The organism is Hymenobacter sp. BT491, assembly GCF_014349165.1.
Classification (GTDB): Bacteria; Bacteroidota; Bacteroidia; order Cytophagales; family Hymenobacteraceae; genus Hymenobacter; species Hymenobacter jejuensis.
Map to the genome: position 1 here is coordinate 1,090,046 of NZ_JACSJJ010000001.1, position 54,099 is coordinate 1,144,144.

Annotated in this window: 64 protein-coding genes (2 of these 64 only partly in view); 13 read left to right on the plus strand and 51 right to left on the minus strand. The window is 57.7% G+C overall.

Annotation, left to right across the window (positions count from 1 at the left end):
- The 11 genes from H9I52_RS04655 to H9I52_RS04705 all read right to left on the minus strand — a co-directional run.
- Positions 1–98, minus strand: partial view of a hypothetical protein gene (locus H9I52_RS04655; RefSeq protein ID WP_187452863.1) — the beginning only. Its footprint begins 406 nt before the window's first position; only the first 98 of its 504 coding nucleotides appear in the window; it begins with the start codon at positions 96–98; the stop codon falls past the left edge of the window.
- A gap of 76 nt (positions 99–174) precedes the next feature.
- The gene (locus tag H9I52_RS04660) at positions 175–408 is read right to left on the minus strand and encodes a hypothetical protein (protein WP_187452864.1); all 234 of its coding nucleotides are present in this window, start codon (positions 406–408) and stop codon (positions 175–177) included.
- Complete coding sequence (locus tag H9I52_RS04665; RefSeq protein ID WP_187452865.1) at positions 405–566, minus strand: hypothetical protein; 162 nt, start codon at positions 564–566, stop codon at positions 405–407. Before H9I52_RS04665 ends, H9I52_RS04660 begins: the two co-directional genes overlap by 4 nt.
- On the minus strand, positions 563–817 hold the full coding sequence (locus H9I52_RS04670) for a hypothetical protein (protein WP_187452866.1): 255 nt from the start codon (positions 815–817) through the stop codon (positions 563–565). Before H9I52_RS04670 ends, H9I52_RS04665 begins: the two co-directional genes overlap by 4 nt.
- Before the next feature lie 11 nt (positions 818–828).
- Positions 829–1,110 (minus strand): hypothetical protein, encoded by a 282-nt coding sequence (locus tag H9I52_RS04675; RefSeq protein ID WP_187452867.1) that lies wholly within the window; start codon positions 1,108–1,110, stop codon positions 829–831.
- Entirely contained in the window at positions 1,107–1,394 is a 288-nt protein-coding gene (locus H9I52_RS04680) for a hypothetical protein (protein WP_187452868.1), read from the minus strand. The genes H9I52_RS04675 and H9I52_RS04680 overlap by 4 nt, the downstream gene beginning before the upstream one ends.
- Before the next feature lie 33 nt (positions 1,395–1,427).
- Positions 1,428–1,775: a hypothetical protein gene (locus H9I52_RS04685; RefSeq protein WP_187452869.1), complete on the minus strand. Its 348-nt coding sequence runs from the start codon at positions 1,773–1,775 to the stop codon at positions 1,428–1,430.
- A 40-nt stretch (positions 1,776–1,815) separates the two neighbouring features.
- Positions 1,816–2,109: a hypothetical protein gene (locus H9I52_RS04690; protein WP_187452870.1), complete on the minus strand. Its 294-nt coding sequence runs from the start codon at positions 2,107–2,109 to the stop codon at positions 1,816–1,818.
- A gap of 3 nt (positions 2,110–2,112) precedes the next feature.
- Positions 2,113–3,234, minus strand: coding sequence for a hypothetical protein (locus H9I52_RS04695; protein WP_187452871.1), 1,122 nt, complete (start codon positions 3,232–3,234; stop codon positions 2,113–2,115).
- Complete coding sequence (locus H9I52_RS04700) at positions 3,234–3,653, minus strand: hypothetical protein (protein WP_187452872.1); 420 nt, start codon at positions 3,651–3,653, stop codon at positions 3,234–3,236. Before H9I52_RS04700 ends, H9I52_RS04695 begins: the two co-directional genes overlap by 1 nt.
- Before the next feature lie 4 nt (positions 3,654–3,657).
- Positions 3,658–4,653 (minus strand): Lin1244/Lin1753 domain-containing protein, encoded by a 996-nt coding sequence (locus H9I52_RS04705; protein WP_187452873.1) that lies wholly within the window; start codon positions 4,651–4,653, stop codon positions 3,658–3,660.
- Between the two features lie 90 nt (positions 4,654–4,743).
- Here H9I52_RS04705 and H9I52_RS04710 point away from each other — a divergent pair, with 90 nt between their 5' ends.
- Positions 4,744–4,923, plus strand: coding sequence for a hypothetical protein (locus H9I52_RS04710; protein ID WP_187452874.1), 180 nt, complete (start codon positions 4,744–4,746; stop codon positions 4,921–4,923).
- A gap of 18 nt (positions 4,924–4,941) precedes the next feature.
- Here the strand turns inward: H9I52_RS04710 and H9I52_RS04715 are convergent, their stop codons facing one another.
- The 24 genes from H9I52_RS04715 to H9I52_RS04830 all read right to left on the minus strand — a co-directional run bounded on the left by H9I52_RS04715 (position 4,942) and on the right by H9I52_RS04830 (position 14,487).
- Complete coding sequence (locus tag H9I52_RS04715; RefSeq protein ID WP_187452875.1) at positions 4,942–5,487, minus strand: dUTP diphosphatase; 546 nt, start codon at positions 5,485–5,487, stop codon at positions 4,942–4,944.
- The gene (locus tag H9I52_RS04720) at positions 5,487–6,020 is read right to left on the minus strand and encodes a hypothetical protein (RefSeq protein WP_187452876.1); all 534 of its coding nucleotides are present in this window, start codon (positions 6,018–6,020) and stop codon (positions 5,487–5,489) included. The genes H9I52_RS04715 and H9I52_RS04720 overlap by 1 nt, the downstream gene beginning before the upstream one ends.
- Before the next feature lie 14 nt (positions 6,021–6,034).
- Complete coding sequence (locus H9I52_RS04725; RefSeq protein WP_187452877.1) at positions 6,035–6,430, minus strand: hypothetical protein; 396 nt, start codon at positions 6,428–6,430, stop codon at positions 6,035–6,037.
- Entirely contained in the window at positions 6,414–7,091 is a 678-nt protein-coding gene (locus H9I52_RS04730; protein ID WP_187452878.1) for an HNH endonuclease signature motif containing protein, read from the minus strand. The genes H9I52_RS04725 and H9I52_RS04730 overlap by 17 nt, the downstream gene beginning before the upstream one ends.
- Positions 7,088–7,297, minus strand: a complete 210-nt coding sequence (locus H9I52_RS04735; RefSeq protein WP_187452879.1) for a hypothetical protein — start codon at positions 7,295–7,297, stop codon at positions 7,088–7,090. The genes H9I52_RS04730 and H9I52_RS04735 overlap by 4 nt, the downstream gene beginning before the upstream one ends.
- The gene (locus tag H9I52_RS04740) at positions 7,290–7,508 is read right to left on the minus strand and encodes a hypothetical protein (protein ID WP_187452880.1); all 219 of its coding nucleotides are present in this window, start codon (positions 7,506–7,508) and stop codon (positions 7,290–7,292) included. The genes H9I52_RS04735 and H9I52_RS04740 overlap by 8 nt, the downstream gene beginning before the upstream one ends.
- Positions 7,505–7,978 carry an HNH endonuclease signature motif containing protein gene (locus H9I52_RS04745; RefSeq protein ID WP_187452881.1) on the minus strand — a complete coding sequence of 158 codons (474 nt, stop codon included), beginning with the start codon at positions 7,976–7,978 and terminating at the stop codon, positions 7,505–7,507. The genes H9I52_RS04740 and H9I52_RS04745 overlap by 4 nt, the downstream gene beginning before the upstream one ends.
- A 5-nt stretch (positions 7,979–7,983) precedes the next feature.
- Entirely contained in the window at positions 7,984–8,298 is a 315-nt protein-coding gene (locus H9I52_RS04750) for a hypothetical protein (RefSeq protein WP_187452882.1), read from the minus strand.
- Positions 8,299–8,305: 7 nt separating this feature from the next.
- The gene (locus H9I52_RS04755) at positions 8,306–8,509 is read right to left on the minus strand and encodes a hypothetical protein (RefSeq protein ID WP_187452883.1); all 204 of its coding nucleotides are present in this window, start codon (positions 8,507–8,509) and stop codon (positions 8,306–8,308) included.
- Between the two features lie 2 nt (positions 8,510–8,511).
- Complete coding sequence (locus tag H9I52_RS04760) at positions 8,512–8,847, minus strand: hypothetical protein (RefSeq protein WP_187452884.1); 336 nt, start codon at positions 8,845–8,847, stop codon at positions 8,512–8,514.
- Positions 8,848–8,995: 148 nt separating this feature from the next.
- On the minus strand, positions 8,996–9,364 hold the full coding sequence (locus H9I52_RS04765; protein ID WP_187452885.1) for a hypothetical protein: 369 nt from the start codon (positions 9,362–9,364) through the stop codon (positions 8,996–8,998).
- Between the two features lie 63 nt (positions 9,365–9,427).
- Positions 9,428–9,589, minus strand: a complete 162-nt coding sequence (locus tag H9I52_RS04770) for a hypothetical protein (protein WP_187452886.1) — start codon at positions 9,587–9,589, stop codon at positions 9,428–9,430.
- Between the two features lie 31 nt (positions 9,590–9,620).
- Positions 9,621–9,797 (minus strand): hypothetical protein, encoded by a 177-nt coding sequence (locus H9I52_RS04775; RefSeq protein ID WP_187452887.1) that lies wholly within the window; start codon positions 9,795–9,797, stop codon positions 9,621–9,623.
- 2 nt (positions 9,798–9,799) lie between these two features.
- The gene (locus tag H9I52_RS04780) at positions 9,800–10,045 is read right to left on the minus strand and encodes a hypothetical protein (RefSeq protein ID WP_187452888.1); all 246 of its coding nucleotides are present in this window, start codon (positions 10,043–10,045) and stop codon (positions 9,800–9,802) included.
- Positions 10,046–10,050: 5 nt separating this feature from the next.
- Positions 10,051–10,482: a hypothetical protein gene (locus tag H9I52_RS04785; RefSeq protein ID WP_187452889.1), complete on the minus strand. Its 432-nt coding sequence runs from the start codon at positions 10,480–10,482 to the stop codon at positions 10,051–10,053.
- A gap of 4 nt (positions 10,483–10,486) precedes the next feature.
- Positions 10,487–10,735 (minus strand): hypothetical protein, encoded by a 249-nt coding sequence (locus H9I52_RS04790; protein ID WP_187452890.1) that lies wholly within the window; start codon positions 10,733–10,735, stop codon positions 10,487–10,489.
- A gap of 3 nt (positions 10,736–10,738) precedes the next feature.
- Positions 10,739–11,014: a hypothetical protein gene (locus tag H9I52_RS04795; protein ID WP_187452891.1), complete on the minus strand. Its 276-nt coding sequence runs from the start codon at positions 11,012–11,014 to the stop codon at positions 10,739–10,741.
- Between the two features lie 64 nt (positions 11,015–11,078).
- A complete protein-coding gene (locus H9I52_RS04800) occupies positions 11,079–11,441 on the minus strand; it encodes a hypothetical protein (protein ID WP_187452892.1) in 363 nt (120 codons plus the stop codon).
- A gap of 124 nt (positions 11,442–11,565) precedes the next feature.
- On the minus strand, positions 11,566–12,315 hold the full coding sequence (locus tag H9I52_RS04805; RefSeq protein WP_187452893.1) for a KilA-N domain-containing protein: 750 nt from the start codon (positions 12,313–12,315) through the stop codon (positions 11,566–11,568).
- Positions 12,316–12,317: 2 nt separating this feature from the next.
- A complete protein-coding gene (locus H9I52_RS04810; protein ID WP_187452894.1) occupies positions 12,318–12,536 on the minus strand; it encodes a hypothetical protein in 219 nt (72 codons plus the stop codon).
- 35 nt (positions 12,537–12,571) lie between these two features.
- Positions 12,572–12,805 carry a hypothetical protein gene (locus H9I52_RS04815; protein ID WP_187452895.1) on the minus strand — a complete coding sequence of 78 codons (234 nt, stop codon included), beginning with the start codon at positions 12,803–12,805 and terminating at the stop codon, positions 12,572–12,574.
- A gap of 1,041 nt (positions 12,806–13,846) precedes the next feature.
- Positions 13,847–14,080, minus strand: a complete 234-nt coding sequence (locus tag H9I52_RS04820; RefSeq protein WP_187452896.1) for a hypothetical protein — start codon at positions 14,078–14,080, stop codon at positions 13,847–13,849.
- A 5-nt stretch (positions 14,081–14,085) separates the two neighbouring features.
- Complete coding sequence (locus H9I52_RS04825) at positions 14,086–14,253, minus strand: hypothetical protein (protein ID WP_187452897.1); 168 nt, start codon at positions 14,251–14,253, stop codon at positions 14,086–14,088.
- 3 nt (positions 14,254–14,256) lie between these two features.
- On the minus strand, positions 14,257–14,487 hold the full coding sequence (locus tag H9I52_RS04830; protein ID WP_187452898.1) for a hypothetical protein: 231 nt from the start codon (positions 14,485–14,487) through the stop codon (positions 14,257–14,259).
- 140 nt (positions 14,488–14,627) lie between these two features.
- On the opposite strand from H9I52_RS04830, the gene H9I52_RS04835 reads away from it, so the two are divergent.
- Positions 14,628–15,239 (plus strand): helix-turn-helix domain-containing protein, encoded by a 612-nt coding sequence (locus tag H9I52_RS04835; RefSeq protein WP_187452899.1) that lies wholly within the window; start codon positions 14,628–14,630, stop codon positions 15,237–15,239.
- Between the two features lie 287 nt (positions 15,240–15,526).
- Here the strand turns inward: H9I52_RS04835 and H9I52_RS04840 are convergent, their stop codons facing one another.
- Positions 15,527–16,042 (minus strand): hypothetical protein, encoded by a 516-nt coding sequence (locus H9I52_RS04840; RefSeq protein ID WP_187452900.1) that lies wholly within the window; start codon positions 16,040–16,042, stop codon positions 15,527–15,529.
- A gap of 654 nt (positions 16,043–16,696) precedes the next feature.
- On the opposite strand from H9I52_RS04840, the gene H9I52_RS04845 reads away from it, so the two are divergent.
- Positions 16,697–18,313: a DUF4394 domain-containing protein gene (locus H9I52_RS04845; protein WP_187452901.1), complete on the plus strand. Its 1,617-nt coding sequence runs from the start codon at positions 16,697–16,699 to the stop codon at positions 18,311–18,313.
- Positions 18,314–18,515: 202 nt separating this feature from the next.
- Here the strand turns inward: H9I52_RS04845 and H9I52_RS04850 are convergent, their stop codons facing one another.
- Together H9I52_RS04850 and H9I52_RS04855 are read right to left on the minus strand one after the other, a co-directional pair.
- Positions 18,516–18,773, minus strand: coding sequence for a hypothetical protein (locus tag H9I52_RS04850; RefSeq protein WP_187452902.1), 258 nt, complete (start codon positions 18,771–18,773; stop codon positions 18,516–18,518).
- A 242-nt stretch (positions 18,774–19,015) separates the two neighbouring features.
- A complete protein-coding gene (locus H9I52_RS04855; RefSeq protein WP_187452903.1) occupies positions 19,016–22,468 on the minus strand; it encodes a class I SAM-dependent DNA methyltransferase in 3,453 nt (1,150 codons plus the stop codon).
- A 471-nt stretch (positions 22,469–22,939) separates the two neighbouring features.
- Between H9I52_RS04855 and H9I52_RS04860 the strand changes: the two genes are divergently transcribed.
- Together H9I52_RS04860 and H9I52_RS04865 are read left to right on the plus strand one after the other, a co-directional pair.
- The gene (locus H9I52_RS04860) at positions 22,940–24,748 is read left to right on the plus strand and encodes a sensor histidine kinase (RefSeq protein ID WP_187452904.1); all 1,809 of its coding nucleotides are present in this window, start codon (positions 22,940–22,942) and stop codon (positions 24,746–24,748) included.
- 7 nt (positions 24,749–24,755) lie between these two features.
- Complete coding sequence (locus tag H9I52_RS04865) at positions 24,756–25,151, plus strand: two-component system response regulator (protein WP_187452905.1); 396 nt, start codon at positions 24,756–24,758, stop codon at positions 25,149–25,151.
- Positions 25,152–25,264: 113 nt separating this feature from the next.
- Here the strand turns inward: H9I52_RS04865 and H9I52_RS04870 are convergent, their stop codons facing one another.
- The 3 genes from H9I52_RS04870 to H9I52_RS04880 are packed head-to-tail and all read right to left on the minus strand — an operon-like array spanning position 25,265 to position 29,081.
- Positions 25,265–27,532 carry a xanthine dehydrogenase family protein molybdopterin-binding subunit gene (locus H9I52_RS04870; RefSeq protein ID WP_187452906.1) on the minus strand — a complete coding sequence of 756 codons (2,268 nt, stop codon included), beginning with the start codon at positions 27,530–27,532 and terminating at the stop codon, positions 25,265–25,267.
- Positions 27,529–28,554, minus strand: coding sequence for an FAD binding domain-containing protein (locus H9I52_RS04875; RefSeq protein ID WP_187452907.1), 1,026 nt, complete (start codon positions 28,552–28,554; stop codon positions 27,529–27,531). Before H9I52_RS04875 ends, H9I52_RS04870 begins: the two co-directional genes overlap by 4 nt.
- Complete coding sequence (locus H9I52_RS04880; RefSeq protein WP_139513751.1) at positions 28,551–29,081, minus strand: (2Fe-2S)-binding protein; 531 nt, start codon at positions 29,079–29,081, stop codon at positions 28,551–28,553. Before H9I52_RS04880 ends, H9I52_RS04875 begins: the two co-directional genes overlap by 4 nt.
- Positions 29,082–29,725: 644 nt before the next feature.
- On the opposite strand from H9I52_RS04880, the gene H9I52_RS04885 reads away from it, so the two are divergent.
- On the plus strand, positions 29,726–31,414 hold the full coding sequence (locus H9I52_RS04885) for a tetratricopeptide repeat protein (protein ID WP_262385941.1): 1,689 nt from the start codon (positions 29,726–29,728) through the stop codon (positions 31,412–31,414).
- A 221-nt stretch (positions 31,415–31,635) separates the two neighbouring features.
- Here H9I52_RS04885 and H9I52_RS04890 read toward each other — a convergent pair whose 3' ends face one another.
- Both H9I52_RS04890 and H9I52_RS04895 read right to left on the minus strand, forming a co-directional pair.
- On the minus strand, positions 31,636–32,406 hold the full coding sequence (locus H9I52_RS04890) for a 3-hydroxybutyrate dehydrogenase (protein ID WP_187452908.1): 771 nt from the start codon (positions 32,404–32,406) through the stop codon (positions 31,636–31,638).
- 62 nt (positions 32,407–32,468) lie between these two features.
- Entirely contained in the window at positions 32,469–33,305 is an 837-nt protein-coding gene (locus tag H9I52_RS04895) for an alpha/beta fold hydrolase (RefSeq protein WP_187452909.1), read from the minus strand.
- Between the two features lie 348 nt (positions 33,306–33,653).
- Here H9I52_RS04895 and fabG point away from each other — a divergent pair, with 348 nt between their 5' ends.
- From fabG to H9I52_RS04930, 7 genes are all read left to right on the plus strand, one after another.
- Positions 33,654–34,397, plus strand: a complete 744-nt coding sequence (fabG, locus tag H9I52_RS04900; RefSeq protein ID WP_187452910.1) for a 3-oxoacyl-ACP reductase FabG — start codon at positions 33,654–33,656, stop codon at positions 34,395–34,397.
- Positions 34,398–34,401: 4 nt separating this feature from the next.
- Complete coding sequence (locus tag H9I52_RS04905) at positions 34,402–35,394, plus strand: 3-oxoacyl-ACP synthase III family protein (protein ID WP_187452911.1); 993 nt, start codon at positions 34,402–34,404, stop codon at positions 35,392–35,394.
- A 174-nt stretch (positions 35,395–35,568) separates the two neighbouring features.
- The gene (locus H9I52_RS04910; RefSeq protein WP_187452912.1) at positions 35,569–37,146 is read left to right on the plus strand and encodes a sodium/pantothenate symporter; all 1,578 of its coding nucleotides are present in this window, start codon (positions 35,569–35,571) and stop codon (positions 37,144–37,146) included.
- Between the two features lie 77 nt (positions 37,147–37,223).
- The gene (locus H9I52_RS04915; protein ID WP_187452913.1) at positions 37,224–38,726 is read left to right on the plus strand and encodes an acyl-CoA synthetase; all 1,503 of its coding nucleotides are present in this window, start codon (positions 37,224–37,226) and stop codon (positions 38,724–38,726) included.
- Positions 38,723–39,691 carry an alpha/beta fold hydrolase gene (locus H9I52_RS04920; protein WP_187452914.1) on the plus strand — a complete coding sequence of 323 codons (969 nt, stop codon included), beginning with the start codon at positions 38,723–38,725 and terminating at the stop codon, positions 39,689–39,691. Before H9I52_RS04915 ends, H9I52_RS04920 begins: the two co-directional genes overlap by 4 nt.
- A gap of 122 nt (positions 39,692–39,813) precedes the next feature.
- Positions 39,814–41,250, plus strand: a complete 1,437-nt coding sequence (locus tag H9I52_RS04925) for a hypothetical protein (RefSeq protein WP_187452915.1) — start codon at positions 39,814–39,816, stop codon at positions 41,248–41,250.
- A 130-nt stretch (positions 41,251–41,380) separates the two neighbouring features.
- Positions 41,381–43,879 (plus strand): TonB-dependent receptor, encoded by a 2,499-nt coding sequence (locus H9I52_RS04930; protein ID WP_187452916.1) that lies wholly within the window; start codon positions 41,381–41,383, stop codon positions 43,877–43,879.
- A 65-nt stretch (positions 43,880–43,944) separates the two neighbouring features.
- Here the strand turns inward: H9I52_RS04930 and H9I52_RS04935 are convergent, their stop codons facing one another.
- From H9I52_RS04935 to nuoG, 8 genes are all read right to left on the minus strand, one after another.
- Positions 43,945–45,477, minus strand: coding sequence for an NADH-quinone oxidoreductase subunit N (locus H9I52_RS04935; RefSeq protein WP_187452917.1), 1,533 nt, complete (start codon positions 45,475–45,477; stop codon positions 43,945–43,947).
- A gap of 10 nt (positions 45,478–45,487) precedes the next feature.
- Positions 45,488–47,044: an NADH-quinone oxidoreductase subunit M gene (gene nuoM / locus H9I52_RS04940; protein ID WP_187452918.1), complete on the minus strand. Its 1,557-nt coding sequence runs from the start codon at positions 47,042–47,044 to the stop codon at positions 45,488–45,490.
- Entirely contained in the window at positions 47,041–48,933 is a 1,893-nt protein-coding gene (gene nuoL, locus H9I52_RS04945; RefSeq protein ID WP_187452919.1) for an NADH-quinone oxidoreductase subunit L, read from the minus strand. The genes nuoM and nuoL overlap by 4 nt, the downstream gene beginning before the upstream one ends.
- Before the next feature lie 4 nt (positions 48,934–48,937).
- A complete protein-coding gene (nuoK, locus tag H9I52_RS04950; RefSeq protein ID WP_139513727.1) occupies positions 48,938–49,246 on the minus strand; it encodes an NADH-quinone oxidoreductase subunit NuoK in 309 nt (102 codons plus the stop codon).
- Positions 49,243–49,773 carry an NADH-quinone oxidoreductase subunit J gene (gene nuoJ, locus H9I52_RS04955; protein ID WP_187452920.1) on the minus strand — a complete coding sequence of 177 codons (531 nt, stop codon included), beginning with the start codon at positions 49,771–49,773 and terminating at the stop codon, positions 49,243–49,245. Before nuoJ ends, nuoK begins: the two co-directional genes overlap by 4 nt.
- Before the next feature lie 5 nt (positions 49,774–49,778).
- Entirely contained in the window at positions 49,779–50,294 is a 516-nt protein-coding gene (nuoI, locus tag H9I52_RS04960; RefSeq protein WP_187452921.1) for an NADH-quinone oxidoreductase subunit NuoI, read from the minus strand.
- Between the two features lie 165 nt (positions 50,295–50,459).
- Positions 50,460–51,419, minus strand: a complete 960-nt coding sequence (gene nuoH / locus H9I52_RS04965; protein ID WP_187452922.1) for an NADH-quinone oxidoreductase subunit NuoH — start codon at positions 51,417–51,419, stop codon at positions 50,460–50,462.
- On the minus strand, positions 51,389–54,099 hold the 3' portion of the coding sequence (gene nuoG / locus H9I52_RS04970; protein ID WP_187452923.1) for an NADH-quinone oxidoreductase subunit NuoG. The gene runs 25 nt beyond the window's last position; 2,711 of the gene's 2,736 nt are visible here — the last part of the coding sequence; its start codon lies off the right edge, out of view — the gene reads right to left on this strand; it ends in the stop codon at positions 51,389–51,391. The genes nuoH and nuoG overlap by 31 nt, the downstream gene beginning before the upstream one ends.

Genomic DNA, 54,099 nt, shown 5'->3' on the forward strand with positions numbered 1-54,099 from the left:
AGCACCGGGGCCGGGGGCACTTCCACCACGCGGGCGGGCTGGGGTTGGGGGGTGAAGAAGGAGCGGGGCGCCCCGTGGAACGCGTTAGGATCGAGCATAGAGGGCGGCTTAGGTCTGGCTAAAATACAAACTTCTTCCCAACTTCACAAGTATAATTCGTTGATTATCAAGGTTTTATGTGTTATTCTTTTGCCGACGGTGGGGAAACAACTCGTTCGGGTCTTCCCCTCGTAAGTAGGCATACTCGTCTTCCTTCAAGCGGATCTTGGCCTCCCACAACAAGCTTTCCTGCCGGCGCTGAACGATCATGCGCTTGGTCTTCTGCCATTCGCTGTAGAGGTAGGACAGGCAGACCATCTGGCCCAGAATCACGGTGCCGAATACGGCGTAGAACGTAGCGTCGCTCATAACTTGGTTGAAGTGGTTTGCCGCTGCATCTGCCGTTCCCGTGCTACCTGCTGCTGGTCTAACCGTCGTTGCCGGGCTTGGTAGAGCACAATGCAGACAAGCAGGAACAGGGCTACGTTGTAGCAGGCGTGGCAGAGGAAGTCGAGGTCGTGGGTCATACTTGGGGCTGTAGTGTGGCTTGGAAGGATCTGATTTCCACTTCGTCGTCTAGGTCGTAGTATTCGCAGAGCAACGTTCCAATGGCGGCATCAGCGGCCTTGCCGTAGGTAGCAGTCAGGCGGTCGCGTAGGTGCGTGATTTCTTCCTTGCGGGTCAGTAATTGCTCCAGCGTCCAAGTTTTGAGCTGCGAGTAGTGAAAGGCTGCGTAGGCTTCCGCTAGCTCGTCCTCTATTTCTTCCAAGGCTTTCATATCGGTTGGGGTTAGGGCTGCTGTCGGTTCTGCTGTAACTCGGCGGCGAGGGTATCGAGGCGGTGGGCTTCTTCGGGGGTAAGACCGGCGTAGCGGCGTACCTGGAGCTGGTCGGTGTCCTGTCCGGCGTAGCGTTTCAGGGGAGGGGGAGCGGGGTTGCCGTGGTCTTTGGGCAGATACCGGCGTTCTTGCGGGGTTTTAGGCGGCGCAGGCGACGTTCGGGCGGTGGGTGGTGTCTTTCCCTTCGGCTTGGCTCCCAGGGCTTCTAGCTGGGCTTTGTAGGCGTCGGTCATGGAGCTTCAGTATTCAGGAAAGCATCGAGCACATGGTAAAGGGTGCTATAGGTTCGACTGTCTAGCAAGTACACGTAGCGCCACTTTTGGTAGAGGGATGGGATTTCTGATTGGCCGGTTTGTTCTCGGCAACTTCCGCCAATAGCTCCGGTATCGAAGTCTTTGTGCAAGACCCATTCTTTCTTGGCCACGCGGGCAATCAAGGCAAGAGCCTGATAGTCATCATCGAAAGAATGGCCTAAGTCTTCGTTGGTAAACAGGAGTCGAATGGGTTCTTGGCTCATAGCAGAAATAAAAAGGAGAGGAAGGGGCAGTGGTTAGTAGGGAAGGTCAAGGTCCATGTCCAGCACCCGTTGCCAGATTTTGGGGCGGTTGGCGGTTTCCAACACTTCTTTCTGTAGCTGCTTGCGGTGCCAGCCTTGCAAGCGGTGCCATACCCGCACCACTTCAAGGGCAACGGTCAAAGGGGCCGTGGTTTCGGGCCTGTTCAGGGCGTAGCGCACGGCAAAGCACAGGCAGTCGGCTTCGGCGTTGGAGAGGCAGTCTGGATTGGGCGTATCTTGAAGTAATTGCCGGGCATCCTCTACAGTCAGCCCATCAGAGGCCAACAAGCCTTCTAGTTGGGCAAGCGAGTAAAAGTCTTGGGTGCGAATAGGCTTGTTCATATCAGAAGGGAGCGTTAGTAGGCTAAAAATCAGAGGGTGGTTAGACAGCACGGCCGGGTCGGTCCGCGTAGCCGATGGCATCGAGTTGCGCAAGCAGGTCGGCCTCGGAGTCAAAGCGCAGGGCCGCGTAGTGGGTCGGCCCTTGGTCGGGATACGCGGCCAAGGGCTGTTGGCAGATGGCAATACCGCTGCTATAGAGGTCCAGCACCCGGCCCTGTTCGCTCCAATCCTCGCAGGACCAGACGTGGGCATGAGGATAGATGGCCCCGGCGCAGACAAAGAAGTCGCGTACCAACAGCGCCATCCGTAGTTCTTGGCTGGGAGTGAAGTTCATGGCTTAAAGGGGAGCGTTAGTAGGCTTGGGGGTAGATTCAAAGTCAGAAGGCGGGAAGGTGTTGGGTGCCCGCACGATGGCTTTTGGGCGTTCGTAGACTAGTTCCGGCGCGTAGATGGCTTGCACCAACGGATCATCTAAGGGGCTCACGCCGTTGAACTTATAGCGGGCCGTGCGCCAATCGTATTCAATCGCCACGTCAGGGTTTTCGGTGTCTTCCCCGATGCTGCCGGGCAAGCCGACGAGCTTGTTGCTCTTGACTTTGTGGATGTAGATAGCGACCCGCGGGTCGTTTTTGCGCTCGTGTCGAAAGGGGCGGTACACGGCTCCGATGACGTGCGGCATGTTCTCCCACATCTGCCCGCCCGAAATGCTCGTGCCGTCGGGTACGGGCCGCTTCTGCCCAAACCGCATGCCTTCCAACCGCTTCGGATGGGCTGTCATGGTCAGGCTTTGCTTGGTGTCCACCGTCCACGACGTGCAAATATCCAGCATGGCCCCGGCGTAGGATTCGATGCCGCCCATCTTGTTCATGCGGCTGTGGTCGAGCTTGTTGTATGGGTCAATTACCGAATGCTCCGTGCCGTACTTGGCAATGGCCGCCTCGAAGTAGCTGAGCAGGTGCTCCAAGGTCTTGCCCTGCCCTTTCTGCGGATACACCACGTAGAAGTGCTCCCGAATGAACTCCATTGCCCGTTGGTAGTATTTCATGGGAATGAAGTTCTGCCATGTCGGGTCGGGGCTCATGCCGGTTAAGGAGTGAATGAGCGAGTCGTATACTTCGTTGGCGGGCATGTCTTCGGGCGGGTAGATCGCCGTTTTCTTGCCCGCGAACACAGCCCGCAGCAGCAGCAGTTGGCGCACGAGTTCCGACTTGCCTTCCCCCGGCCAGCCGGTGAACACGTTGAAGTATTCCTTTTTCCAGGTGAAGTGCGGGTCAAGCTCCTTGATGTGGGTGGTTTCCCCGCGCTCCTTGCCGATGCGGTGTTGCAGCTGCATCAAGGCCCAGGCCGCGTCGTCTAGCGGCTGAATGGCCGACAGCGGGGAAAGCCCGCCTTCGTGTAACTTGACCGCAGGCTTGGGTTGGGCGGCGGTTTTGGGGTTGATTAAGGCCTCGAAGTCCATTAGGCGGCTTTGTTTTGTTGATCGATGCCCCGGCGCACGTACTGTTGGAAGGTTTCGGCCAAGTCCTCGAATTGCTTGGCCCATTGCTTGGCTTGCCGCTCGGCTTCGTCGGCTTTCTGTTTCAGCGCCCGGCAGCGTTGGTCCTGCAACTGAATCATGGCCCAGCGGCTCTCCGACTCCGACTCGTATTGGTCGAAAATCTGCTTATAGGCTTGCGCGAAGGCCACAATGGTTTCGATTTCCCGCTCGATAGCCTGCACGGCCTTGTAGTCGGCTTCGCTCACGTCTTCTTTGCCGCGCAATTCCTCAATGCGTTCCTGTTTGCGGTGCAGCAGGCGGGCAAGTTTCTTGGCCTCGTCTTCGCCAAAGGCTTTGAGGACCGTTAAGGCTTCGGGGTCGTAGGGACGCACGGTGGGCATAGCGTTAGCCGTTTATCTGGTGAGCTTTGGAAGCATACCCTTGCATGCGATCGGCAAACGCCTGTTGGCGCTGTCGTTCTTGCTGGGTGATAAAGTCTTGGTTGTAGTCGGCTTGGGTAGGCAAGGCGTCGGGGTGTTGGGGTGCGGCGCCGATCGGGTGTTCGCTGGGCAGCATGAGCTTTTCAGCCAGCTTGTCGTTGTTGAGGTAGGTGGTGATGTACTTGCGGAAGGTGCGGGCCGGGGCCAGCATGTTCTTGTCGCGTACATCGGCTAGAATCTGCCGGCGGTAGTGTTCGTGATCGACGTAGGCGTAGCCAATGTCTTTGAGCACGGAGGCGAACACGGTCGGCTCGAAAATCCGACATTCATCGGCCGGCACGGCGTCGGGGTCTTGCTCGGCAAACGAGATTACTTTGGCGGGCGTCTGGCTTTTAGAGGGGGTGGGTTCTGCCTGTTCGGCGGCAGGTTCTTCCTGGCTGGCCGGCGAAGACGTCCCTTCTTCTTTCTTCTCTATTGTATTGTTATGTACTGTGCTTAGAAAAGTGGCAGGGTCGTTTAAGGGTGGCTTAAGGGTGGCTTCAAGCTCCCTTTGCTTTTGGGCAAGGGCGGCTGCGTCTTTTAGGGCTTTTTTGCGTTCCACACCCCGTTTTCCGGCTTCTGACAGGGCGGCTTTCTTCTCGTCCCACTGGCTCATGCGGCGGCGCAGAGAAGGGGAGAAAAAGTAAGCCGACTCCTGTTCCAGCGCAAACAAGCCGTGCTGACAGGACAGGGTAATGATGCCCGTCAACAATGGCTTTAAAACACCCATGCCGGCAGCCAGACCGCCCAACGTAGCCATGCTCAAACGGTAGTCGGGGGCGTCGCGCATCTTCTCTACCAAGGCCCAATACAAGCCGTAGCCTTCCCACCCGTATTCCGCCCGCAGTTCCAACACGCGCTCGTCGTGCTGGGCATTGCTGTCGTGCTGAAACCAATAGGCGTCTTTCACAGTAGATTCCATTGTTACTTACTTCAAAGATATTACCTTTACAGTAAACTTCAAACCTTTCAAGTGAAAAGTTTACCTTCGCGGGGTCAAGCACCCCATCCCATGCCGATAGTCGATACCGATCGCCTTCAATCCGTCGCCCGTTACGCCCGCAACTATCCCGGCCGGAAGAAGACCGGCGTGGCGGTGGGCTACATTTACCAGTTGATCAAAGAGGGCAAGCTGGAGCACGTAGAAATCGACGGCATTTACTTCATCGTCCTTCCTTCCCCCACCACCTAAGTAGCGGGGGAGAGGGGGCTAGGAGAGGGGAACGGCAGCGGTCACCTTGCATTCAGTCGAGCCAAACCCGCCCGTGCCCCGCACCGAATCCGAGAGGCTGTCCACGGCTTCAAACAGCACCTGCGGCACCCGCTGGAACTGGATTTGGCCGATGCGGTCGCCTATCTTATAGGTGTTGAAGCCGGGCTGTAACTCGGTTTTCGTCAACGTGGGTTGCCCGCACACCCATCCTCCCACGGGCACTTCGCGCGCGATGGCAGTGCGGTAAAAGCGGGCTTTCCATTCGCCCCGATACCCGGCGTCGATGATGGCGACCCCGTTTTTGAGCATCAAGGAGTAGTTGCTGACCGAGGAACGGGCGTAGAACAGCCCCTGCCAGCCTTCGGGGAATTCCGTGGCAAAGCCTAGTCCGTACTCGATGTAGTCTTCCGTTACGTTCCGGCTAACCGCTACCACGTCAAAACAGGCATCCAGTGGGTTGGCTTTGTGGGGGAGTACTGCGTCGGGGTGCAGGAGTTGAATCTTGACCGTGCAATCCACGGCCCTTGTGATGTCGCGTTCCATTAGGCAGCCGCTAAGCGTTGGAGGTGGGAGACGGATTCGATCACGAGGCGCGGCATCCCAGGACGCGTGTTTTTCTCGTACCACTTCCATTCAAGGGAGGACGGGCCTTGCTCTTTCAGGAACTCGGCAATCTTGGCGCGGGCGGGCTTGGTTTTGTAGACTTCCTTGAGTCCCATCGCCACCCGTTTGGGCGCTCTATGGTCGGGCTTGGCTACCACGGGTTTGGGAGTGGGTTTGGGCTTGGCTACCATCACTTTCGCGGGCTTTGGAGGTTTGGCTACTTTGGCAGGTTTGGGCTGGGCTTTGCCCCGTGCCACGCGCTCGCGGATGGCCTGGTTGCCGACGCGGCCGGCGGCCGACAGGGTTTCTTTGGTCTTGTAGAGGCCGATCTTGCCGGCTTTGCGCACCAAGGATGCCTCGCTGCGGCCGGGGAAGTGTTCGAGCAGCGTGGCCGTAGCGGCGTGGGGGTAGAGGTCGGTAAAGCGGGCGAGTTCTTCGGGCGCCCAGGTGTTGACAGTGGTAGGTAAATTCATATCCAAAGGAAAGATTAGCGGGGAGTGGAAAGCCGGATGGCGTCAAGTTCGAGCTTGGCCAGGTTGATACCCGTTTGCACGAGCTTGCTGACTTGCTCGGCCTGCCCGATGTAGTCCGCGTCTTCTTGTACTTTGTCCAGAGCCAGCATCAGGGCGTCCTGCATCTTTTGCAGCTTGGAAGGCGCTGACACGCTCGCGGCGACGGGCAAGGATTCATTCTGACTGCCTTCCAGCGGCAGGAAGATGTCCAGGAAGGCGGGCATCTGGTCGGGGTGTTTGTCGTAGTCGCGGCCCGTGGTTTTGATCTTGACCGAGCCGTTGGCTTCCTTGAAAGAGAGGATGGTGGTTTCTTCCCCGTTGCGCAGGTAGGTCTTGCCGACCATCAGCGCGAGTTTATTTTTCCAATTCATGGCGGATCGTGCGGTTGAGGGTGATGCGTAAGCGTTGGGTTTCGATGAGATGGGGAAGGGCCGCTACGTGGGGCCGTAGTTCGGGCTTGCCTTTGGTCAGGGTGCCGACTACGTAGGCATCGCTCAAGAGCAGGCTGGCTCGGTGCTCGCCGTGAATGGCGTTGCGGGCGGCGTTCTCCTGGCGGGTAACCAGCTCCCAGTTCTCGGGTTGGTCGTTTAAGGTGTTGCCGTCCCGGCAGCGCAGCACATGCCCTTTGGGAATCGGGCCGTTTGCTTGTTCAAAGTTGTAGCGATGGCTGAGCACCCAGCGGGCTTTGCCCATGCGCCGGTACTTGTAGGGCGGGTCACCGTCGTTCTTCTGCCGAACCGTAACAATGCCATCATAATAGCCAACGGCGTTGTGAGGGGTGTTGCCTTTGGGAAAGTGTCCTTTCTCGGAGCCCGGTGCGGCCCACCCTTTCAGTCCTTTGTTCCACGGCACTATTCCTTTCCGAAAGCGCGTGTGGCTTACCCCTCCTTTCTTCAGGCCGTTGCGCTGCACGTAGAGCTTGATGCTCTGCTGGGTGCGGCCCAACGCCAGGGCAATCTCGGCGCTGTTCTGCGTTTCGTAGTGGGTGGCGATGTAAGCCCGTTCGGCTTCCGTAAACATGCGGCGCGTCATTGTGGTAGGATTTCAAGTTGACCCCGCGTAAAGGATTCGGCAATGCGTCTTTTTAAGGGCGGCCCGAATCCCGACGGGTGGGGTACTTCGGTTAAGGCGATGGTGTAGAGTCCTTCGGCACTGGGGCCGTTGGCGACTGACCCCGTGCGGTGGCGGTGCTTGCCGGAAATGACCCGCACGGGGGTTTGACGAGAGAGATCAGTCATGAGCGGGTAAGCGGTTGGTTTTCAGAATCTGCCGACGCAAGCGGCTGAGTTGCCCGAAGGTGGCCACCGAGGCGGCCCGCCAACTGGCTTCGTTTTGGCTTTTTGCTTCCTGTTTCACGCGGGCCAGAACGCGGTCTAGCAGGGGTTTTTCGGGCTTGGGAAACCGGCGCAGCGAGCCCGGTATCTGGCTGGAGTAGGAGGGCTTGCTCATTGCGCGTCGGGGGATTTAACGCGGACTGTTTGCATCTCTGGCCGCCCGGTTTTGCGCCAAAAGAAATTCATGCACACAATCCGGTTGCATACTTTGCAAATGCGCTCCGTGCCTCGGCTTTCCGAAGTATAAAGCCGAGTGTTGTCAGGCGTGTACTCGTGGCCATAGCGGCAATGCGTCTTTTTCTGATTGCCAGTTCGGCGCTTGGCGGCCATGTCCTTGGCGTTGTCTTTCGGCGTTCCAATAAAAAGGTGAGCCGGATTTACGCAGGCGGGCGTGTCGCAACGGTGGCACACAAACATGCCGGGCGGGATAGGTTCATTGGCTAGTTCGAAGCTGAACCGATGAGCGGTTATGCTCTCCCCATTGGCATAAAACGCACCGTACCCAGCTGCTTGTTTGCCGCTTGTCCACAGCCAGCAGTCGTCTGTCTTTTGGACTTTTGTCCAGAATCTTTCCTCGGCCGTCATAACACCTATTCTTGTGAGGGTGCAGCTTTCCAATCGAACCCGCCGTTGTCGTTGCGGCGCAGGAAGTAAGTGTTGGCGTCGGCCTTGGTCTTGCCGAAAGTCAGGTCAGCCCGGCATGCCTCGCACTTGATGCTCACGTACTTAAAGCCCTGTGCCACACGGGCCGTCAGGCGCAGGTTGTCGGAGTTGCACAGGCCACAAAAGGGCACGTCGGGGAAGCTCAGGTGCTCACTTTCCATGACGGCTTCGTGCAAGTCAGCGCCTTCTACAACGAATGGGTAGGAACGCTTGCCGATTTTCTTGGTGATGAACAGTTGCATGGTCGTCTTATTTGAAGTAGGAGATAGCCTCACCGATAGCCCAGAAAATCAGGCTGCCAGCCAGCAGGCGTAAGGCGGTGTAGAGAAGCCCTTCCGACAGACCCGGTGCCGGGGCAGGCTCCAGGGTGCGGTCGGCCTGCATGTGGTTGTAGCAGCCGTGGTAATCCGGCTCGGGACGGGCAATGGTTCTAGTAGGAGTGAAGTGGTTCATGGTTATTCTTCGTCTTCAGGGCCAGTTAATTGCGATTCGCTCAGGTGTGAAATGGTCATAGCCATTACCTCTGGCGGAAAATTCTCCGGTTCTACCCGCAGGATTACTGTGCCCGCTGGCAAGCAGTGTTCGGGGTATCCGTCCTGCACATCTGCCATATGCAGCTCTTCGTAATAGTCATCGAAAAGGGCAAAGGGGGCTTCGAGTACATCCAGCGTCTGAACGGTGCCGCTGTAGTTGTCCATCCAGAAGATGGCGCGTTGTTGTAATTGCTCAGGCGAGAGCGTTTGCAGGGTATTTAATACATCTTGCCAGGTAGGCTCTTTAATCGTTGGCATAGCGAATAGAAGGAGAGGGTGAATGAATCTGACTATTGCTCGGAGGCGGGGGAAGTCCCACGGCTCGCTTAGGACGCGGCATGGAGTTGGCGGATGCGGGTAAGCAGATCGGACAACCTGCAGCGGAGGGAGACGACGGGGCCGACCTTCATGGATGGGGAGGGGTTGGAAGTGGCTGCCATCCAATGACCTCATCGTCCCAGATGCGCTTCAGGTTGAAGTCTTTCCACTCGTCGTTCATGTCACACCAGAAGCCCATCTCTGGCAGTTCGCGCCCTTCGCGGGCAATCAGGACTGGCGTTAGAATCTGGGTGTCGTCTTCCCATGTCGAACGCGGGCCTTTGTTCGGGTCAAGCCATGCTTCCTTCGCGGCCAAGGCAGCCCGGAGGCGGTCTATCGTGCCGGTTATGCGCAAGGCCGCCTTGCTGCTGACGTATACACCCTCATGGGTTTCCGCATTTGCACGAAAGGCATTCAATACCGCTTCGGCGCGTTCTATCTCTGTTTTTTCTTGCATCTTTGTACTTGTTAGTGTTGAATTGAATGGCCGCGGGACTCGTACCCCCGCGGCTGTTTGCGTTTAGGAAAGCCAGCAGTAGAGCAGCGCCCCCGCCGACACGACCAGCGCCACCGTTACCAGCGCCAGGGCCGCGACCAGCAGCCCGTCGGACAAGCCGGGCGCTTCTTGCGGGAAGGGCCGGTACTCGTAATCGAACTCGTACTCAGGGGTGTAGTCGTGCATGGCGAGAGCTGGTAGAGGGTGAGAAATAGGATTAAGCGGGTTGGGTCAGCAGGTAGCGCAGCCGGTTCAGGAGGTCTTGCAGCTTGGCGGCGTTTCGGCAGTGCTGGGTCGTGTAGCGCAGGGCGGCCAGCTTCTTGTCTTTCTGGAAAGCCCCCGGTGTGTTGAGCGCTTCCGTGATGTCTTTGAGCAGCTTGACGGTATCGGGCATAGCTAGAAGGCCAGGGTTTCTTCTTTCTTCTGGTAGAGGGCGTCCAAGTGCGTTTGCAGTCCATCGAGTACCCGGTAGCCGCAGCCGCCGGAAATAGCAATCGGGTGGGGCTGCATCTGCACGTTGAGAAAGTAGGACTCGCTCTCCTCGTCGCGGGCCGCAATGGAGACCGACAAGGTGAAGGCGGGCAGTTGAAAGCCGGCAAGGATGCGGCTGGCTTCGTGGCGGAATTCGCTGGCGTAGAGCATGGCAGTTAGCGGTTTAAAAGGTGTTCGCGTACTGCCTGCCACTCGTGGTTGCGGTAGGCTGAATCCACGTAGAGGTGCATTGGCCCGTAGCGGTGCTCGTTGCGTTTCATGAACTCGCGGGCGGCCTCTTCCGTGAAAAAGGACTGGATATGCTCATCCCGCTCCGCGTAGCCTACGCGACGGTAGTTGGCGGTTTCGTCGGTGCCGTCGCGCTGGTAGCGGGCTTCCAGCAGGTTAATCGTCCCTTGTGCGGCTTCTTCACCTTCTTCGATATTAATCCAAGTAGTTTGCGGTGCGTATTCAAAGCTGAGCCCGTAAATGCGCTCCTTGCGGCGCACGAGGTATTGCGGGTCGCTGGTAATGTGCCAGTTGCTCTGCGTGCGAACGCGGTGGCTTATGGCGTCAATGGAATTCTCTAATAGTGCTGTCGTTGCCATAGTCTTAAGTAGTTACAGGTTCAGGGGATTCAAACCACGCTTCCGCAATCACATGGTAGCGGGCGGCTTGGTCGTCGGTCAGGGAGAGGGCGCGGGCGGCCCGGCGTTCTTGGGTGGCAGCGATATCCGCTTGAAAGGCTTGTTCGCGCAGCTTGCCGACGGCTTGCAGGGCGCTGCTGTGATCCGGCGCATGCAGCACCGCGTCAAAAGCATCTAGCAGGGCGAGGTAGCGGGTGGTTTCGGGGCTGGTCATGGCTTAGCAGACTCGTAAAGCGTGGGCGTGTAACTGTTGGTGGCGTTCCAGCACGGCCCCGGCTTCGTCCTGTAAATCCAGGTGCGGGTACTGGACTTGCACCACCACGCAGATGGTTTTCACTTCATCAGTCGGACGGGCCCAGGCGTTGAGGCGGGTCAGCACGGAGGTCAGCAGGCGCATTTCCGAAAGGTTGATGCGCCACTTGGGCCGGGCCGTGGAGGTGGTCAGCCACATCGGGGGCTGGGCGGGGGAAGCGGTCGTTGTGAGAGGTTCCATATCTTTGTCGTTGAAAGTGGTTTGAGTAGGGCCGCTACCGTTTGCACCGGTAGCGGCTTTTTGTTTAGCGGTTGACGTAATCGTCGTAATCCTCTTCGTCGTTGGGCCAATGGCTGTCGTCGTCGTCATCTACTGGAGCCGACGCCAACTGCTTGAGTTGTTGGATTTCGGGCATGTAGACGTTGATTGGGTTTACCACCATGCGCTTCGCTGCTATCGTGGCAACCTCTTCCGAAACCGGCGTCAGGCAGTAGATGGAAGAAGCGCCGTAGAAGCGCGTGAATTCAGGGTGCTTGTCGTTGGAGGGCACATCCACCCGCAGCAAGGGGGCGCCAGCAATGACGGTTTCGCTCACTTTGCCAGCGAGCTTGACATGGCCCATAATTTCGAGTATGGCCCAGGCTTCAAACTTTTCGGGGGTATCCATGGGGTAGCTAGGGTTAGGGAGTGATAGAAGAGGTATGGTTGGGGCTTTCAACAAATGTAGTGGTCAAATATACAACGTTTGTTGATAATGTCAAGCGATTAATCAACAAACGTAGAAAATATAATCACGAAGAAAGGCGCCGGTTGTCTGTAATGAGTTTGGCCACTTCCTGCGCCACCTGATTGCACGTCCGTTCACACTGCAACACGCCGTAATCCCGTTGTTCTTCAATGCGTTCGGCCGACAATAGCTCGGTCAGGCTTACCGCTCCCAACTGCAAGGCGCTCATGTGGTCACGTACACTCGCGCCTTCGGGCAAGCCGTAGTTCTTCTTAATTACGTCGGTTCCCCCGCCAAACAGCGGCGTATAGATTGCGCGGGTGCAATCCCCAAATCCCGAACCACGTACCCCATTCTGTTCCAGCCGCCGCGTGAACAGCTTGCGGCTGCCGACGCCTTCGTTGCGCTGCACAATGGCTTCCGTTGGGCGGCCTAGCCTTTGCAGGCGCTTGGTGCGGGCCTGCTCGGCCCGTAGCGGTGCTTCCTTGGCTTTTTGAATAAGGGCAGGCACTTGTTTGTCCAACCAGTACGCTAGCTCGGGCGAAATCCACCGGCCGAACAATACCGCTAGTTCAGGATGCAGAAAAGTACCCGAGTCGTAGCGGCCCCGGCGCGCTGCTTTTAATTCCGTGATATCTACGGAATTAGATTTGGCTACCACCGTAGCATATTCTAAGTAGGTCGCGCTGCGCAGAAAGTTGTCAAGGCCTTCCTTGCCCAAGTCGCGCACGGTAGCAGTGGCATTAATCCACCCATCTGCGGAAAACTGAATGCCGGTGCCGTTAAAGTCGAGGGTTTTGAGTTTGTTGTTCATAACTAGAATAAGCTGGGGTGTTTAACTTGAAACTGTTGGTAGTACTCAGGGGCCAGCTCCTGCATGATCTCCATTTTCAACTTCCACACGTCGGGAAACATCAACTTGAAGCGTTCCTTGACACCCAGGAACTGGTGTAGCTCCCGTGCCCGCACTACTTTATTTCCTAAGTCGGTGGTGTAGACGGGCAGTAGCTCGTCTTTGAATAGGGTCAGGTTCATAGTGACTTGTTTTAAATACCCCTTATCTGGGTGGTTTAAGAATTCAAGGCCGATTGCCTTCTCAAATGGTCATTCTCCCGGCTCAATTCCTCGCAGTAGGCTATCCCTTCTTGCAGGTCCTGCCTCATTTCTTCCAACGCATCGGCTACAGCCATTGTGGCAGCGGCTATTGTGCAAGTGCCAGATAGCAAAGGTGCGCCGGTGCCCGTGCACTCCCATGCGGCGTTGCGCGCAATGGCTTCGCGGACGTAATCAGTGGCTTCTTTCATGCTTTCCGGTTTAATTTTCTAGCCGACCCTGGCCAATTGCCCCTTACACTGCCCACAATGCGCCACACAGGGGCCGAACTCGTTCTGGCACGTGCCGTCCTGCGGTGAGGTGTCCAGTATTACCATGTGTTGTGAAGGGGGCAAGTCCCCCAAGGCCCGCAACAAACGGTTGCCCTCGTTGTGGTCGCCCGCTTTGTGAAAGTTTTCAGCTAAGAGCCTAGCTACGTCTAGCACGCGGGCGGTGTCGCCTTCTTGCGCGGCGCGAATCATGCTACAAATTTCAGTAATCATCTTTTAAGGGCGTAACAAGTAGGTAATTAAGAGGGACATGGCAGATAGCGAAACCAATATTTCCAGTTCGTAACCCCGGCTCAAAAACCGGGCGCCTTCGAGGATGCGTTGAAAAGTGTTCATGCTTAACCCCTGGCTTGAGAGAGCAGGTATTTTACCCTCGCCTTGCATTCACGCCGGGCATCGGCCATTGCCAGTTTTTGAGGGCCTTCAATGCGAACCGTGCACAGGCACCGCGAAAACATGAAGCATTTGACGATGGCATGCCCGTCTAGGTAGTATTCTGAGTACATGAGCTTTATGGCTTACAGGTTGTGTTTGACTTTAAACTGTTCGTAATAAGCAGGCTCTAACTCCTGTATGATCTGCATCTTCTCTTTCCACACGGCCGGGAACATCAGTTTGAAATTGGCCTTATCGTGCTCCCATATTGCGTGATCCGTCTGACAGAGCACGATGATGTTTCGGGTGTTTCTAGCGTGCTCTGGAAAGGCTTTTTGCGTCAATACATGCGAGGGAGTGAGTCGTTGAGAAGTGCCACAGCAGGCGCACCGGCTTTGCTGTTTCTTGACTTCTGCATACCCTTTGGCCCGGTCTTTCAAGGCAGCGGCCCGTTTGACGGATATTTGGGCTATTGGCTTGCGCTCCTTGACTAGCACGGACCTTTCGCCTTTTATTCGTTCCCGGTTATGGGTAGCACAGAGACCCAAATCGCGGTTCTCAACCTTGTTGGAGCCGCATATTGTGCAGCTAGCCATTGCTGTTCATGGGACGCGTGTAGTACACTTTGTAGACCATGTTCAACCAGAAGTAATCTACCTGCGTCACCACCCATATGCCGGGCTTTAACACAGCCGAATGTGTACACCGTTGCGGCCAGATGTAGCAGTAAAATTCCTTCCACGGGCGAAAGAAGAAGGTCCGATTAACCGGTACACCCCACGATTGGGTTAAGTCGAAGTAGCGTTTTAGAAATCGTTTCATAAGGCTTATTTCAAGGCTTTGAGGCGTCGGACAAACTCGTCAGCTCCTAGTGTTGCGATGGACTGCATCAGCAGTTCCCGTGCTTGGGCGTTGGCGGCTAATTGTTCGGGCGTATAGTGCGGGGTGTAGGTAAACTCCCCCTTGCCCATCTTCTTTCTCAGGCGCTTCTTCATATCCTAAGCCGTTACAAGTTGCTTTGCAGCTGCTGATTCGCGGGCCACCCGCTTCAATTCCGACAGGATATCAAAGTCTACTGCCTTCTTGTGACGGGCGTTCCAGATGCGGCGCTTGTCCAGATCGGGCCGGTAGTGGCAGATAATACCCGCATAGTTGGAGGGCAGGAACGGGGCAATGCGGTCAATTTCAGCATCGTACTCGTCGCGCCGGAGGACTTTCTTGTTAGCCATTGTGAAAATTATGAGGTGGAAGCGTTGAAATTTCTACGAATGTTATATACTTGCAGTGCGATACTTGCGTAAAGCCCGGTTGTTGTATTGCAAACATAACAAACAAACGTAGAAAATTCAACACTTGTTATACTTTTCTTATGGAAACAACCCCTGGTAAACGGGTGCGCATGTTTCGAGAGTCCCTCGGCTACAAAACCGCTTCTGCTTTTGCAGAAGCCGCCGGCCTCAAGATTGCCACCCTCTCCTCTATCGAAACGGACCGCACCGCGCCGTCCTTCGATATCCTCGCCACCTTGGTTGCTGCATTTCCGCAGGTGAACTCCGATTGGCTACTGACTGGCAACGGGCCAATGCTACGAGAAGGCAAAGCGCCTCAAGCCAGTGCCCCCGGCCCGCGTCTGTCGGCCGACCCGCAGGAAGTAGCGGACTTGAAAAAGCAACGCGAAGACTGGCGCAACGAAGCGCTTACCTGGAAGAGTCTCTACTTGTCGAGCATCGGCAAAGCGGACCTGCCGGGAAAGTCGCAGGACAGTAGCAACGCAGCGGCCGAACTGGCGCGCCGGGAAGCAGGGTTTCAGCAGGGCGGTCGCAAGGCTGCGCAAGCTGCGCCACCGGAGCAGGTAAAAGTGTACGGGGAGGTCCGCATGGTGACGGACAACGTACTCTCCCTTACTGCTCCGGACGGCAACTCCTTCACGGTTCCAGTCGGCTCCGTTACTGTCCTCTACCAAGAGCAAGAAGCAGCGTAAGGACACCGATCCGGACACTGACAGCATTCTATCCTTGGTAAGCTGCTAATATTGAAGCACTTAGAGGAATAAAACAAATCCCATCCTCTCTGCACGAAACCCCATTTGCAAACTGCAAATGGGGTTTTTGTTTTTTCGGGGCTATGCAAGCGTCGCAATGCGGCGCAACCCTTTTACCTCAGCCGATAGATGCATCTTCCAACACATAATTCCAAAATAAAACCCCGCGCCCATTATTTTGGGAAGCGGGGTTTTATTTGATAACGTATTGATAATAAAAGGTTTAGTTATAGCAGCTCAATCCCCGTTATTTCGCGGAGCTTGGTGTACTGCTTCTTCTCGGGTTGATAAACTTCAATTTCCTGCCAGCTGATTCGGGCTTGCTTGCCTTGCAGAGCAGCTAGTTTAGGCAGTAGCTCTTCTGCGCCCTGGAATTTGCTCAACCACACAAAATCGGCTTTTTCGGCTCTATTGACGGTGAGTTGTAGCATAGCGAGCGAAGTACCTCGCAAGCTGCCCAATTGCCCAACTGTCTGGCCGGTAGTGGCAGCGGCAGAAGATGGGGAAGAGGATAGCATGCCCGCTAAAGTCAAATACGCCGGACAGTCCTCTGCCATCACGGCTCCGACCTCGGTTCCTATTTGGCGCATCTGATTTGCGTCGGAAAGAACATTGTCGCCATACAGGCGCTGAAGCTCCTTGATCTCTTTGCCCAAAATAGGGGTAAAGCACTGTACTAAAAGCTTGGTATACTGATCTTTGGTAACGGAAGTCAGGTTCTGCTCCTGGATCTTCTTCTCCAAGACTACACAGGTAGAGGCGGCTAATTTCGCTTTGAATTCTTCTTTTGTTTGTTGCGCGTAAATGGGGGATACCGCCAAGAAGCCAATCCACAGGAATGCTAAGAAGGAGCGTAAAATCATATTTATACTGAAAATTTAGGGGTAAACGGACCGGTAAAGCTAACAAGGCTTTATGTATAAAATACAATCTAGTGTTTGCCGAAGCGAATGAATTTCAGTAATTTCCTCAGGGTGTAGCCGACTTTCGGACGGCGGATCTGGGGCGTTTGCCAAGCTGTTCAGGAGTCGGGGAGCCACGCGCCAGCACATCAGTGTGCCCCTCTGGCTGCCTGTTTCCTCACAAACTATAACGAAAGCCGGCCGGCTCCGGACACTGGCCGGCTTATCGGCATTGGTATGGTTTCGAAAAAGCCAAGTTCTGAGCAGGCTCACCAAGTAACCGTAAAGTTCTATCGGACGAGATTTTGGCTTAGGCAAGCAAAATGCTAAAAGCCATTGCTATAGCAGCTGCCCGAATTTGCATCTGTCGCTGCGGATGGCGCTAAAATTTCTTGAAATTATTGTGAGACCCGTCGGCTTAAAGCAGGACGGTTCCGTATTATTGTATCAATCTAATTCAAGTTTTTATAAATTTAATTATAAAAAACTGGTAATATGCAAAAACGCTATTCCCTCACCACCGCCTTGGTGGCAGTGTTGCTGTTGTGTTCGCTGACCAGCTGCGAGGACATTTTAGAGCAATACTTCCCCCACGCCCCGGCACCCACACCTACCCCTACTTACCCGTCCCTGGGGCTGGATATTCCCTTTTATGCCTTGTCGGGCGGCACGCGGCTCGACGCCTACTCGACCAAGAATCCGGCCAGCCGGACGGCCTCGGTGGTGATATCGGGCTTGCAGCCGGGAGAGAAGCTGCTGGCTATGGATTTCCGGCCTGCTACGGGGCAGCTTTACGGGCTGGGTAGCACTAGTCGCTTGTATGTACTTGACCAGCAGACCGGTACGGCCCGAGCTGTGGGCTCCGGTGCCTTCACCCCGGCCTTAGCGGGCAATTTGGTGGGCTTCGACTTCAACCCCACCGTCGACCGCATTCGGGTGGTGACGAGCACGGGCCAGAACCTGCGCCTGCACCCGGTCACCGGTGCCGTAGTGGCTACCGAAGGCCTGATTAACGGGGCCGAGGGCGCCACACTCACGGCCGTAGCCTATACCAATAGCCGGGCGGGCGCGGCCACCACCGAGCTCTACGCCATCAACACCCACGACCAACAGCTGTATCGGATTTCGTCGCCCAACGAGGGCACGCTGACGGCCGTAGGAGCGCTGGGCCTAAGCGTGACCGGCGACGGCGGCTTCGATATTGATGTCAAGACGGGCACGGCGCTGGGCTTATTTCCGGTAAACGGGCTGCCCACGCTGTTCTCGGTCGATTTGAAAACGGGCAAAGCCCAGCCGCTGGCCCAATACAGCGCCAGCCTCGGCTACACGGCCCTGGCCGTGCCGTCGCAGCCCGTTGCGTATACCGTGGATTCGTTTTTTGCGGGCAGAACGGGAGTGCTGATCTCACTGCGCATTTTCGATCCGACCAGCCCGCATACCCAGCCCGACCCAGCCGTGCCCGATGCCCCCGTGACCAAAACCCCTACAGGGTTAGCGGTGCCGGGCCAAGAGTACCTCGACGGCATCGATTTCCGGCCGGCCACGGGCCAATTGTATCTCCTGACCAGTCAGCACACCAGCCCCTACGTGTACCGCCTCTACACCCTTGATGCAGCCACGAGCGCGGCTACCTTAGTGGCCACGATGGGCCTTCCGCTAACCAGCGAAGTAGCCGCCTTTACCTTCAATCCCACTGAGGATCGGGTGCGCATCATCAGCTTCGAAGGGCAGAACATCCGGATGAACCCGACGGATGGCACCGTGGTGGTGGATGCGCCGCTGACCCCAGGCGGCTCGCCTTTCGTGACCGACGCCGCCTATGACAAGGGCGCCAATCTCTACGTTGTTGGGCGCGACCAAAAGCTCTACCGGCAACCTTCGACAACCTCTGGCGCGCTGACGCCAGTAGGAAGCCTGGGCGTCACCGATGCCGGCCTGACCAGCTTCTCCATCGGTCGCACCAACAATGCGGCCTACGCGTTCTTTACTGGCAACAGCGAAAGCCGGGTGCACAGCGTCAACTTGGCTACGGGGCAGGCTACGGCCCTCAGCGGGGCATTTGGCTTTACAGGCTACCTCAGCAGTGATATCGCGGTAGGCTTAGGCTTCTAACGCCTGGCTTTTTTATTCTTACACACCACCGCCCCGGCGCATGCGTCGGGGCGGTGGTGTTTGCGGGAATACTTAAAACCTAATTTTAAATACATAAATAATTGATTATCAATTATTTATGTATTATCCGTTTTCTTGCGCAACCTGATTCTGTGGAGCGTAGCCGCCCGCTTCCGCCGCGCACTTGCCGTGGTGGGCAGTTCTACATCACGTACGGATGCTGTTGCTGCTCCAGGGGCAGGGCCAGAAAGGCGTCGATGCGACCATGAATGCCGGCCACGATGTCGGCCAGGGGCATTTGCACGTCGTCGTCTTCGTAGAGCATTTCGCGTTCCTGTCCGTCGTAGACGTAGGCGTGCGAGCGGTACTGATCGTCTTCGGAGCCGTATTCCTCGAAAATCAGGATGTGAAAGCCTTTGTAAAAGCTGTTGTGCTTGGCGGCGGCAGGGTTGTGCTCCATCGCGTTGGTGGTTAGGGTTTTGCCTGTCGTCGGAAGATAGGCAAAACTGCCAACCCCGCACTAGGGCTAGAAAAACTCCCCTCCTTTTTTCAAATTCCGCGCATCGAGCGGCAAGGGTTGGGGGTGGCCAGCTAGAGCTAGAAAGCCAGAACTAGTAATCGTTCACCTAAACAACGACTTTACCACCCCGCCCTGCGGGCACCCCTCCTTAAAAAAGGAGGGGAGTTTTTCTAGTCTTAGTGCTAGCTGTAGAGGCCTTCTTCTGTGATGCGCAGCAGCGAGAGGGCGGCGAGGGTTTCCAGCAGGGGCTGCACTTTTTCGGGTTTGGTGCGGCGGAAGCGGGCGGCTACCTGGGCGGCGGTGAGGGGCTGTCCGGCTTGCTGCACGGCGTCGCGGACGGCTTGCATCTGCTGGGCCAGCTCCGGGGGCCAGGGCTGCGGACCGAGGTGCCCGGCGGCCGCTGCCGTCGTAGGGGCGGCAGTGGGCAGCACGATTGCCGTTTGCTCGTGGTTGGGGGCCTGGTAGGCGGGGCGCAGATAGCGGACGTGGCCCGCCTGCTCTTCGCGGGCGCGCTCGTGGTTGAGGCGCACGAGGCGGGTCAGGAGGTCGGCATCGGGGAGGTCGGCGGGCCAGTGGTAGGCTTCGGCGACGGCGGCGTCGAGCTGCTGGTGCAGGCTGAGCACCACCGAGGCCAGGCCCTGCTGGTGCACGAGCTGGTCTTTGGCGGTGAGGGGCTGGCCGGCGCGCAGCTTCTCCACCACGTTGTAGAGGTCAGTGAGGGTGAGCGTGCTGTGCTGGGCCTGCTGGCGCTTGCGGTGGGCGTCGAGCTGTTCGGCCAGCGCCCGGATGCGCGCCTGCTGCTCCGCCGTGGCGGCGGGGAAGGGGAAGGGGTCGAAGCAGCGGGAATTATTATAACGTGGTGTATTCCCGCCTAAATCGCCACCGGCTGCCAAAGCCCAAACAACATGAAATTTGCTGGAAAGAACGCCAAGATGATAAGCATCATCCGTTGCCACAGCAATCAATGCATCATCAGGTAAAATATCGCCTGACAGAAATTGAAAGACGCGATGTTTAGCGGTTGCTGGTGTTGCAATAAATCTATTTAGACCTAATAGGGCAGGCCGAAAGCTAACGCGGGCTTCTCCGAATACCCACCATTTTTCCCTATAAGATGCCCTGTTGTTTTGATCTCGCTCCGGTTTTATTGTTTCAATAACGTGTTGATAAACAGACGGATATCTGGAAAGTACTTCACCTGAAGTAAGGCCAAAAAGGTCGATTACTTTAACACCACGAGGTATGTCTGTCAAATCCCTTCCATTTCGGTAAGACCGAATATGATTCTCTAAGCCTGCGACTTTATTTAAGCCCAGTTCAAAGGCTTTTTCAGGTGAAACTATAAAGCCTGCTCCTAATAATTGCACGCCTCTATTAGCCAAGCCTTTATTAGCTTTCAGTTGCTCAGCACTGTCTAAAGCAGCCCCGATTGTAAGATCTGATTGAATTCGGCCTTGGGTTTCAGTAAATGAAACATCAGAAGCTTCATCACCAACAGGCACAGTTTCCATTTGTACTGTCAACAGCTTTGCACTTGTAGCCGAAGCGACATTGCGTTCCGCTACGGTCATTGCAATACGCACAGCAGCTCCGTCGCCTCCCTCAACCCAAGGATGGTCAGGAATAGCAAAGGTTAGCGCCAACGGTGGTGTGTCGCCATCCAAAAATGGCTGCATCACACGACGGTTGAAAGTCTGCTTGATGCTGTTCGTCGTGATAAAGCCAAACCGTTCTACTTCACCACGTTGCGTAGCGGCAGCAGCATTGTACCACCAAAACATCACTAAATCAGCAGACTCCGGAACCTTGCCTTTGTAGGCTTTGCGCAGAGCTTCAGCATATCCATCGCCTAAAGCTTCCCGCATGTATTTATTCCCCACAAACGGCGGATTGCCCACGATAAAATCCGCTTGCGGCCATTCGGCGGGCCGGGGGTTGGGGTAGTCGAACACCGGCGTGCGGGCGGTTTCGTCGGGCACGGGCTGGCCGGTGACGGGGTGCGGGCGCGTGCTGCCGTCCCAACGGGTAACTACTTGATTATCAATAGTATATCGTGGAACGGGTGGATCGTGCTGGAGGGCGGCATCCTGCTGGCAGATGTTCTGGTACTCGTCGAGCAGGGGCTCGCGCAGCTCGCTGGGGCCGTAGGTGCGCAGGTGCCATTGCAGGTAGCCGATGCGCAGCACCACGTCGGCGATGGCGGCCGCGCGCGGGTTCAGCTCCAGGCCCAGCAGTTGGTGCGGACTGACGGTGGTTCCTCCCCCCAATTCCAGCAGGCCGGTCTGCCCGTAGCTGTTGATGGCGGCCAGCACTTCGCCTTCCAGGCGCTTGAGGTGCTCCAAGGTGACGTAGAGGAAGTTGCCCGAGCCGCAGGCCGGATCCAGGATTTTGATGGACGTCAGGCGATTGAGGAAGCGCACCAGCTCCTGGCGGGCTTCGCGGGGGTTGCCTTCCTCGAGGCGGCGGGCCCCGGCGGCCTGGGCGGCGGCCCATTCGCGGCGCAGCGGTTCGAGCACGGTGGGTAGCACCAGCCGCTCGACGTAGCGGCGCGGGGTGTAGTGGGCGCCCAGGCTGTGGCGCTCGCGCGGGTCGAGGGCGCGTTCGAGCAGCGTGCCGAAGATGGCGGGCTCGACTTCGGTCCAGTCGGCTTCGGCGGCTTTGAGCAGCAGGGCCATCTGGTCGGGGGTGAGGGGCAGGGCCGTGGCGTCGTGGAAGAGCTTGCCGTTGAAGCGGCGCAGGCGCGCTTTCAGGTCGGGCGAGAAGCCGCCCGTGTCCATGGTGCGCCACAGGCCGGCGAGCGCTTCGGGCAGAAACTCGCGCAACTCGGGCGCGGCGTAGGTGCGCAGCATGCCTGTAAACGACTGCTTCGGAATCAGGCCCACGTCCTCGGAAAACATGGTGAACAGGCAGCGCATCAGAAACTGCGCCACCACGTCGGGCGCGTGTCCGGCCCGCTCCAGCTGCGCCGATACGCCGGCCAGGTAGCCGGCCAGTTCGCGCGTGACGCGGGCGGCGCGGCGGCTGGGGTCCAGGGCTTTGGGGTCGAGGAAAATCTGGCGCAGCCGCGTGCGCGTGCTTTCCTCGGCCAGCGCGGCCAGCGGCAGGCGGAAGCGGGGCTGGTCAGGGAAAGGTTGGTATGACTCTCCGACTCCGGCGAAATTCGAGTAGATGTCAATGCAATGGCCCACGTCCACGACGAGCACAAACACGGGCCGGGGCTCGTCGGCGGGCAGGGCGCGCACGTAGCTAAGTGCTTGTTGGCGAGCGGCTTGCATCATTTCGGCCCACTTGGCCGAGCCGCGTACGGCGTGGCCTTTGCGGCGCTTGTCGGGGGCGAGGCCCAGCTCGGCTTTGGCGGCCTTCTGCTGCTGGTCGGGCGTGTCGGTGCCCTGCTTGGTTTCGAGCACGAAGCAGCCGCGCTTGTAGAGGTCGATGCGGCCGGTGCTCTTTTTGGCCCCGTCACGGAACTGCACGGCGCGCTCGAGCACGTAGGCATCCTGGGCGGGCGAGTCGGTGGTGGGGTCGGGTTTTGGGACTTCTAATAAATCGCAGAGGTCTTGCAGGAACAGGCCGTAGTTGGCGCGCTCCGCGCCGCCGGCCGGGCGCCAACGGGCTTCAAATTCGGGGTAGGTCACAGAGGATAACGATGGGATAGTAGAATGGGCGGGGAAGATAAGGAGGGTTTTGTTCTGGCAAACATTAGTCGTGATTTCCTCTCCCAAGGCAGAGAAGCAGCCATACTGAAGAGTATAAATTGCCTCTAGCATTAGAGCGACTAAGCTAGTTCCCCTCCTTAGCTAAGGAGGGGCTAGGGGTGGTTGAAACACTAGAATTAGAACATTAGAGCTAGTACTTGTGCAACGCTCGGGCCAACCACCCCTAGCCCCTCCTCAACTGAGGAGGGGAACTAGTTTGTAGCTTTCGCTTTGACGTTTGGTGTGAGCCTTTTGCCTTCCTGCTGACGAGTTGCAAGCCATTTGGCTTCTTTACCAAACCAGGGACCGGATCAACCGTTACCTTTGGAGGGCCGGCTGTACAAAAATCACAACGTTGTATTTTTGCGCGCTTTGGCTGCCTCCTCCTCAATTCAAGCACCTCCAACGGCTATGTTTCAAGTGCCGCCTGCCGTATTTGCTGCCCTCCCGACGCCGTGCCTGGTGCTGGCTGCCGAGGCGCCCGAGTATGCGGTAGTGGCCGTAAATGCCGCATTTGGTCGGCTGGTGCCGGGGGCAGAAGAAACGCTGTTGCACGGCAGTGCTGCGGCCGCTTTTCCGGGGCCGAAGGCGCTGCTTGATGCTTCGTTGGCGCAAGTAATTGCCACCAAACAGGCGCATACGCTCCCTGTGCAGGCATACCGGCAGCCAAGTACCGCGGCCACCCGCTACGGCCGGCCGGAAAATACGCCGGTGCTCACCGAAGCGGGCGAGGTAGCCTATGTGCTGCATACCGTTGTCGAGGTGCCCGCGCTGCCGCACGGCGCGGGGCTGCCCGACCACCCGGAAGCCGTTGTAGTCTTTGACCTGGCCGGCATTGCCCGGCGGGCCAACGACCGACTTGAGCAACTCACGCAGCTACCCAACGAGGCGCTGCTGGGCCAGCACTTTTCGCGCTTCATCGCACCCAACGACCGCGAGCGGGTGGCCGAGCACTTCCGGCAGGCGGCCCAGGGCCAGCCCCAGCACTACATGGCGCAGAGCAGCCCGGTAGCGGGGCGTCGCCTGCAATTGCGCCTCATGACCCTGCCTCAAATCCTGGACGGCGAAATTGTAGGCGTATACGCCATTGCCCAAGACGTTACCGAGCGCTGGGAAACCAACCGGGCCATGATCGAGCGGGAACACCGGTTTCGGGTGGCCTTTGATTCGATTGCCGACGTGATTTTCATCGTGGACGTTCACCCGGATGGCGGCTATAGCTTCAACAACGTCAACCGGGCTTTTGCGGCCACCACGGGCTTGCCCGTAGAACAGGTGGTGGGGCGCAACGTCGCGGAGATTATTCCGGAATCGGCGCTGCAACTGGTACTGGGCAACTACGCCGAAGCCATCCGGAGCCGCCAGCGCGTCATGTGGGAAGAAACCTCGGATTACCCTTCGGGCCAGATAACGGGCGAGGTCAGCGTGACGCCCGTCTTCGACGACAACGGCCGCTGTAGCCAGCTGATCGGCATCGTGCACGACCTGACCGCCCAACGGCAAGCCGACACCCGCCAAAAGAAAATGGCGCAAGAGATGTCTAGGCAAAATTCTGATTTACAGCAGTTTACCTACATCGTATCGCATAACCTGCGAGCGCCATTGGCCAACGCCAAAGGCTTTGCTTCGCTGCTAACCCGCGTCGATAAGGATTCGGAGGTATTCAGCACGTCGCTCACGAACCTGCAAACCAGCCTACAACAGCTCGACGGCATTATGCAGGACGTCACGGATATTCTCTCCATCCGCGACAAGCAAAAGGCATTCGGAAAGCCCGAAACCGTATCGTTGGCCGCCGCCTGCCAGCAAGCCTGCCGGAGCCTTGAAAAGGCCCTCCAGGAAAGTCACGGTACGGTCAACATGGCCATCTCCGAGGATCTGCTGCTGCAAGGCAACCGGGCGTATCTGTACAGCATTTTTTACAATCTGCTGTCCAATGCCATCAAGTATCGCGCCGCCGAGCGCCCGCTGGTGGTCGACATTGAGGCCCATGCCGAGGGCGCAAGCCTTGCCCTGACCATTGCCGACAACGGCCTGGGGTTTGAGCAGGGGCCAAGCGACAAGGATGTGTTTCAGCTCTACCAGCGGTTCCATACCGGGCCGGAAGGTCGGGGGATTGGCCTTTTTTTAGTGAAAGCTCACGTAGAAGCAATGGGCGGGACCATCGAGGTCCGGAGCCAGGTAAATCAAGGAAGCTGCTTTGCCATTCGCTTCAATTAACTAGCAGATGCATACGTATTTGATCGACGATGACGAAATAGGGGTTTATCTGACGGAGCAGCTGCTGCGTCTGGAAAACTTCTCGGATACGATTTCTACTTTTTTCTCCGCCCAAGAGGCCCTTGGCGCCCTCCAACGGCGGCTGCCGGCGGCCGTGCCCCAGGTGATTTTCCTGGACCTGAACATGCCCGGCATGGACGGTTGGGAGTTTCTGGAGGCCCTGGCCCCCTACGAAAAGCAGCTGGTAGGCCGGTGCCGCATCTACATCCTGACATCGTCGCTGGCGCTAGCGGACACGGCCAAAGCCAAGGAATACGCTCTGGTATCGGGCCTGCTCCACAAACCCATCGACGGTGCCGAACTCAGCGCCATCCGGGCAGAAATCGGGACAGACGAAGCGTAAAAGATGCTGGCAGTTTCTTAGGTAACGGTCTTTTTGTTAAGAAGATACCTACACAAAAACACCTTCCATGACAGAAGCATGGAAGGTGTTTTTGTGCTTTATAAACAGCTGAATTACAGGAGTTTATCAATCGATACGGGTAAGTCGCGGACGCGCTTACCCGTAGCATGATACACGGCGTTAGTCACGGCGGCCGCCACCCCCAAGAAGCCGATTTCGCCGATTCCCTTCACGCCCAAGGGGTTCACGATGTCGTCGTGCTCTTCGACCAGCACCACGTCAATGTCGTGAATATCAGCCATTACCGGAATGTGGTATTCGGCGAAGTTGTGGTTCATGTAGCGGCCAATGTTGTGGTCCATTACCGACTCCTCCATCAGGGCCATGCTGATGCCCCACACCACCGAGCCCAGCACTTGGCTGCGAGCGGTTTTGGGGTTGAGAATGCGGCCGGCGGCCACGGCGTTCACCACGCGGGTAACGTGCACGGTGCCCAGGTCCTCGTCGACTTTCACCTCCACAAAAACAGCGTTGTGCGAGTGCATCGAGTAAGGCATTTGCTTCACCTTGTTGGGCGCAGCGCTCGATTCCGCCTCTACTTTCGACTCGCCGCTGGCTTGCAGCACCTCGCGGATGTCTACCGTTTGGGTGATGTCGTCGTTGCGCCGAATCTGGCCGTCGACAAACTGAACGTCTTCAAAATCAACACCTTTCAACGGAGAATTGTCCATTTTCTGAGCCAGCTTGAGGACCTTCTTGGCCACCTCGTCACAGGTTACTTTTACAGCAGAACCTACGGAAGCCGCCGTCCAGGAGCCGCCCTGCACGGGCGCCACGGGCAAGGTGGTGTCGCCCAGCACGAACGTAACCGCCTCGAGCGGCAAGCCCAGCGTTTGGGCCGCAATCTGGGTCATGATGGTGTAGGTGCCCGTGCCGATGTCGTTGCTGGCGCTGCTCACGGTCAGGTGGCCGTCGGCGGTGAGGCTGGCTTTGGCAGCGGCTTTTTGCTGGCTGGCATCCCAGCAGCCGCCGGCCATGCCATAGCCAATCAGCAGGTTGCCTTCGCGCATAGAGCGCGGCTCGGGCGTGCGCTTTTCCCAGCCAAACTTGGCCGCGCCTTGGTGGTAACACTCGCGCAATTTCTTGCTGGAGAAGGGTTTGTCTTCGTTTTGGTCGCGCTCGGCGTAGTTGAGCAGGCGAAATTCTACCGGGTCGCGGCCGGCTTTGTACGCCAGCTCGTCGAGGGCACATTCGAGGGCAAAAAAGCCCGTGGCGGCCCCCGGCGCCCGCATATCAATGGGCGTGTACGCATCGATTTTGGCGAGCTCATAGTCGAGCTTCACGTTTTCGCACTGGTAGAGCAGTCCCGACCAGTTGACGACTACTTCGGTAAAGTCTTCAAAATGAGATGTTTCTGCAAGTGCCTTGTGCTGAATGGATTGCAGCGTGCCTTTGTCGTCGGCGGCTAGCTTGAGGGTTTGGAGCGTATGCGGCCGATGCCCAAAGCTGAACATCTGCTGGCGCGTGAGCGACACCCGCACCGAATGCTTCAGCTCCAACGCCGCCAACACGGCCATAAAAACTTGGTACTGAGGCCGCAGGCCCGAGCCAAATCCGCCGCCCGTATACTTCGAGATTACGCGCGCCTCGTCGGTGCTGAGCCCGAATATTTTGGTCAGGTACTGCTGCACGTTCATCGCGCCCTGGGTTTTGTCGAAGATCTTCATCTTCTTCCCGTCGCCCAGCCACTCAACCGTGGTGGCGAAGTTCTCCATGGGGTTGTTGTGCTGGGCCAGATGTATGTACTCGCCTTCGTGCTGGTGCGGGGCTTTCTGATATGCCTCCTCGGGGTTGCCGCGCGGCTTGGGCGGCGGCACAAAGCCGGTTTTGCCCTTGCCGGGTTCGTAGCCTTCGTCGCGCTTGGCTTCGAGGTTGGTAGAGTGCTCTTCAACCTCGTATTCGATTTCCAGAATAGAGGCAGCGTAGCGGGCCAGCTCAAAGGTTTCGGCCACCACCAAGGCCACGGGCTGCTGGCTGAACAGGATGTTGGGCTCGTGCAGAGGGCGAAACGGCGAGCCGCCGGGCGCTACATCATCCTTGTAATTTCGGTCGAACCAAGCCAGTGAGGGCACATTTTCGTGCGAAAAAACCTGAATGACGCCCGGCAAGTCGAGCACCGGCTGCGCGTTGATTTTCGTGATTTTGCCCTTGGTAACAGGGCTGCTTACCACGTGGCCATAATACAGGTCGGGCACGTTGAACTCGGCGGCGTACTTGGCCGCGCCGGTTACTTTGGCGGGTCCGTCGACGCGGCTGGTGGGTTTGCCAATATAGTCGGTGCCCAGGTCGATAACGGGCGGATTTGAGATAGGATGGCTCATGGATTGGAATTCATAAATGCGTTATCATCAACCGGTTGCGACATTTCGGTGGCTTGCTTGAGCGCCCGCACAATGGCGCGCTTAGCCAGCTCAATCTTAAACGTGTTGGAGCCGTAGCCTTGAGCGCCTTCCAGGACCTTAGATGCCGCCTTAGCAAATGTTTCTACCGTGGCGGGCTGGCCTTTCAGAAGGTCTTCAGCGGCGGTGTCGCGCCAGGGTTTGTGGGCCACGCCGCCCAGCGCCAAGCGGGCTTCTGTGATGGTATTGCCGTCCAGCTCCAAGGCCGCGGCGACCGATACCAGCGCAAACGCATAGCTCGTGCGGTCGCGGAGCTTCAGGTAGCTGAAATTTTTGGAAAAGCCGTTTTTGGGCAAATCAAGGCCCGTAATCAGCTCGCCTTTTTTCAGGTTGTTGTCGATGTCGGGCGTGTCGCCGGGCAGGCGGTGAAAATCCGCGAACGGAATGGTGCGCTCGCCCTCCGGACCGCTCACGCGGACTACCGCTTCGAGGGCCGCCAAAGCCACGCACATGTCGGAAGGGTGGGTGGCAATGCACGACTCACTCGTGCCCAGAATGGCATGAATGCGGTTGTAGCCATTAATGGCCGAGCAACCCGAGCCGGGCTCGCGTTTGTTGCAGGGCGTGGCCAAGTCGTAGAAGTAATAGCAGCGCGTGCGCTGCATCAGGTTGCCGCCGTTGGTGGCCATGTTGCGCAACTGCGGCGAAGCGCCGGCCAAAATGGCCTGGCTGAGCAACGGGTAGCGTTTTTCTACTTCGGGGTGGTAGGCGGTGTCGGCGTTGGTAGCCAGGGCACCCAGCCGTAGGCCGCCTTCCGGGGTGTTTTCAATCGTGGCTAACGGCAGCTTTTTGAGGCCTACCAAGTGCGTAGGGCGCGCCACGTTTTCCTTCATCAAATCGATGAGATTGGTGCCGCCGCCAATGTAAGCGGAGCCGTCGTGGGAGGCCTTTTCCTGCACGGCCGCCTCGACGCCCGTTGCTTGCGTGAAAGTAAAGCTGTTCATCGCGTACCGTTTTGAGCGTGAATCACTTCCTCTACGGCCGTGAGAATGTTGGAATAGGCGCCGCAGCGGCACAGGTTGCCGCTCATCAACTCCCGGATTTCCGCGGTGGTCTTGGCCCGGCCTTCGTTGATCAGCCCCTGGGCCGAGCAAATCTGGCCGGGGGTGCAGTAGCCGCATTGGAAGGCATCATGGTCGATGAAAGCCTGCTGCAACGGATGCAGATTTTCCTCCGTGCCCAGTCCCTCAATGGTTTGGATCTCGCAGCCCTCCTGCATCACCGCCAAACTCAGGCAGGAGTTGATGCGCTTGCCGTCAACCAGCACCGTGCAGGCGCCGCACTGGCCGTGGTCGCAGCCTTTTTTGGTGCCCGTCAGGTCGAGGTACTCGCGCAGGGCGTCGAGCAGGGTAGTCCACGGGGCGATGTGGAGGGTATGGTCCTGGCCGTTGACGTGCAGGGTCACGGGTTGGGCCGGTGCCACGGCCGCAACCGGCGGACTCAGCGGTTTTTGGATGTAGTGGGTACTCATACTTGCGTAGTTGATGAAGAAAAACAAGGGCAGCCCAGCGTTTTGGGTAGAAGCCTGAACTCGTAATGGACAGTTTGACCTCTGTTTACGGCGATTGGACTTGTTATATAAGTATTTGATTATCAATAATTTGCAAATATACTTATCAGCGTAGCGTGTGATACGACGGCATGCCGCTGGCAGCTCCCGGCTGGGGAATAGGCATTAAGTGCGATCAGGAAAAGGGAAGAAACGTGCGCTGAATCTAGCTGCTGTCGCTGGGAACCAACTCTCTAAATCGCTCCGGAGCCCGACAGCAGCCAGTCAGAACAATACGGGCCGCCGAAACGATAAGTTTTCTTCTGAACGGCTGACGGCCAAACTTGGCCGCTTCTTGATTAGCAGCGAGTCTGCCGATCGTTTTGGCAGGGATGGGCACCGCACGAGCCTCCTTGGCGGCGAGCCTTGTTTTTTGTATCTTTTGTTAGCGGTAAGCTAGTAAAAAGCTGGCAAGCAATACGTTGCAGCATCGGGTCCGCCGCAGGTGGCGAGCACCCGATGCTGCCACGCGCGGCGGGCCTCCATACGATTGGGTCATGTCTACTTCGATGCTTTCCCGGGCTTTGTGGAAGTCCACAGTGTGCGTTGGCCTTTTATGGCTGGCAATGAGCTGCAACAACCGGCAGCAGCTTGCCCATTCGCCCGTTCCGCCTGCGATGCAGCCTGCCAGCGTAACCCAGTGCGCGCCCTCCCTGACCGTGGACGCCGCTTGGTATGCCTCGGGTCAGCACGCGCCCAAGCTGCCGGGCCTGGCGGGCATTACCTTCCCCATTTCTTCGCAAAACCCAGCCGCCGTGGCGTATTTTCGGCAGGGTATGATGCTGGCTTATGGGTTTAACCACGCCGAAGCTGCGCGCTCGTTTTACGAGGCCACCCGCCAAGATTCGACCTGCGCCATGTGCTACTGGGGCTTTGCTTACGTGCTGGGTCCCAACTACAACGCCGGCATGGAGCCCGACAACTTCAGCCGCGCCTACCGCGCCGTGCAGACCGCCCAACGGCTGGCTGTCCGCGCTACGCCCCGGGAGCAGGCGGTGATTGCGGCCTTGGCCAAGCGGTATCCTGCGGCGCCCGTTACCGATCGCTCGGAATACGACCGGGCCTACGCGGCCGCCCTCAAAACGGTATACCAGCAATACCCCGACGACCCCGACATCGGGGCCATGTACGCCGAAGCCCTGATGGATTTGCACCCTTGGGACATCTGGCAGAAAAACGGGCAAGCGCAACCCTGGACGGCCGAAATCGTGGGTACATTGGAGCAGGTAATCCGGCGCAGCCCCAATCATGCCGGGGCCAATCATTTTTACATTCATGCCACCGAGGCCTCAGCCCACCCCGAAGCGGCCGACAAAAGCGCGCAGCTCCTGACCACCCTGGTGTCGGGAGCGGGACACTTATTGCACATGCCTTCACATACTTACATTCGGACCGGCGCCTACCACCAGGGCACCGTAGCCAACCAGCGGGCGCTGGAGGCCGACAGCAGCTACACGGCCGCCTGCCATGCCCAGGGTGCGTATCCGTTGGGGTATTATCCGCACAATTACCATTTCCTGACGGCTACAGCTACCCTAGAAGGCAACCGCAAACTGGCGCTGGAAGGCGCGGCCAAACTCGCGGCCTATGCCAACAAGCCGCTCATGCGCCATCCCATGCTGGGGCCTTCGCTTCAGCACTTCTACACCACGCCCTACAACGTGGCCGTAAAGTTTGGGCGCTGGGATGAGGTGTTGGCCATGAAAAACTTCGACACCACCATGGTGTATCCGGAGGCCATCCGACACTATGCCCGAGGCATGGCCTGGGTCGGCAAAAAGAACCTCAGCAACGCGAAGCAGGAGCTGGCCAAGCTGCGCGTTCTGGGTCGTGATACTGCCCTGAAAGCCATTCTGTTCGGCATCAACCCGATGAACGCCCTGACGGAAATCGCCCAACGGGAGCTGGATGGGGCTATTTTATCTCAGGAAGGCAAGTATCCGCAAAGCATTGCCGTGCTACGCGAAGCCGCCGCGTTGGAAGACCAACTCAAATACAACGAGCCGCCCGACTGGTTTTTTTCGGTGCGGCACCAGTTGGGCGCCGTGCTGCTGGCGGCTAAGAAGTATAATGAAGCCGTGGAAGTGTACCAGCAGGACTTGGCGCGGTTGCCCCGCAACGGCTGGGCGCTGTCGGGGCTTTACAAGGCGTATTTAGCGTTGGGCAATACGGCCAAAGCCCAGCAAACCAAGCGTGAACTAGATCAAGCCTGGCAGTGGGCTGATACTCAATTAGTTGCTTCGGTAGTCAAATAATGAAATACCTGGCCGCAAACACTGCCAGTGTTGATTGCATCGCAGCAGCCCTGCCGTCGGCCCAAGGCCTAAGTGCGCAATTCTCCAAATTAGATCAATGGAGATAGCCGTCTACCTTAATCGGGAGGATGTTCAGGCAACTAATTGATTATTATGTATTTGCCGGTGACTATGGCAGGAGTCGTAGGTGTGGGCAGCCTTGAAAAGTTGCAGCCTAAGCGTTAGGCCGCGCTCCAGCCCCCGTCCAGCGGCATTGCGATGCCGGTGATCGTAGCCGCCTCATCGGAAGCCAGAAACAAGGCCGTTTGAGCAATCAGCTCGATAGGAATGAAGTCTTTGATGGCCTGCTTTTCCAGCATGACTTTCGCAATCACCTCTTCTTCCGATAGATGGTGCACCTTGGCCTGATCCGCGATTTGCTTCTCCACCAACGGCGTCCGGACGTAGCCTGGGCAGATGGTATTGGCGGTAATGCCTAGCGGGGCTCCTTCCAGCGCCAGGGTTTTGGTAAAGCCCACAATGCCGTGTTTAGCAGCCACATAGGCGCTCTTGAAAGGCGACGCAAACAAGCCGTGGGCCGAGGCAATGTTGATGATGCGCCCAAAGCGCTGCTCCTTCATGGAGGGCCACGCCGCCTTGGTGATGTGAAAAGCCGCCGTCAGGTTGATGGCAATGATGGCATCCCACTTGTCTTCCGGAAACTCCTCGACGGGCGCAACGTGCTGAATGCCTGCGTTGTTGATGACTACCTGAAGGCTGCCAAACGTTGTCAGCGCCTCTGCTACCATCGTCCGGATGGCGGCAGGGTCCATCATGTTGGCGGGCGAAAACAAGTGCTTAACGCCGTGCTGCTGCGCTACTTGCTGGGCGATATCGGCGCCGTTGGGCTCCAACCCGTTGAAGACAATGTTGTAGCCTTTGGCCGCAAAAGCCTTGGCAATGCCTAATCCGATGCCGCTGGTGCTGCCGGTTATTAACGCCGTTTTGGTCATAAACAGATTGGTAAGCGCGCACTTGAGACGCGCGATGAAGGTCTTATTTTGAGCGCCAAAGCCTAAGCGAGAAACTCCGTTATGGCCTGCACTATTTCTTGGGCACCCTGCCCATAAAGCATCGTTTGGTGGTTGCCCCATACTTCGCGGTACCGGCCGTGCGGGAGCATGGCAACCGTTTCCTCCGCAAATTCTCTTGGCAGCAAGGGGGCATCGAGGGCGTAATTTTGGGTGCCGTTGAGCAGCAGCGCGGGTTGCTGAACCGCTTGGATGTACTCGGTCCAGGGCTCCGCGAATACGCCTTGCGTAAGGCATTCGGCGATGTTTTCGGGCCGGGAGCGTGGCGTTACGGAGCCATCGGCATTCGTCTGAACATCGGCTTGGTAGTAGGCTTCCATACTTTCGTCCCAGATGGTGAGGTAGGGCGCCTGCCGGGCCTGGTCCAGGTATTCGGCAAAGGAAGCAGTGGTTTTGCCTAGCCTACCCATGGTCGGGACGAGCATTTCGCGGGTTTGCGGGTGCAGGCGGGCAGCAGCATCCAGTAGTACCAATTTGTCAACGCGGGCCGGGAAATGGTAGGCGAGATAGAGGCTTAGCAGGGCCCCAAAGGAATGCCCAACTAGCTCCGCTTTGTCTAGATGCAGTGCATCGAGCAGCCCTATGATATCTTGGGCGTGTTCGGCCATGCTGTAGCCGGCAGCCGGTTTGTCACTCAACCCGCGCCCCCGCAAGTCAACGGCAAGTACTCGTCTCTTCTTGGTTAAGCCTGCCTGAACCAAGCCCTCGAAGGCATAAGCATTGGCTGTGAGGCCGTGCAGCAGCACCAGCGGCGGCTCCGGGCCCGGATAGTCGAGGTAGTGCAGGCGGATGCCGTTGGTGTGCAGAAACTGGGATTTCATAGGCAAAAAGTGGAAAACCAACACTCCGGGTGGGAAGCGTTATGCGGAAAATTCACCCCAGTGCACGGCCAAATTTTAGGGGCAGTGAGGTTTGTAGCAGCTGCTTTTAGCGGTGAAGGTTGGGATAATAATACGGGTTGCCAGGAAGATGCAGACGCGTTTTTCTCAAGCAGATTCGGCGCCGATGCGAAAGTCAAGGGAAGTTTTAATTGTGATAAGTATTTGATATACATATAGTTGTGAGTATAGGCTTTGCCTCGTCTGCTTTAAGTCCACCCGCAGTTTATTTTTCGGCCTGAGCAGAGCCGTAACGGCCCAGGTACTTTCAGGTGGACTATCAATGCCACCATGCAAAGACTTCAGGATAAAGTCGTGATTATCACCGGCGGGGCCGGCGGAATTGGCCGGGCCGCCAGCCTGCGGTTTGCGGGGGAAGGGGCTACCGTTGTCATCTGGGACGTGAACGCGGAAAGGGCCGAAAGCACCCGCGCCGAAATTGAGGCCCAGGGCGGCAACGCCGAAGTTGCGATAGTCGATACCACCAACGTCGAGCAAGTAGAAGCCGCCGCCCAAGCGGCGCAGCAGCAATTTGGGCGCCTCGACGTGCTCATCAACAACGCGGGCATCACGCGGGATTCGACCCTGAAGAAGATGACTTTGCAGCAATGGCAGCAGGTGCTGGACGTGAACCTGACCGGCGTGTTTAATTGCACTAAAGCCGTGGCGCCTTTCATGGAAGCCCAACAGTCGGGGCGCATCATCAATACGGCCTCGGTGGTGGGGCTCTACGGCAACTTTGGGCAAGCCAATTACGCGGCCACCAAAGCCGGGCTGATCGGGCTGACCAAAACGCTGGCCAAGGAACTCGGTAAATACAACATCACCGTCAATGCCGTGGCGCCGGGCTTTGTGGCCACGGAGATGATCGGGACCATCCCCGAAAATGTCATCGATAGGATGAAAGAGCGCACGCCGCTTCGGCGGCTGGGCAAGCCCGAAGATATCGCCAATGCTTACCTGTTTCTGGCGTCGGAAGAAGCCAGCTTCGTGAGCGGCGCGGTGCTGAGTGTCGACGGAGCCGTTACGATTTAAAGGTATGGCCAGAAAAGCACTCATCGCCAGCACCGGCTCCTACGCCCCATCCAGAGTGGTTTCCAACGCCGATCTGAGCAACCTGCTGGGCGAAGACGTGGACGCCTGGCTACAGGAAAACCTCCGCATCAAGAGCCGGCGGTGGTGCAGCGACACCGAATCCGTGGCGGATTTGTGCGAGCGAGCAGCGCGGGTGGCCCTGGAAAGAGCAGAAGTGAAGGCCGATGAGCTAGACCTGATCATTGTTGCCACCGACACGCCCGAATACATTTCTCCGTCGACTTCGTCCATTTTGCAGCATCGCTTGGGCGCAACCAAGGCCGGCACCTTCGACCTGAACTCGGCCTGTGCTGGCTTCGTGACGGCCCTGGACGTGGCGGCCAAATACATCATGGCCGACCCGCGCTACAAGCAGGTATTGGTTATCGGCGGGTACGCCATGAGCAAGTACCTGGATTTGGAGGATAAAAAAACAGTCACCCTGTTTGCCGACGGCGCCGGGGCCGTGCTGCTTACGGCGGCCGAGGGCGGCGAGCGGGGCTTTCTGACCAGCCTCCTGCACACCGAAGGGCAATACCATTCGTGGATGGGCATTTATGCGGGGGCCACGCACCAACCGCTCACGGCGGAAGTGCTCGAAAAGAAAGACCACAAGCTCAAGTTTGTGCAGCGCTTCCCGAAGGAAATCAACCCCGATGTTTGGACCCGGATGGCCACGGAAATGGCCCTCGCTATCGGCGTGGCGCCGGCTGAGGTTGACCACTACGTCATGACCCAACTCAACATCAACGCCATCCACGAAACCCTCGATCGGTTGGGCGTAGATCGCTGCCGGGCGCCCGTGATTATGGAGCGCTTCGGCTACACCGGCTCGGCGGCCATCCCGATGGCGCTCGACGATGCTGTCAGCAAAGGCAAAATCAAGAAAAACGACCTGCTCTTTCTGATCGGTTCGGGTGGCGGCCTAGCCTTCGCCGGTGCGGCATTTCGATTTTAGATAAGTATCTAATAATGAATAACTTATATAAGCATGATGTAGAGACGCGACACCTCGCGTGTGTCGTTGCTGATGTTGCACGATGAAAATTGCGCAACATCACCTTTGCTAACCAACGCCGAGACGCGAAGTATCGCGTCTCTACATCGTTCTCACCTGACCCACGCACCCACCATGAATGGAATAGCCTCTTCTCAGACCATCACAGCGACCGCGATCCTGCTGTTGGTATATGCCGGGCTAACGTTGTTTTTCGTTGTGCGCGGGGCGCGCCGCACGGGGAGCATGGCGGATTATGCCGTGGGGTCAGTCAACTTTTCGCCCGTGGCGGTGGGGTTGTCGCTGGCGGCTTCCATGACCAGCGCGGCCACGTTCATCATCAACCCCGGCTTCGTGGCGCTCTACGGCCTCAGCGGCGTGCTGTCGTTCGGAATTGTGATGCCGCTGGCCGCTTTTGTCTCCCTGATTGTGCTCACCAAAGGCTTCCGCAAGCACGGCCAGACCGTCAAAGCCCTTACCATGGCGCAATGGATGGGTTCGCGCTACCAAAGCCCTTTCCTGACACGGTATTTCGCGGTGCTGTCGCTGCTGCTGATCACCTTCATCGTCCTGATTTGCGTGGGCATTACGCGCGTGCTGAGTCAGGCCTTGGATGTGCAGCCGGTGTACGTGCTGGTGGGCCTGGTGGTGTTTGTGTTTGGCTACATGATGTTTGGCGGAGCCAATTCGATGGTCTATACCAACACGTTGCAGGTCGGCTTGAAGCTAGTGGTGGCGTTCGTGTTGTTGGGTTCCGGCTACCGGCATTTCAGCGAGGGCGTGCATGGTTTTCTGGCGAAGCTGTCGGCCATTGATCCGGCACTGGTACATTCCGTCAACCCGCAGAGCTACTTTTTCCGCGATTATTTCGAGATCATCTTCTGCCAGATCATCGTGGGCATAGCCATTGTGTGCCAACCTCATACCATCACCAAATCTCTGCTGCTCAAAAGCGACAAGGACGTGAACCGCTACCTGCTGACGGCCGTGGTGGTGCTCACGTTGTTTTTTATGGTGGTCTTCACGGGCCTGTACGCCCGCCTGGCTTTCCCCAACCTGATGGTAAATGGGCAAGCCCTCAAGATGGACGCCATCATTCCGGCTTACGTGCTGAGCGAGTTTCCCGTGTACCTCACTTTGCTCGTGGTTTTGGGCTTGGCGGCCTCGGGTATTTCGACGCTCGAAGGCCTGATCCAATCGCTGTCCACCACCATTACTGCCGACCTCATCCGGCCCGCCGTCGGCGAGAAGTTCTTCAGCAGCCAAGCCGGCCACCGGCGCGAAATCATCATCAACCGCTCCGTGATTGTGCTGCTGGCGGTGGTTTCTATCTTGTTGTCTTACAATCAGATAACGCATCCTAATCTGAGCGTGGCGGTGTTCGCTCAGAATGGCGTGTACGCTTATTTCGCCGCGGCTTTCATCCCGGTTTTCTTCGGGATTCTTTTCAAAGATGCGCCGCGCATGGCCGTGGTGGCGGCTTCCATCGTGGCGATAGGGGTGCACTTCACGGTGTATTACGCCGAGCTGACGCCCTACATGCACGCCCCGGTGAAAAATCCCGGCGTCCCGGCTGCGCTGGCTATTCTGTCGTCGGCTTTGGTGGGGTCGGTGCTCTTTATTATCCTGCGGAGGAACAAGCAAAACGAGCCGGTCTACTCCGGGCGCTCACCCTCCGCCATGCATGCGTTGGCCGATGATCGCCTGTCGTAAAGGCGAATTGGCTGGAAAGTATTTATTATGTATGTGTTTGATAATCAATAACTTGTAAATAAGCTGCTTTGAGTCCTATGTACACCAAAGATTGGATAGCAAAGTGGGCGGTTTACTCTCCGGCGAAAGTGGCGCTTAAGGAGCTCGATACCGGCCGCACGCTCACCTACGCCGAGCTGAACCATGAGGCCAACCACCTGGCCGCCGAACTGACTCAGCGCCAAGGCATTCGCAAAGGCGACCGGGTGATGGTCATTGCGGAGTACTCGCTGGAATACGTGGCGCTGTTCGTTGCCGCCCAGAAAACGGGCTTCATTCTGGTGCCCGTCAATTACCGCTTGGCGGTGACAGAAATCGACTACCTGGTCGGCAATTGCCAGCCTCGGCTGCTGCTCTACGAAGAGCAGTTTCAGGAGAAAGCCTTACAGCTCCGCAGGCTATCGGAGATTGAGGAGGTGTGGCCGCTCCAGCGGCTGAACGACTTGTGCCATGAGGCCCGCGAACAGTCTTCCGAGCCAGGTTTTGACGCGCAGGAAATAGCCGAGGACGACCCGATTTTCATCCTCTACACTTCCGGCACCACCGGCTTTCCCAAGGGCGCATTGTATACCCACAAAATGCTGCTTTGGAACAGCCTCAACACCACGATGAGTCTGTCCCTAACGCCCACCGACAGCACCATTGTCTGCACGCCGCCTTTCCATACCGGCGGCTGGAACGTGCTGCTTACGCCCTTGCTGCACCGCGGTGGCACGGTGGGTTTTGTGAAGAAATTTCAGCCCGACCGCCTGCTCCAACTCCTGGCTCAGGAGCGCACCGACCTCTTTATGGGCGTACCGACCATGCTAAAAATGATGATGGACAGCCCCGAGTTTGCCACCGCCGATCTGAGTGCGCTGCGCTACATCATTGTGGGCGGTGAGGCATTGCCTTTGACGGTGATTCAGGCGTGGCACCGGCGCGGCATCAAGATTCGGCAAGGATTTGGGCTTACCGAAGTTGGCCCCAATCTTTTCTCGCTGCACCAAGACGATGCCGAGCAGAAAATCGGCTCCATTGGGCGGCCCAATTTCTATGTCGACATCAAGCTCATCGACGACGAAGGCCAAGAAGTCGCGCCAGGCGAGGTAGGGGAGTTGTGCCTACGCGGCCCCAACGTAATGCCCGGCTACTGGAACGACCCAGAGGCCACCGCCAAAGCCATGCTCAACGGCTGGTTTCGCACCGGCGACCTGCTTCGGGAAGATGCCGAAGGCTACCTCTACGTCATGGACCGCATCAAGAACATGTACATCTCCGGCGGCGAAAATGTGTATCCGGCTGAGATAGAGCGCTTTCTGCTGACGTTTCCGGGCGTGTCAGAAGCGGCCGTGATTGGGGTGCCCGATGAGAAGTGGGGCGAGGTCGGCAAGGCCTTCATCGTGACCAAAGGCATCGAGGTATCGGCAGAGGCGGTGCAGAGCTATTGCTGCGCCAACCTAGCCCGGTTCAAAGTCCCGAAATACGTGGAATTGGTGGCCGAATTGCCCAAAAGCGACACCGGCAAAATCAATAAAAAGGTGTTGAAAGCAAGCGTATGAAAAAGACCGTGCTCCTCAACCGATTTCTGTTTGCCGTTGCCATTGTTCTCTTAGCCAGCTACAAAGCCATGAGTTTCCAGATGGAAGAAGTGCCCATGCGCAAGGTGATCGGGTCCTACGGGCTGCCCGAACATACTCTGACCCTCGCCAACTCGATGGAAGTGGCTTATGTAGATGCCGGCAAAGGTCCCAATACGCTCATTTTCATTCACGGGCTCTCGAGCTACGTGCGGGCTTGGGAGCGCACCATTCCTGAGCTGAGCAAGTCGGCGCGGTGCATTGCCCTGGACTTGCCGGGCTATGGCAAATCGTCGAAAGGCAACTACCCCGGCACCATGGATTTCTATGCGGATGTCGTGCTCCAACTGATCCACCGCCTGCACCTCAAAAACGTGGTCTTGGTGGGACACTCTATGGGCGGACAAATTGCCCTGACCGCGGCCCTGAAGTCACCGGCTGACGTCCGAAAACTGGTGCTGGTGTCGCCAGCCGGCTTCGAGACGTTCACCGAGCCCGAAAAGCAGCAGTTGCGCAACTTCTACACCGTGTCGTCGATCGAGAAAACGCCTGAGGCTCAGGTGCGCATGAACTTCAAATACAACTTCTACGCTATGCCAACCGACGTGGAGCTGTGGATCAAGGAGCGCCTGGCCATGATGGCCTGCGACGATTTTAAGCAGTACGCCCAAACGGTGGTCAACAGCATGTCCGGCATGCTCGATGGCCCCGTTTTCGACCGGCTCAGCCAGGTACAGCAACCCACGCTGGTCGTGTTCGGCGCCGAAGATTTCCTGATTCCCAACCGGGCACTGCATCCTGCGCTCACCACCGCAATGGTAGCGGCCGCCGGAGTTGGCAAGCTACCCCACGCCGAGCAGGTATTGTTGCCGCAAGCCGGCCACTTTGCGCACTATGAAAAAGCGCCGGAGTTCAACCAAAAAGTGCGCGAGTTTATCAGAAAATGAGGTTAGATACGGGGCTGTAATCTTCATGCCGAGAAAAAAAGCATAGCCAAACGGCTATGCTTTTTTTCTAACTTGGGAAGGCATCAAACTAGGATTATGCCCTTTATTCCAACCCCGGTATCATGAAAAAGAAGCTCGGAAAATTCGGAGATTTTGCGGGCGACATTCTGCCGCATGAAATCGCATACCTGATGCAGGTGCAGCAGTTTCAGGACGCTCAAAATTTGGAGATCCTGCAAACGATTGAATACAACTGCCACCACCCGCGCACGCCTGTAGCGTTCCGTGCCGGCATCGACAAGCGCAAGTATTCCAACCTGAAACAATGGATCGGGCAGCGCCTCGACAGCATCGACGTGGACAAGCACTTGGTGTATCTCAACGAGATGGACCAGAAAATCATGACCGATTCCATATCGCCCGCTGAGGAAAAGGTGCTTTTGCAGGCCATTGCCCGCTACCACAAGCCCGATTTCTACTTCATGAAGCTTTATGAGCTCACGCTCAGCTACCGGCACTTCCTGCTTATTCGGATGCGCTACAAAGACCACCAGACGGTAACTAACTTCATTGAGCAGCAGCGCCTGAACTACGCCAAGAGCAAGGAAATCAACCAGAAGCTGCACGACGCGACGGTCGACATCATCAGTCAATACGCCCAGAACACCACCGAAAGCCGACAGTGGGAGCAATGGCTGCTCGATACTTTCTACGATGAAACCCTCGACGGCCTGAACCGCTATTTCGCCGTGGTGCGACTTACGTTTTTGTACTTCAACTACTCGCTCTTCGACAAGCTCAAGGAGGTGTACAACGCCCTCGACGAAATGCTCAAGCAGGGGGCTTTTTACTCGCGGCGCATTCTTTTTAATTATTACGCCAACTGTGTGTTGCTGCACTCCAAGTTCGACGTGTTGCAGCAGGCCGAAGAATACGGTTATCTGTCTATCAAACAGAAGAATACCGATCACCTGTCGTACCTCAATAATTACAGCGCGATCCTGTTGCGGCAGGGTAAAATTCACGAAGCGTTGGCCTTGATGAAGCAGTCGTTTTCTTCGCTGCGGCACACCAACAACCTGAGGAATAAAATCGGGTTCATGGCTTTTTACATCAAATGCCTGAACCTGAACGGACAGCCCGCCGACGGCGAAAAAATGGCCGACAGCTTCCTGCGCGACAACTGCAAGGAGCTGCTCGCCGACCGCTGGCACATCTTTTTCGTGGCCTACTTTCAGGCGTTGGTGATGCAGGAAAAATACGACAAGCTGCTGAAAGCCTGCCGGAAGCATCACCTGCTGCAAAAGGAAGCGCAGTACCGCTCGCGGCCCAATTACCTGCCTACGTTGCAGTGGTATTACCACCTGAGCCAATACGTGGAAAACGAAATCGGCGACGACCAGCTCGTGGAGTTGATGGTAAGCTCCGGCCGGCCGCATTTTGGTAATCCGCACAAGGAAAAGCTGCTTCTGGACTTGCTAAACGAGGTCAAATCGCTCATTCCACATTTGTGCGGACGAATAAAGTCAATGCTTTGTGAAGTTAATATAAGTACTTGATATATAGATAATTATATGCAAGTTGAGTAGCGGGAGCCGGTTAAGTCCACCTTGCTTTTTTGAGGGCTGGAAATGCACTCGGTTGGGGGTGTCTGTAGATTCATCCATTCCCTCCCAAAAACCGACCTGTATGGCTACCAGACTTTTACTAATCCTCCTTTTTGCGACCAACACGCTGCTGGCACTTGCCCAAAGCGGCGGGATCCGCGGCCGGATTACCGATGCGGCCACCGGCGAATCGCTGGCTGGGGTAAACGTGATCTTATCGGGCACCAACCGCGGCACGGCCACCGGTTCGGGAGGCGAATTTGAGCTGACCGGACTGGCGCCGGGTTCCCACAACATCCGGTTTTCCTTTATTGGCTATCAGGCTCCGGCCCAAACAGTTACAGTCGGCAACGACATCGTGGACCTGGGCACCATTACCTTGCAGCAAAGCGCCGTGATGGCGGGTGAAGTGGTGGTTTCGGCTTCGCGGCGGCCCGAAAAGCTGACCGAGGCTCCGGCTACCATCAGCGTGATTAACTCGCGCAATATCAGCGAGTTGCCCTCTTTCAACGTGGGTGAGCTCATCGCCCGGCAAAAAGGCGTCGACTACATCCGGACCGGCGTGCTGGGTACAGGCCTGAACGTGCGCGGCTTCAACAGCGCATTCAACCCCAAAAACCTGCAAATGAACGACGCCCGCCTCTCGACGCTCATCGCGACGGGCCTGCCGCTGGGGCCGCTCACGAGCGTGGTGAAAGAGGACATTGAGCGCATCGAAATCATTCTGGGACCTTCGGCGGCGCTTTATGGCCCCAATGCGCACAACGGCCTGGTGAACACGATCAGCAAAGATCCGCGCACCTCGCAGGGCACGACGGTGGCGTTGGGCTTGGGCAACCAGCGCGTGTTCTCGGCGCGGTTTCGGCACGCCCAGGTGCTGAGCCCGAAGTGGGCATTCAAGGTCACGGGCGAATATACCAAAGGCCAGGATTTCAAGTACGTAGACACGGTTTACTACACCAACACCGCCTTCAAGCCCGCCAAATTTCACGCTGCCCCGGAGATTGATCTGAACCGCAATTTCAACTCCCTGCACGGCGAGGCGGCGGTTTATTACAGCCTAAATGAAAAGTCGGACGTGATTGTGTCGTACGGCGGCAACCAGTCGAATTTCCTGGCTCAAACCAATGCCGGCCGCAACCAGATCAAGGATTGGCAGGTGCATTACTTGCACGCCCGCTACGTGTCGCCGCGGGTGTTTGCCCAGGTTTATCACACCTGGAGCAACACCGACAATACCTACGCCATTAACCAGCGCACGCAGAACTACCTGAGCTTCAAGGATGCCGGGTTCAGCGAAGAAGAAGCTCGCCGCCGCTCCTACGAAGAGCAGTGGTTTGGCACTACCACCACGTCAGGCGTTGCACTGAAGCGCGGCGCAGTTTTCAAAGACAACTCACGCCGCCTCAACGCCGAGATTCAGTACAACAACTCATGGCAGGGCTTTGACGTGATTGTAGGCTCGCAGTATCAGCGCGACATGGCCAATAGCCGTCACTCTTATCTGTTTGATAGTCAAGGTAATATAATTATCAACCAGATCGGCGTGTATGCTCAGGTTGAAAAGAAGATTTTTGGCGACGTGAAAGCCATTGCGGCGGCTCGCGCCGACAAGCACGATCTGTACGGCTTCAACTTCATTCCGAAAGCCGGGTTGGTGTGGAACAAAAACGAGCAGTCGGTGCGCCTGACTTACGGCAAAGGCATTGCGGCGCCCACCATTCTCAACCTCGATGGCTATCTGTTTGGGGGTCTGTTGATTGGCAACGGCGAAGGCTACACGCTCAGCGACGGCACCAAGATCGACAAGCTGCAAGTCGAAACCATTAACTCGGTGGAAGTGGGCTACAAAGGCAAAATCACGCCTAAGTTTTACTTCGACGCCAACGCGTACTACAACACCTCCGAAAACTTCCTGAGCCCCGCCATCAACATCGCTACCCAAGGCCGGAAAGTGACCCAGCGCGGCAGTACGCCCCTTTCGGAGGTGGTGCCCGGCACGCCCGAATCAGGCGCTGCCACGTTGCTGACCTACGTGAACTTCGGCAAGGTAAACACCTACGGCGCTGACCTTGGGGCGACGTATTACCTGACCAATGCTTTCAACCTGGTGCTGAACTACTCTTATTTCGGTTACGATCTTGATAAGAACGACAAGCGCAACGACGGCAACAAGGATGGTAAAGTGCAGACTCAGATCGACTTACCTATCAACACGCCGTCGAACAAAGCCAGCTTCGCCGTGAATTACAGCGGCAAGAAGTTCTTCGGGTCGGTGTTTACGCGCTGGGTGCAGGAGTATGATTTCTTCTCGGGCATCAACGTTGCTGCGGCGGCCAACACGGAGCTGGGCATCAAGGAAAACGCGCGCTACGGCCGCACCTGGAACTACGGCCCGCTCGGCGGCTTCACCAACGTAGACGTGAGCGCGGGTTACCACGTCAACAGCTACCTCACGGCTTCGGCGCAGGTCGTCAACCTGTTCGATTCGAAGGTGCGCGAATTTGTCGCCTCGCCGTTCATCGGCCGCCTGTATTCGGTGGAACTGAAAGTGAACTTGCCTGCCATTCACAAGCAGTAATCTTCGTTGCTGAGCATGCAAAAAGAGGCCATGACGCACCGTCATGGCCTCTTTTTGCAATTGTATTACTTGGATTTACCGCTCTCCACGGCAAGCTTTTGATAATACGGCGGTTTGTCCGCGCGCGGTTTTTGATGGGCACTTATGGTGGCAGAAGTACCCAAAGTTCCTCTGATGATCTGCACCAAGCCCGTGGGGTACACGCCAAGCAGAATCAGGAGCAGGGCCAGACCTACCATCGTGCCCATGCTGGTCAGGTAAACGGGGTGGGCCAAGATGGGCTGCGGCTCACTCGCGGTTTCCGTTTCGGGCTGCTGAAACATGACGGCGATGATCTGGATGTAGTAATACAGGCCGATTACGCTGTTGACGACCAAGATCACGACCGGCAGCCAAAGCTGGCTGTTGATGCCGGCCGCCAGCACGTAGAATTTGCCCACAAAACCCGCCGTGAGCGGAATGCCAGCCAGCGAAAGCAGCATCGCCGTGAAGATGGCCGCAATCCAGGGGCGACGCCAGAGCAAGCCGCGGTAGTCGGAGAGCAGCTCCGCATCGCGCTCAGAATCAGAGAGAACGACAATGACGCCGAACGCGCCCACGCTGGTGATGAAGTAAGCCGCCAGGTAAAACGTGACCGCTTCCACGCCCAGTTGGTCGCCGGCCAGAAAGGCCACCAGCAGGTAGCCCAGGTGCGCAATGGAAGAGTAAGCCAGAATGCGCTTAACGTTTTGTTGACGCAGAGCCAGCAGGTTGCCGGCAAACATGGAAGCAATGGCGATTACGGTGAAAATCAGCACCAAAGCTGGGTAGCGGTAGCCATCGGCCTGCGAAAAAAACCGAATCAGCAGGGCCAGCATGCCGCCCTTCGAGACGGTGGCAATGAACGCCGTGACCGGCGCGGGTGCCCCTTCGTACACGTCGGGCGTCCACATATGAAACGGCACAACGCCCAGCTTAAAGCCAACGCCAATAATCATCATGCCGAGGCCTGTTAGCAGCAAAACCGGCAGTTTCGGCACGTTTGCCAAGAACTCCGCAAGGCCCGCAAACGCCATCGTGCCGGTGCTGGCGTACACCAGCGCCATGCCGAACAGCAGGAACGCCGAGGAGAACGCCGCCAGAATCAGGTACTTCACGCCGGCTTCGTCGGAGCGCTCGCGGGTGCGTAGGTAAGCGATCAGGCCATAGAGCGACACGCTTAGAATTTCCAGCCCCAAGAATAAGCCCACAAAATGCTGGCTGATCACCAATACGCACGCGCCTAACGTGCTCAATATCAATAAGATATAATATTCTTCTTTTCGTTCTTCCCGCTGCTCGAAATAAGTATAGGACAACACACTGATTACCAGCGAAGTAAGCAAAATCAGCCCCAAATACAGCAAGGCAAAGCCATCGATCACGAACAGCGGCCGGATGAGGTAATGGGTAACCGAGCGCAGCCAGAATAGCGAAGCGAAAGCACCGGCCTGCGCCAGCACCGTCACTCCGTAAATAATCCGGTGGTTCCGCCGCACGGCGATGATGAGCATGATCACCAATGTGGCCAAAGTCAGGATGAGCAGCGGCAGCAGATGGAAGAAATCGTTCTGGCTCATAATCAGCTGCTTATAATTTGCGAAGGGCGAGGGAGTCGGCGGAGGCAACGGGCAGTGTGGCTTGCTGCCGTGCCACTTGCGGGGCGGTGGGCGGCGCCTGGTAAGCCTTTAGCTGCTGATTGATAGCGGGTTGGGCGGTGTTCAGGACGGGCTGCGGGTTGAGACCCAGCCACAAAATCAGCAGCACTAAGGGCACGGCAATCAGCATTTCGCGCGGGTTCAGGTCGGGTAGAAGGATGCTGGGCTGCACCGGACCCAGAAATACCCGCTGCATCAGCCACAGCGAATAGGCCGTGGCCAGCACCAGACCGCAGGCGGCCAGCACCGTTAGGGTGGGGTTGGCCTGCCACGCCCCAACCAGCGTCAGAAATTCCGCAATGAAGTTGCCCAGGCCCGGCAAGCCCAGCGAAGCCATCACGAACACCAGCGCAATGACGCCCATGCGGGGGGCCGGCGCCCAGAAGCCGCCCATGCGGTTGATGTCGCGGGTGTGGAGGCGTTGGTAGAGAAAGCCCGAGATAATAAACAGCGCGCCGGTGCTCAGGCCGTGCGTAATCATCTGCATCACAACGCCTTGCAGCGCCCATGCATTGAACGCAAACACGCCCAGCACCACAAACCCCATGTGGCTGACACTGGTGTAGGCCACCAGCCGCTTGAGGTCGGTTTGGGAGTAGGCCAGCATGGCCCCGTACAAGATACCCACCACGCCCAGCAGCATGCCCCAGGGCGCAAACTCCTGGGCAGCAATCGGAAATAGCGGCAATACAAACCGCAGCAGGCCATACGCCCCGGTTTTTAGCAGCAGCCCCGCCAAAATCACGCTGCCGGCCGTAGGCGCTTCGGAGTGGGCGTCTGGGAGCCACGAATGGAACGGCACCACGGGCAGCTTCACCAGGAAAGCGGCCAGGAACCCGAACATCACCAAGCGTTCGGCCTGAATGGTCATGGGCGTATCGAGAAGGCCGAAATAGCCGAACGTATAGATGCCCGTTGCGTTGCCGTGCAGGAAGTATAAACCCAAGATAGCCAGCAACATAAGTAGCCCGCTAGCCTGCGTAAACAGGAAAAACTTAAAAGCCGCGTAGTTGCGGTTGGCGTGCCCCCAAATGCCGATCAGGAAGTACATCGGGATCAGCATGACCTCCCAGAAAAAGTAAAACAAAAACAAGTCCATGGTGAGGAACACGCCGGTGATGCCCGCCAGCACCCAAAGCAGGTTGAAGTGAAAAAAGCCCACCCGGCTCGTGATTTCGCGCCAGGAAATCAGCACGGCCAGCAGCCCCAGAAAGAAGGTAAGCAATAGCATCAGCAAGCTCAGACCATCGAGGGCAAAGCTCAGACTTACACCAAATTGCGGAATCCAGGGCCGCTCCAGCCGGATCAGCCACGGCGAATTGGCGTCCGCCATGCCCAGGTTGTCGCCCCACATCCAGAGCGTCAGGATAAAGTCGATCAGGACCACCGCGAGGGCGATCCAGCGGGGCAGGCGCTCGCTCCACCGCTGCGAGAGCCACGCCAGCAGTCCGCCTACCATCAACACCACAATCAGCCAGATCAGTATCATAGCAGAATACTTAGGGTGAGAATAGCCGCCGCGCCTAATGCAATGCCTGTCAAGTAGTTGCGTAATACGCCGTTTTGCGTCTGGGCCAGTAGTCCGTGCAGGGCCTGGGTGAGGTCGGTGAGCAGGGTGTAGAACCGATCGATGACGTCGCGGCGGTTGAGGTTGGCCAAAAACACGTAGGGCCGCACCAGCAACGCGTCGTAGAGCGCATCAAAACCCCAGCCCGCGTGCCAGAACCGGTGCAGCGCCATCGCCGGCCCGGAGCGCTCCAGGCTTTGCACCATCGCCGGGCTTTTTAAGTAGAATACATAGGCCACGTAGATGCCGCTCAGCGAAACCGCCGCCGCTACCAGCTGCATAATCCACTCCAGCTCATCGTAGTTGGGCTTGACCACAACATCGGGCAAAACCGGACGCAAGAAGTTGGAAAACAGCGTGAACTGGGCCAGGTTGTGCGGCAGCTCGATAAAGCCGCCCACCAGCGAAAGCACGGCCAGCACCACCAGCGGCAGCGTCATCCGGGAGCCGGGATAATGGACGATGGGCGTTTTGCTTTCGCCGAAAAAGGTGATGAACACCATCCGAAACGTGTACACCGACGTGATAAATGCGCCCAGCAGCGCCGCTGCGTAAAGACCCAAGCTGCCGCGCTCGCCGGCGAAGCTCAGCCATAAAATCTGGTCTTTGCTGTAGAAGCCGGCGGTTACCAAAGGCAAAGCAGCCAGCGAAGCCGAACCGATCAGGAAGGTCCAGAACACGACGGGCATCTTATGGCGCAGTCCGCCCATGCGCGTCATGTCGTGCTCGTGGTGCAGGGCCTGAATGACGACCCCGGCGCCCAGAAACAGCAGCGCTTTGAAGAAGGCATGAATCATGAAATGGAAGATGCCTGCCGACCACGCCCCCAAGCCCAATGCCAGAAACATGTACCCAATCTGGCTGATGGTGGAGTAAGCCAGCACGCGCTTTAAGTCGTTCTGAGTGAGGGCGCTACAGCCGGCAATCAGCAGGGTAAGCGCCCCGATAACGGCCACCGTGGCCTGTGCCACCGGGGCCAGCTCGAATACGACGTGCATGCGCGTAATCAGGTAGACGCCCGCCGTGACCATCGTGGCCGCATGAATCAGCGCCGACACCGGCGACGGGCCGGCCATGGCATCGGGCAGCCACGTTTGCAGCGGCAGCTGCGCCGATTTGCCCACCGCGCCGCCCAGCAGCAACAGCGCCACCGACAACGCCACGGGCGAGCCCACGGGCCACACCTGCGCGGCCTGCTCTGCGATTTGCTGAATGTGCAGCGTACCGAACTGTTGAAACAGCATAAACAGCCCGATCATCATGGCCGTGTCGCCGACGCGCGTGACGATGAAGGCTTTGCGGGCCGCGTAGCCGTTTGCGGGGTTTTTGTACCAGAACCCAATGAGCAGGTTGCTGCACAGGCCCACGCCTTCCCAGCCCAGGTACAGCAGCAGCAGGTTGTCGGCGAGCACCAGCACCAGCATGGCGCCCACAAACAGGTTCATGCAGGCGAAAAAGCGGCTAAAATCCTCATCGTCAGCCATAAACTCGGTAGAGTAGAGGTGGATGAGAAAGCCCACGCAAGTGATAACCAGTACAAATACCAGCGAAAGCGCATCCAAGTGAAAGGCAATGGACGGACTAAAGCCGGCCACGTCAAACCAGTTCCAGAGCACCTGATGGTAGAAGGTCGGGTTGGGCCGGGCCGTGCTGAATTCCAGGGCCACAGCAATCGCTGCCACGGCCGAAAGCCCGATGCTGCCAGCGCCAATGACCGCAGCGACGGCCCGCGACAAACGCGGGCCAACCAGCAGGAGCACAATTGCGCCGGCGAACGGGAAGGCGAGAATCAACCACAGGTAGTGTGCCATAGCGTTATCCTCTCATTAGGTTGGCAGCATCGCTGTCGAGGGTTTTGAGGCGGTGATAGATCTGGAGGATAAGTGCCAGTCCGACAGACACTTCCGCGGCGGCCATGGTCAGGATGAAGATGAACATGACCTGCCCATCGGGCTGCGCCCAGTGCGAGCCGGCCACGATAAAAGCCAGCCCGGCGGCGTTGAGCATGATCTCCACGGAGATGAGCATGAAGATGATGTTGCGGCGAATCAGCACGCTGATCAGCCCGAGCATAAACAGGATGCCGGCCAGCAGCAACCCGGATTCCATCGAGACGGGGTTCATGCGGCGGCCTCCTGTTCCAAAAAGCGGTGAATGACTTTTTTCTTCTGCCGGCCCAGGTGATACGCGCCCACGATGCCGGCCATCAGCAGCATGCCGCTCAGCTCCACGCCCAGCACATAGGGCCCGTACAGCGACAGGCCCACGGCTTTGGCATCGACGGCCCGCACAGCGGAAGCGGCTGTGTTGTCGGTGGTTACGATGTAGATCAGCTCGCCAAACAGCACCAAACAAAGCACCGCCGGCCCGGCCCAGACGCCGGGCGTGAGCCATTGCTTTTCGTGCTGCACGTCCTCGTAAGTGAGGTTCAGCATCATGATCACGAAGATGATCAGCACTACGATGGCGCCCGCGTAAATGATGATTTCCAGGGCAGCCATAAACGGCGCCCCGAGTGTGAAAAACACCACGGAGATCGCCAGAAACGACACCACCAGGTAGAGCAGCGCGTGGATCAGATTGTAGCAGGTGATCACCAAAAAGGTAGCCGCTACCGCTACGGCCGCCGCAACGTAGAAAGTTAATGCCATAACGGTCAGGGGATTAAGCTTTTGATATCGATGGGCTCGCGTTCGTTCTCGGCTTCTCCTTTGTCTTTGCCGCCGATGGCCATGCCGGCCACCTTGTAGTAGTTGTAGCCGGGGTACTTGCCCTGCCCGTTGATGAGCAGGTCCTTTTTCTCGTACACCAGGTTCTGGCGGTCGTACTCACCCATCTCGAAGTCGGGAATGAGCTGGATGGCGTAGGTGGGGCAGGCTTCTTCGCAGAAACCGCAGAAAATGCAGCGCGAAAAGTTGATGCGGAAAAACTCCGGGTAGCGCCTACCGGTCTCATCCTGAGTGGCTTGCAGCGAGATGCAATCGACAGGGCAGGCCGCCGCGCAGAGATAGCAGCCCACGCAGCGCTCGCCCATGTCGGGGTCGCGCGTGAGCACAATGCGGCCCCGCCACCGCGTTGAAAGCGGCGCTTTCTCTTCGGGATACTGAATGGTTTCGCGCTTGTGAAACGCATGCAGAAACGTAAGCCACATACTGCGCAGAAGACTGAACATGGTCGCGGGGCTTTGAGGTGAGGGTAGAGAATAGGCGAGAATAACTTCACTCACGTCTGTCATCCTGAGCAGCGCGAAGGACCTTATCAGCGTTGCAGACGGCTGTTGTTCTGGCGTGAGAGGGTCCTTCACTCTGCACAGGATGACAATTAAGTTGTTTAGTAACTATTTGTTAATCAATACAATAGCCGCCGTCACCATCAGGTTCAGCAGCGTGAGGGGGAGCAGGATTTTCCAGCCGTATTCCATGAGCTGGTCGTAGCGGGGGCGGGGCATGGAGGCCCGGAGCAGGATAAATAAGCTGATGAACACGAACGTCTTGAGCACGAACCACACCATTGGCGGCAGGAACGCCGGGCCGAGCCAGCCGCCGAAATACAGCGTCACGACGAGGCAGGAAATCAGGGTGATGCCCATGTATTCGCCGATGAAGAACATGCCGAACTTCATGCCCGAATACTCGGAGTGAAAGCCCGCGATCAGCTCGCTTTCCGCCTCTGGAATGTCGAAGGGCAGGCGGTGCGTTTCGGCGACGCCGGCAATCAGGAAGATGACGAAGCCGATGAATTGCGGGATCACGTACCACATGCCGCGCTGAGCTTCCACGATTTCGCGCAGGTTGAACGAGCCGCTGAGCAGCACCACGCCCATCAAAGCGAGGCCCATAAATACCTCATAGGAAATCATTTGCGCCGCACCGCGCATGGCGCCCAGCAGGGCGTATTTGTTGTCGGAAGCCCAGCCGCCGAGGATGATGCTGTAAGCGCCCATCGACGAAGCAGCCAGGAAAAACAGCAGCCCAATGTTGAGGTCGGCGACCACCACGCCGGGGGCAAACGGGATGATCACGAAGCCCATCAGCACCGACACCACCACGATGGCAGGCGCCAGCACGAACACCGGCTTGTCGGCAAACGGTGGAATCCAGTCTTCCTTGAAAAACAGCTTGATCGTGTCCACGAGCACGATAAACAGGCCAAATGGCCCCGCGCGGTTCGGGCCGTAGCGATCCTGCCAGAGCGCCAACATGCGGCGTTCCATCCAGATCAGTCCGGCGGCCACGTTGAGCACCGCGAACAGCACCCCGCCGACAATCAGTAGGTAACTTGGGCTTGCTGCTTCCATTGTAAATCGCTGTTTAAGATGGCCCAGGCAGGTAATTCGGCATAAGGAACGCCCGGCAAACCGACCGGCAAACCGGCCGTGCCGCTTGGGAAATCGGGGCTAATCCGGACCGGCAGCCGGTAGGCCTGGCCGCCGACGTTGAACTCCAGCGGCTCGCCCACGGCGAGTTTCATAGCCAGCGCATCGTTGGCATTGAGCATCACGTAGGGCGACGGGGCGCGCTCGTGAATGCCGGGCGCGTGCATGCTCAGCTCTTCCGAGCCGAAAGTGTGGTGCACCGGCAGCAGGAGCAGGTGCCCGGCCAGCGGTTGAAACTCTTCGGGCGCGCTGGCGAAAAACGCCTCGGCGGCTTTGGCGGCCGGCTCGATCAACCGCACGCCGGGGTCGCCGCCGTGCAGGTGGCCCCCGATTTCTTGCTGGTACTTGTTCGTAGATTGGATGGAGTTCCAGCCCGGCGCCCAGAAGAAAGGAATCATGGAAGCGGGCGGCTCGCCGCGGTAGCCTTCCATGGTATAAGACATGGCCGAATCGGGATCTTCCGGCGGCTTGGGCTCGCTCACGTTGAGGTTAGCGCGCATGGCGGTGCGTCCGCTGTAGCGGTGCGGCTCACGAGGGATTCTCTGCCCCGCAATGCGGAAATCGGCATGTGGGGTAATTTCCTCAATACCAGTGAGTTCGGGCTGTGCGGTAGTGATGGCCCGCAAAACATCATCGAAAGCGCGCCATTTCGCTATCTGGTTGTGAGACAATACATTGCCTAATTCCATCAGCCAGCGCCAACTCTCTTGGATATCGTCGGGTGTGGGATAGACTTGGTAGAACCGCTGGGCGCGGCCTTCGTTGTTGATGAGCGTGCCATCGGCCTCGGAAAAAGTGCCGGCGGGCAGCAGAATGTTGGCCTTTTCGGTGGTCGGGTTGTGCAGGTGATCGAGCACGATGACTTGTTTGCAGGTGGCCAGAAAACGGGTGACGGTCGCCTGCGGCGCGCGGCGGAACAGGTCGTTTTCCAAAATAATCGCCGTATCGGCGTGGCCGTTCCCGATAGCATCGAACGCCGATTCGAGGCGGTGGCCGCCCAACATGGTCAGGCCCAAGCTGTTGCATTCGGGCAGCGTGAGCACGATGCCGGCCGCTTTTTCACGGACCACCAAAGCCGCCGCGATGTTGGCGGCGGCGTTCAGCACCGCTTCGCTGCCGCTGGAAGTGCCCGAAATGACCAACGGCTTTTTGGCGGCTATCAGGGCATCGGCGATCTGTTGGGCCAGCGTTTGCATCTCCTGCAGCAAGCCTTCCGCCTCGGCGGCATCGGGGTGAATGAGGTGGGCCACGGCAAAGCCCAGGCGGGCAATGTCGTCGGGGGAGGCGAAGTAGGTTTGGGTGGCGATTTCGTCGAGCTTGGTGTGGTCGAGCGTCGCGCTGAAGAGCGGGCCGCGCTCGTTTTGCAGCAATTCACGTACGGCGGCATCCTGCCACACCGGGAACTTGGCTTTCGGAACTTCTTCGGCGATAGGCTGTTGGCGCACCGACTGCCGCACGGCCAGCGCCAGCATGGGGGCCGAGTTGGTCAGGTCTTCGCCAAGGATAAATACGGCGTCGGCTTGCTCTACTTCTCGCAGCGAAGTGCTGCGGGCTGGGCCTTCGCGCAGAATGCGCAGGGCGAGGCAGATCAGATCGTGCTCGGCGTCGGAAACGCCGTCGTAGAAGTTGGCCTCACCGACCAGCGTTTTCAGGGCAAAATTCGATTCCAGAGAAGCCCGCGGCGACCCGATGCCAATCACGCGGCCTTGCTTAATGGCGGCGGCCGTGGCTTGCAGCGCGGTCTGCTTGTCCGTGGCTTCCGGTAACTGATTGCGTAGCAAGGGCTTGTGAATGCGATTGGCGCTGTTCACAAACTCATACCCGAAGCGCCCCCGATCGCAGAGGAAATAGCCGTTGACCTCGCCGTTGTAGCGGTTAGTGATGTTGCGCAGCGAGCCGTAGCGCTCGCCGGCCGTGATGTTGCAGCCCAGACTGCAATGGTGGCACACCGACGGGGCCATCGTGAGGTCCCATTTGCGGGTGTAGTGCTGCTTGAGCGTTTTGTCGGTGAAGACGCCGGTGGGGCACACCTCGGCAAGGTTGCCGCTAAACTCGCTTTCCAGCACGCCGTCTTCGCTGCGGCCAAAATAGAGGTGGTTGTGGGCGGCAAACACGTCCAGGTCTTTGCCGCCGGCATAGTCTTTATAGAAGCGCACGCACCGAAAACACTGGATGCAGCGGTTCATTTCGTGGTTGAGAAACGGCCCCAGGTACTGGTTGCGGTAGGTGCGCTTGTCGAAGCGGTACTGGCGGTAGTTGTGGCCGGTCATCACGGTCATGTCCTGGAGGTGGCAGGAGCCGCCCTCGTCGCACACGGCGCAGTCGTGGGGGTGGTTGGTCATGAGCCAGCCGATGACGTGGGCGCGGAATTCCTTGGCTTCCGCATCCGAAATGGACAGGCGCAGCCCGTCGCGTACCGATTCCATGCACGACATGAACAGCTTGCCCCGGGTGTCGCTCTCGTCCTTGAAAATCTTCACGGCGCACTGCCGGCAGGCCCCCACCGAGCCCATCGCCGGGTGCCAGCAAAAGTAGGGCAGGTCGAAGCCCAGCGCGAGGCAGACTTCCAGCAGGTTTTTGCCCGCGCTCACCTCGTAAGGCT

Bases quoted from the DNA above. Each gene is read 5' to 3' on its own strand.
- H9I52_RS04705 (WP_187452873.1), bottom strand. From the start codon at position 4,653: ATGGAATCTACTGTGAAAGACGCCTATTGGTTTCAGCACGACAGCAAT.
- H9I52_RS04665 (WP_187452865.1), bottom strand. From the start codon at position 566: ATGACCCACGACCTCGACTTCCTCTGCCACGCCTGCTACAACGTAGCC.
- H9I52_RS04800 (WP_187452892.1), bottom strand. From the start codon at position 11,441: ATGGATACCCCCGAAAAGTTTGAAGCCTGGGCCATACTCGAAATTATG.
- H9I52_RS04785 (WP_187452889.1), bottom strand. From the start codon at position 10,482: ATGGCAACGACAGCACTATTAGAGAATTCCATTGACGCCATAAGCCAC.
- H9I52_RS04660 (WP_187452864.1), bottom strand. From the start codon at position 408: ATGAGCGACGCTACGTTCTACGCCGTATTCGGCACCGTGATTCTGGGC.
- H9I52_RS04755 (WP_187452883.1), bottom strand. From the start codon at position 8,509: ATGAACCACTTCACTCCTACTAGAACCATTGCCCGTCCCGAGCCGGAT.
- H9I52_RS04815 (WP_187452895.1), bottom strand. From the start codon at position 12,805: ATGAAAGAAGCCACTGATTACGTCCGCGAAGCCATTGCGCGCAACGCC.
- nuoJ (WP_187452920.1), bottom strand. From the start codon at position 49,773: ATGGCATTAACTTTCTACGTTGCGGCGGCCGTAGCGGTAGCGGCTACC.
- nuoL (WP_187452919.1), bottom strand. From the start codon at position 48,933: ATGGCACACTACCTGTGGTTGATTCTCGCCTTCCCGTTCGCCGGCGCA.
- H9I52_RS04765 (WP_187452885.1), bottom strand. From the start codon at position 9,364: ATGCAAGAAAAAACAGAGATAGAACGCGCCGAAGCGGTATTGAATGCC.
- H9I52_RS04910 (WP_187452912.1), top strand. From the start codon at position 35,569: ATGAATGGAATAGCCTCTTCTCAGACCATCACAGCGACCGCGATCCTG.
- H9I52_RS04775 (WP_187452887.1), bottom strand. From the start codon at position 9,797: ATGCCCGATACCGTCAAGCTGCTCAAAGACATCACGGAAGCGCTCAAC.
- H9I52_RS04890 (WP_187452908.1), bottom strand. From the start codon at position 32,406: ATGACCAAAACGGCGTTAATAACCGGCAGCACCAGCGGCATCGGATTA.
- H9I52_RS04715 (WP_187452875.1), bottom strand. From the start codon at position 5,487: ATGGAACGCGACATCACAAGGGCCGTGGATTGCACGGTCAAGATTCAA.
- H9I52_RS04905 (WP_187452911.1), top strand. From the start codon at position 34,402: ATGGCCAGAAAAGCACTCATCGCCAGCACCGGCTCCTACGCCCCATCC.
- H9I52_RS04865 (WP_187452905.1), top strand. From the start codon at position 24,756: ATGCATACGTATTTGATCGACGATGACGAAATAGGGGTTTATCTGACG.
- H9I52_RS04895 (WP_187452909.1), bottom strand. From the start codon at position 33,305: ATGAAATCCCAGTTTCTGCACACCAACGGCATCCGCCTGCACTACCTC.
- H9I52_RS04740 (WP_187452880.1), bottom strand. From the start codon at position 7,508: ATGAGCAAGCCCTCCTACTCCAGCCAGATACCGGGCTCGCTGCGCCGG.
- H9I52_RS04710 (WP_187452874.1), top strand. From the start codon at position 4,744: ATGCCGATAGTCGATACCGATCGCCTTCAATCCGTCGCCCGTTACGCC.
- H9I52_RS04860 (WP_187452904.1), top strand. From the start codon at position 22,940: ATGTTTCAAGTGCCGCCTGCCGTATTTGCTGCCCTCCCGACGCCGTGC.
- H9I52_RS04925 (WP_187452915.1), top strand. From the start codon at position 39,814: ATGAAAAAGAAGCTCGGAAAATTCGGAGATTTTGCGGGCGACATTCTG.
- H9I52_RS04780 (WP_187452888.1), bottom strand. From the start codon at position 10,045: ATGCTCTACGCCAGCGAATTCCGCCACGAAGCCAGCCGCATCCTTGCC.
- H9I52_RS04825 (WP_187452897.1), bottom strand. From the start codon at position 14,253: ATGAAGAAGCGCCTGAGAAAGAAGATGGGCAAGGGGGAGTTTACCTAC.
- nuoK (WP_139513727.1), bottom strand. From the start codon at position 49,246: ATGAACCCCGTCTCGATGGAATCCGGGTTGCTGCTGGCCGGCATCCTG.
- H9I52_RS04725 (WP_187452877.1), bottom strand. From the start codon at position 6,430: ATGAATTGGAAAAATAAACTCGCGCTGATGGTCGGCAAGACCTACCTG.
- fabG (WP_187452910.1), top strand. From the start codon at position 33,654: ATGCAAAGACTTCAGGATAAAGTCGTGATTATCACCGGCGGGGCCGGC.
- H9I52_RS04760 (WP_187452884.1), bottom strand. From the start codon at position 8,847: ATGCCAACGATTAAAGAGCCTACCTGGCAAGATGTATTAAATACCCTG.
- nuoI (WP_187452921.1), bottom strand. From the start codon at position 50,294: ATGTTCAGTCTTCTGCGCAGTATGTGGCTTACGTTTCTGCATGCGTTT.
- H9I52_RS04930 (WP_187452916.1), top strand. From the start codon at position 41,381: ATGGCTACCAGACTTTTACTAATCCTCCTTTTTGCGACCAACACGCTG.
- nuoM (WP_187452918.1), bottom strand. From the start codon at position 47,044: ATGATACTGATCTGGCTGATTGTGGTGTTGATGGTAGGCGGACTGCTG.
- H9I52_RS04735 (WP_187452879.1), bottom strand. From the start codon at position 7,297: ATGACTGATCTCTCTCGTCAAACCCCCGTGCGGGTCATTTCCGGCAAG.
- H9I52_RS04685 (WP_187452869.1), bottom strand. From the start codon at position 1,775: ATGAACAAGCCTATTCGCACCCAAGACTTTTACTCGCTTGCCCAACTA.
- H9I52_RS04915 (WP_187452913.1), top strand. From the start codon at position 37,224: ATGTACACCAAAGATTGGATAGCAAAGTGGGCGGTTTACTCTCCGGCG.
- H9I52_RS04885 (WP_262385941.1), top strand. From the start codon at position 29,726: ATGAGCTGCAACAACCGGCAGCAGCTTGCCCATTCGCCCGTTCCGCCT.
- H9I52_RS04770 (WP_187452886.1), bottom strand. From the start codon at position 9,589: ATGCACGACTACACCCCTGAGTACGAGTTCGATTACGAGTACCGGCCC.
- H9I52_RS04845 (WP_187452901.1), top strand. From the start codon at position 16,697: ATGCAAAAACGCTATTCCCTCACCACCGCCTTGGTGGCAGTGTTGCTG.
- H9I52_RS04810 (WP_187452894.1), bottom strand. From the start codon at position 12,536: ATGAACCTGACCCTATTCAAAGACGAGCTACTGCCCGTCTACACCACC.
- H9I52_RS04720 (WP_187452876.1), bottom strand. From the start codon at position 6,020: ATGAATTTACCTACCACTGTCAACACCTGGGCGCCCGAAGAACTCGCC.
- H9I52_RS04835 (WP_187452899.1), top strand. From the start codon at position 14,628: ATGGAAACAACCCCTGGTAAACGGGTGCGCATGTTTCGAGAGTCCCTC.
- H9I52_RS04695 (WP_187452871.1), bottom strand. From the start codon at position 3,234: ATGGACTTCGAGGCCTTAATCAACCCCAAAACCGCCGCCCAACCCAAG.
- H9I52_RS04675 (WP_187452867.1), bottom strand. From the start codon at position 1,110: ATGACCGACGCCTACAAAGCCCAGCTAGAAGCCCTGGGAGCCAAGCCG.
- H9I52_RS04870 (WP_187452906.1), bottom strand. From the start codon at position 27,532: ATGAGCCATCCTATCTCAAATCCGCCCGTTATCGACCTGGGCACCGAC.
- H9I52_RS04745 (WP_187452881.1), bottom strand. From the start codon at position 7,978: ATGACGGCCGAGGAAAGATTCTGGACAAAAGTCCAAAAGACAGACGAC.
- H9I52_RS04750 (WP_187452882.1), bottom strand. From the start codon at position 8,298: ATGCAACTGTTCATCACCAAGAAAATCGGCAAGCGTTCCTACCCATTC.
- H9I52_RS04680 (WP_187452868.1), bottom strand. From the start codon at position 1,394: ATGAGCCAAGAACCCATTCGACTCCTGTTTACCAACGAAGACTTAGGC.
- nuoH (WP_187452922.1), bottom strand. From the start codon at position 51,419: ATGGAAGCAGCAAGCCCAAGTTACCTACTGATTGTCGGCGGGGTGCTG.
- H9I52_RS04700 (WP_187452872.1), bottom strand. From the start codon at position 3,653: ATGCCCACCGTGCGTCCCTACGACCCCGAAGCCTTAACGGTCCTCAAA.
- H9I52_RS04670 (WP_187452866.1), bottom strand. From the start codon at position 817: ATGAAAGCCTTGGAAGAAATAGAGGACGAGCTAGCGGAAGCCTACGCA.
- H9I52_RS04880 (WP_139513751.1), bottom strand. From the start codon at position 29,081: ATGAGTACCCACTACATCCAAAAACCGCTGAGTCCGCCGGTTGCGGCC.
- H9I52_RS04850 (WP_187452902.1), bottom strand. From the start codon at position 18,773: ATGGAGCACAACCCTGCCGCCGCCAAGCACAACAGCTTTTACAAAGGC.
- H9I52_RS04690 (WP_187452870.1), bottom strand. From the start codon at position 2,109: ATGAACTTCACTCCCAGCCAAGAACTACGGATGGCGCTGTTGGTACGC.
- H9I52_RS04805 (WP_187452893.1), bottom strand. From the start codon at position 12,315: ATGAACAACAAACTCAAAACCCTCGACTTTAACGGCACCGGCATTCAG.
- H9I52_RS04790 (WP_187452890.1), bottom strand. From the start codon at position 10,735: ATGACCAGCCCCGAAACCACCCGCTACCTCGCCCTGCTAGATGCTTTT.
- H9I52_RS04935 (WP_187452917.1), bottom strand. From the start codon at position 45,477: ATGAGCCAGAACGATTTCTTCCATCTGCTGCCGCTGCTCATCCTGACT.
- H9I52_RS04820 (WP_187452896.1), bottom strand. From the start codon at position 14,080: ATGAAACGATTTCTAAAACGCTACTTCGACTTAACCCAATCGTGGGGT.
- H9I52_RS04920 (WP_187452914.1), top strand. From the start codon at position 38,723: ATGAAAAAGACCGTGCTCCTCAACCGATTTCTGTTTGCCGTTGCCATT.
- H9I52_RS04830 (WP_187452898.1), bottom strand. From the start codon at position 14,487: ATGGCTAACAAGAAAGTCCTCCGGCGCGACGAGTACGATGCTGAAATT.
- H9I52_RS04795 (WP_187452891.1), bottom strand. From the start codon at position 11,014: ATGGAACCTCTCACAACGACCGCTTCCCCCGCCCAGCCCCCGATGTGG.
- H9I52_RS04730 (WP_187452878.1), bottom strand. From the start codon at position 7,091: ATGACGCGCCGCATGTTTACGGAAGCCGAACGGGCTTACATCGCCACC.
- H9I52_RS04875 (WP_187452907.1), bottom strand. From the start codon at position 28,554: ATGAACAGCTTTACTTTCACGCAAGCAACGGGCGTCGAGGCGGCCGTG.